The 41566-nt window shown below is 47.1% G+C and carries 27 protein-coding genes; 10 read left to right on the forward strand and 17 right to left on the reverse strand.

All coding sequences use genetic code 11. The features are described 5' to 3' along the window. Window positions 1-212: 212 nt before the first annotated feature. Window positions 213-3737: a chromosome segregation protein SMC gene (gene smc / locus C7460_RS15175; protein WP_115868975.1), complete on the reverse strand. Its 3525-nt coding sequence runs from the start codon at window positions 3735-3737 to the stop codon at window positions 213-215. 71 nt (window positions 3738-3808) lie between these two features. On the opposite strand from smc, the gene C7460_RS15180 reads away from it, so the two are divergent. After that, window positions 3809-4339 carry a hypothetical protein gene (locus C7460_RS15180; RefSeq protein ID WP_115868976.1) on the forward strand — a complete coding sequence of 177 codons (531 nt, stop codon included), beginning with the start codon at window positions 3809-3811 and terminating at the stop codon, window positions 4337-4339. Between the two features lie 87 nt (window positions 4340-4426). On the opposite strand, the gene C7460_RS15185 is transcribed toward C7460_RS15180, so the two are convergent. From C7460_RS15185 to C7460_RS15210, 6 genes are all read right to left on the reverse strand, one after another. Next, window positions 4427-5035 (reverse strand): 3-keto-disaccharide hydrolase, encoded by a 609-nt coding sequence (locus tag C7460_RS15185; protein WP_115868977.1) that lies wholly within the window; start codon window positions 5033-5035, stop codon window positions 4427-4429. After that, window positions 5032-5766: a 3-keto-disaccharide hydrolase gene (locus C7460_RS15190; RefSeq protein ID WP_115868978.1), complete on the reverse strand. Its 735-nt coding sequence runs from the start codon at window positions 5764-5766 to the stop codon at window positions 5032-5034. Before C7460_RS15190 ends, C7460_RS15185 begins: the two co-directional genes overlap by 4 nt. A 13-nt stretch (window positions 5767-5779) precedes the next feature. Next, window positions 5780-7132, reverse strand: a complete 1353-nt coding sequence (locus tag C7460_RS15195; protein WP_115868979.1) for a Gfo/Idh/MocA family protein — start codon at window positions 7130-7132, stop codon at window positions 5780-5782. Between the two features lie 104 nt (window positions 7133-7236). After that, window positions 7237-9417: a LamG-like jellyroll fold domain-containing protein gene (locus tag C7460_RS15200; RefSeq protein WP_221409542.1), complete on the reverse strand. Its 2181-nt coding sequence runs from the start codon at window positions 9415-9417 to the stop codon at window positions 7237-7239. Between the two features lie 172 nt (window positions 9418-9589). Continuing rightward, window positions 9590-10876, reverse strand: coding sequence for a citrate synthase (locus tag C7460_RS15205; protein WP_115868981.1), 1287 nt, complete (start codon window positions 10874-10876; stop codon window positions 9590-9592). Between the two features lie 87 nt (window positions 10877-10963). After that, window positions 10964-11788, reverse strand: coding sequence for a prohibitin family protein (locus C7460_RS15210; protein WP_115868982.1), 825 nt, complete (start codon window positions 11786-11788; stop codon window positions 10964-10966). Between the two features lie 159 nt (window positions 11789-11947). On the opposite strand from C7460_RS15210, the gene C7460_RS15215 reads away from it, so the two are divergent. Then, entirely contained in the window at window positions 11948-14713 is a 2766-nt protein-coding gene (locus tag C7460_RS15215) for a phosphoenolpyruvate carboxylase (protein ID WP_115868983.1), read from the forward strand. Window positions 14714-14774: 61 nt separating this feature from the next. Here C7460_RS15215 and C7460_RS15220 read toward each other — a convergent pair whose 3' ends face one another. From C7460_RS15220 to C7460_RS15235, 4 genes are all read right to left on the reverse strand, one after another. Beyond that, complete coding sequence (locus C7460_RS15220) at window positions 14775-15152, reverse strand: PIN domain-containing protein (RefSeq protein ID WP_115868984.1); 378 nt, start codon at window positions 15150-15152, stop codon at window positions 14775-14777. Continuing rightward, window positions 15149-15361 carry a type II toxin-antitoxin system VapB family antitoxin gene (locus C7460_RS15225; RefSeq protein ID WP_115868985.1) on the reverse strand — a complete coding sequence of 71 codons (213 nt, stop codon included), beginning with the start codon at window positions 15359-15361 and terminating at the stop codon, window positions 15149-15151. Before C7460_RS15225 ends, C7460_RS15220 begins: the two co-directional genes overlap by 4 nt. A gap of 72 nt (window positions 15362-15433) precedes the next feature. Next, window positions 15434-18583 carry a VPS10 domain-containing protein gene (locus C7460_RS15230; protein WP_245986387.1) on the reverse strand — a complete coding sequence of 1050 codons (3150 nt, stop codon included), beginning with the start codon at window positions 18581-18583 and terminating at the stop codon, window positions 15434-15436. A 180-nt stretch (window positions 18584-18763) separates the two neighbouring features. Next, window positions 18764-19405, reverse strand: a complete 642-nt coding sequence (locus C7460_RS15235) for an SDR family oxidoreductase (protein WP_170148033.1) — start codon at window positions 19403-19405, stop codon at window positions 18764-18766. A gap of 213 nt (window positions 19406-19618) precedes the next feature. Between C7460_RS15235 and C7460_RS15240 the strand changes: the two genes are divergently transcribed. Both C7460_RS15240 and C7460_RS15245 read left to right on the forward strand, forming a co-directional pair. After that, window positions 19619-20545 (forward strand): Ig-like domain-containing protein, encoded by a 927-nt coding sequence (locus tag C7460_RS15240; RefSeq protein WP_115868987.1) that lies wholly within the window; start codon window positions 19619-19621, stop codon window positions 20543-20545. A gap of 1 nt (window position 20546) precedes the next feature. Next, on the forward strand, window positions 20547-21398 hold the full coding sequence (locus C7460_RS15245) for a transporter (protein WP_115868988.1): 852 nt from the start codon (window positions 20547-20549) through the stop codon (window positions 21396-21398). Here the strand turns inward: C7460_RS15245 and C7460_RS15250 are convergent. Then, a complete protein-coding gene (locus tag C7460_RS15250; protein WP_147302974.1) occupies window positions 21395-23194 on the reverse strand; it encodes a hypothetical protein in 1800 nt (599 codons plus the stop codon). The two genes, C7460_RS15245 and C7460_RS15250, sit on opposite strands and share 4 nt — an antisense overlap. A gap of 169 nt (window positions 23195-23363) precedes the next feature. On the opposite strand from C7460_RS15250, the gene C7460_RS15255 reads away from it, so the two are divergent. Next, entirely contained in the window at window positions 23364-24950 is a 1587-nt protein-coding gene (locus tag C7460_RS15255) for a glycosyl hydrolase (protein ID WP_115868990.1), read from the forward strand. A gap of 57 nt (window positions 24951-25007) precedes the next feature. Here C7460_RS15255 and tyrS read toward each other — a convergent pair whose 3' ends face one another. Then, the gene (tyrS, locus tag C7460_RS15260) at window positions 25008-26306 is read right to left on the reverse strand and encodes a tyrosine--tRNA ligase (protein WP_115868991.1); all 1299 of its coding nucleotides are present in this window, start codon (window positions 26304-26306) and stop codon (window positions 25008-25010) included. Between the two features lie 221 nt (window positions 26307-26527). On the opposite strand from tyrS, the gene C7460_RS15265 reads away from it, so the two are divergent. From C7460_RS15265 to C7460_RS15280, 4 genes are all read left to right on the forward strand, one after another. After that, the gene (locus C7460_RS15265; RefSeq protein WP_115868992.1) at window positions 26528-27448 is read left to right on the forward strand and encodes an aldose 1-epimerase; all 921 of its coding nucleotides are present in this window, start codon (window positions 26528-26530) and stop codon (window positions 27446-27448) included. Between the two features lie 150 nt (window positions 27449-27598). Next, window positions 27599-28948, forward strand: a complete 1350-nt coding sequence (locus C7460_RS15270) for an efflux RND transporter periplasmic adaptor subunit (protein WP_115868993.1) — start codon at window positions 27599-27601, stop codon at window positions 28946-28948. Further along, window positions 28945-30291 (forward strand): ABC transporter permease, encoded by a 1347-nt coding sequence (locus C7460_RS15275; protein ID WP_115868994.1) that lies wholly within the window; start codon window positions 28945-28947, stop codon window positions 30289-30291. The genes C7460_RS15270 and C7460_RS15275 overlap by 4 nt, the downstream gene beginning before the upstream one ends. Beyond that, a complete protein-coding gene (locus C7460_RS15280) occupies window positions 30284-31735 on the forward strand; it encodes a TolC family protein (protein WP_245986391.1) in 1452 nt (483 codons plus the stop codon). The genes C7460_RS15275 and C7460_RS15280 overlap by 8 nt, the downstream gene beginning before the upstream one ends. A 767-nt stretch (window positions 31736-32502) precedes the next feature. Here the strand turns inward: C7460_RS15280 and C7460_RS15285 are convergent. The 3 genes from C7460_RS15285 to C7460_RS15295 all read right to left on the reverse strand — a co-directional run bounded on the left by C7460_RS15285 (window position 32503) and on the right by C7460_RS15295 (window position 36820). Further along, window positions 32503-33762 (reverse strand): OmpA family protein, encoded by a 1260-nt coding sequence (locus C7460_RS15285; RefSeq protein WP_115868995.1) that lies wholly within the window; start codon window positions 33760-33762, stop codon window positions 32503-32505. Window positions 33763-34181: 419 nt separating this feature from the next. Further along, entirely contained in the window at window positions 34182-34889 is a 708-nt protein-coding gene (locus tag C7460_RS15290) for a YjbH domain-containing protein (protein ID WP_115868996.1), read from the reverse strand. Between the two features lie 5 nt (window positions 34890-34894). Next, window positions 34895-36820, reverse strand: coding sequence for a polysaccharide biosynthesis protein (locus tag C7460_RS15295; protein WP_115868997.1), 1926 nt, complete (start codon window positions 36818-36820; stop codon window positions 34895-34897). Window positions 36821-38086: 1266 nt separating this feature from the next. On the opposite strand from C7460_RS15295, the gene C7460_RS15305 reads away from it, so the two are divergent. Beyond that, on the forward strand, window positions 38087-38470 hold the full coding sequence (locus C7460_RS15305) for an endonuclease domain-containing protein (protein ID WP_115868999.1): 384 nt from the start codon (window positions 38087-38089) through the stop codon (window positions 38468-38470). A gap of 541 nt (window positions 38471-39011) precedes the next feature. Here the strand turns inward: C7460_RS15305 and C7460_RS15310 are convergent. Beyond that, window positions 39012-40064, reverse strand: a complete 1053-nt coding sequence (locus C7460_RS15310) for an MraY family glycosyltransferase (protein ID WP_115869000.1) — start codon at window positions 40062-40064, stop codon at window positions 39012-39014. Window positions 40065-41566 lie beyond the last annotated feature (1502 nt).

Below are 41566 nucleotides of genomic sequence, written 5' to 3' on the forward strand. Positions count from 1 at the left end.
TTTGACGTATAAACACGCCTACAAATTACGCTGGGTCAGTCACTTTTCAAGTAAAAACCTTACTCAAAAGCCAGAAACACACTTTTTAGTATGAAGCCGTTATTGTGTGCGGAAGACAGGAAAATGGGTGTAGAGCTGGAATTCTATACCTTTTTTCAATTGATCAGATAAGGTGTAAAGGCAGCGCGACAGTCCGAAATACACAGCTCCGTCTATGCCAACTCTCGCAAGTCTACAGGCACTACGCGGGACACGCCCTGCTCGATCATGGTAATGCCATAGATCACGTCGGTGCTCGCCATCGTACGCTTGTTGTGCGTCACGATGATAAACTGTGACTCCTTGCTGAACTGACGGATGATTTGGTTGAACTTATCAATGTTGGCATCATCCAGCGGGGCATCTACCTCATCAAAAATACAGAACGGTGCCGGCTTGAGTAGGTAGATCGCAAACAGGAGGGAAGTAGCCGTCAGGGTCTTTTCACCACCTGAGAGCTGGTTGATCGTCAGCGGTCGTTTGCCTTTTGGCTTGGCCATGATCTCGATAGAGGAGTCTAGCGGGCTGTCTGGGTCGGTCAGTTTGAGCTCACAGTCGTCTTCCTCGGTAAAGAGCGTGCGGAAGACCTTCATGAAGTTCTCCCTGATTTTCTCAAAAGCTTCGAGGAAGGTAACACGCGCCACTTCATCAATCTCGCTGATGGTAGCCATGAGCGATTCTTTGGCTTTAAGGAGGTCTTCTTTCTGTGCTGCAATAAAGTCGTGGCGCTCTTTGATTTCCTCATAGGCTTCCATGGCCATCGGGTTGATGGGGCCCATGTTGTCGATGCGGTTTTTGAGCTTGTCTACGCGCTCGCGCAGCTCCTCTTGCGGCTTGTCCAGCATCTCCTCATCTTCGAAGGCCTCTATCTGGTTGAGGTCCAGGTTAAACTCCACCGAAAGCCGGTCTTTGATGGAGTTGAGCTGCATTTTGGTTTCATTGAGTTTGTTTTGCCACTCCATGAGTACCTGGCTGGCAGAGTCCTGCATGCGCTGGAGTTCACGGAGGGCCTTTTCGTCCTCGTCGATATTGCCACGCACTTCGTAGTAAGCTTTTTCTGCTTCGTTTACGCCAGCTTCGATAGACTCTTTTTCCTCGTACATTTCCACCAGGTCGTCATCGCTTTCTTCAGACTTTTTCACCAGGTCGTTGAGGTCCTGCGTGGCTTTTTGGAGCTCTTCGGTATTTTGCTCTATGCGGGCAGCGCTGCTTACATACGCCTCGTCTTTGTAGCTGATCTCTTGCTTGATGCTGTTGATCTTGTTTTGCTGGCGGTGGTAGAGCACGTTTTGCTCATTGTATGCCGATGACTTTTGGGTCAGTAGCTCGTTGAGCTCATTGAGTTCTTCGCGCTGATTGGTCACCTGTAGCTCCAGCTCGCTCAGTAGCGCGGTAGAGTTTTCGTATTCCGGCCGGAGTGCTTCCAGTTCGTCGGTGAGTTCCTGGATGCGGTCTTCTATGTCTTCACGCTTGGTTTCTGCATTGCTGAGCAGCTCGGTGTACTGCTGCTGCTTGGTTTGCAGCGACACATACTTTTCGTTTACCTGGCTGATTTCCTGCTGCAGCTCCTCTAGCAGTGACGACTGTGTAGACTGCTTTAGCTGCTCGATTTCTGCCTGCTGCTGGTTGAGGTTCGTTTTGGCCTTTTCCTGTTTTTTGGTAAGGTCCTTGATGGTTTCAGCCAATTTTTCCAGGTTTTTGGCACGGCCGATTCTTTTACCTTCAAAGAGTCCTACAGATCCACCCGATACGGCATACTGACGCTGCGTTACCTGCCCGCTTTTGGAGACAAATACTATGTCCTCAGAAGGTGCTGCAGGTAGCTCGTTTTCGTAGATATACACATTGTCTAGCAGGTGGGCGATGAGCTTTTTGTAGCGCTCGTCATACTCTACCACTTCGGTGGCAGGCTGGGCGTTGGCAAACATGTGTGGAGCACGCGCCGAGTAGCCTTCTAGTTTGTCCAGGATGAAAAAGTGTGCCCTACCACGGCTGGCATCGCTGAGCAGGTTTACGGCTTTGAGGGCGTCTGTATGGCTGTCTACCACGTAGTAGTTCATAAAGGGCTCTAGGAAATTTTCGATAGCGATGCGGTACTCCTCCGGACAGGCAATCACATCGGATAGGAGGGGAGCATCCTGCCATTGCTTACTCTTCTTCAAAAACTTGATGGCCTCCGGGAATCCTTCCAGACTGTCTACCAGCGACTTGGTGAGGTTGTATTCGTTTTGTTTGCTGTCTAGCTTTCGGTTGACCTGGGTAAGTTCTTCGCGGATCAGGTCAATGCGCTGTTGCGAAGCTTCTATTTTATCTTTGAGGGCGGTTTCCTGTGCTTTTAGTTTTTGATATTCTTCAGTTTTCAGTTCCTTTTCACGGGTGATTTCCTCCAGCTTTTGGTCAAAGTCTTTGAGGCTTTCGCTCTGCACACTGGTGTCCTCACGCGACTTGGTAAGCTCGCTCTGGAGGGTGCGAACCTGCACTTCTTTGATCTCTAGATCTTTGCCTATTTGGTAGACCTGCTCGCGCTTGGTGTTGTACTGCTGGTTGGTTTCGTTGAGGATCTCCTGCGCTTCGTGTGTCTTGTTCTTCTGTAGCTGATAGTCTTCCTGGAGCTCTTCTAGTTTTTGACTGATGTCAGAAAGCAGCTGCTGGGCATTGTCGCGCTCCTTATCGAGGCTTTGTAGGGAGAACTGTGCGCGCTCGTTGCTTTGCTTGTCCTGCGAGATTTGCTCTTGCAGTTTGTCTATTTTGTCCTGAAGGTAGCGCTGGCGCTCGTTTTTGATTTTCTTTTCGCTTTCGTAATTGCGAATTTTTGTCACGTGCTCATTGAGCGTTTTTTGGCGTGATGCCAAAAGCTTTTCACTGCTAATGAGCTCTGCTTTGGTTTTTTCTACTACGGCTTCCTTCTCTGCTAGCTGTGCTTTTAGGGCATTTTTACGATCGCTTTCCTGCTCTATTTGCTTTTCGATCTCCTTGAAAGCCTTGTTTTGATCATCGATGGATTTTTTGGCCAGTGCCACACTGTACTTCTTGTACTCCTCTTTGATCTCATAGTATTTCTTAGCCTGGCGCGCTTGCTTTTCCAGTGACTTTAGGTTTTTCTCTATCTCAAACAGCAGGTCTTCTACCCGGTCCAGGTCGGCATCCGTATCACTCAGCTTGCGCAGCGTTTCCTTCTTACGGATTTTAAACTTGCTGATTCCTGCGGCTTCTTCAAACAATGCCCGTCGGGAGTTGTCCTTGTCGTTGAGCAGGTCGTCCACCATTTTCAACTCTATGATGGCATAGGTATTGGAGGCGATCCCTGTGTCCAGAAAAAGGTCCTTGATGTCTTTGAGTCGGCAGGGGACACCATTGAGCAGGTATTCACTTTCGCCCGAGCGAAAATACCTACGCGTAATGGTTACCTGGCTATACTCTGTTGGGATGAGGTTTTTGGTGTTGTTAAAAGTCAGCGAAACTTCTGCCAGCTGTGTGGCCTTTCGAGCTTTGGTGCCATTGAAAATGACGTTTTCCATCTTGTCGGACCGGAGCACTCGCGTTTTTTGTTCGCCCAGTACCCAGCGGATAGAGTCTACCACGTTAGATTTGCCGCATCCGTTGGGGCCCACGATGCCCGTGATACCCTCATCGAAATTTATGGTAACTTTATCAGCAAAACTTTTAAAGCCTTTGATTTCTAAACGTGTTAACTGCATGTAAGCCCGAGTAATTTGGTCTCGAAAGAAGCTAACAAATTTAGAATTAAATTTATATTTTACTACTGGACATGGACGATATTCAATTTTGGTTATACCTCGTTTTTGGGGCGATCTACTTTATCACGCGTAGCCTCAAGAAAAAGAATCCTCCGCAGCCTAAATCCAGGCCGCAGCAGCAGACGGATGAATCTACGCAACGCCGCAACCGACCGGTGACTTTTGAAGAATTACTTCAGGAGTTTACCGAAGGGAAGAGCACGCCTAAAGAAGAAGAAAAGCCCGAACCTGTAGAAGCTACACAGGTGGTAAAAGAGCGCAAGTGGCAGGAGGAAAACCGGCCAAAAGAGTACGAAGAGGGTAAAACGCGTCGTTTTTCTGATGAGGAAAGCCGCAAGGTATATGAAGAGTCGATCAAACGTGCCGAAGGAACGGAGCTGGAGTTTAAACGCGACGAGCATTTCCAGTCTAAGCTAAAAAGCCGTGCCAAGCGGGAGTCGGAAAGTAACGAAGTGGCGGCTGATGTGCTGGCCATGCTGCAGGATCAGGACCAGGCCAAGCGAGCTGTGGTGCTGAGTGAAATTCTTAATCGGAAATATTAAAAAAATAAAGACGCCCGTTTTTGGTCTACCATAAACCGATAACGAGCGCCTTTGAGTATTTAGTCGATGTGCGAAGTGTAAACCCTGTCAGGGCAATTCTGTGATTCGCAGGTTTTTCCAGTATACTTTGATACCTCCACCGTCATGAATCTGCAATGCGATGCTGCCAGTGGCATTGCCTATTTTTTCATCTTGTAGGGTGATCATCTCTTTGCCATTGAGCCAGGTAGTGAGCTTGTCGTCCACCACACGGATTTTCATCGTGTTCCACTTCCCAAATTTCAAGGCCTTGTCTTTAGCCGGGTCGGGCTTGATGAGCCATCCGCGTCCGTAGGATTCGTAGATGCCACCTGTACTTTTGCCAGGAGGTGCTACTTCCGCTTGCCACCCGGTGATTTTAGTTCCCTCTATGCTAGACCTAAAGAATACACCACTGTTGCCGTTGGCTTCCTGCTTGAAGTCTACCGTCAGCTCAAAGTTTTTGTAGCTTTTGTCGGTGGCGAGGTAGCCGTACTGCTCATCAGGACCACTTTCTGCTACCAGCAGTCCATCCTCTACGTACCATTTTTCGGTGCCATAGATGGTCCAGCCAGTGAGATCTTTGCCATTGAAAAGGTCCTTTTGGCCAAAGGTCAGGGTGCTTGCCAGTAGCGCAGCGACAGCAAAAAGTGATTTTAGGTATTTCAAAGAAGTCATAGTTTTTTGATTTTGATGTTTTTAAACCAGATTTCACTGCCGTGATCCTGTAGGCCTATAAGGCCGCTTTTGGCTTTGCCATAGTCAGGATACTGATCCCATTTGCCAGAGTTGCGTCTTGCGAGCCAGTCGTCAGACCAGGGGTCAAACTCCACTACTTTTTTGCCATTGAGCCAGTACTGCGCCAGGTCTTCGGTAAAGAGGATGCGGCTGGTGTTCCAGGTGCCTGCAGGTTTTACCACCTTCTGGGTAGTGTCGGCAGGATACATGGCATAGTCTGCGCCGAGCTTCTGCCAGTCCTCCAGCGGAGCAGGGAAGCCTATATCATCCAGCACCTGATATTCAGGTGCATTTTCGTAGGGAGCTTTGTATTGCTCGCCTTCCAGCACGTGGTAAAAAATGCCACTGTTGCCACCTTCACTGATTTTCCATTCCAGTGTGAGGTCGAAGTTGTCAAATGTTTCGACACCGTATACGATATCCCCTCCGATATCCCCACCTTGTCCTAGCGATTTGAGGGTGCCGTCTTCGATTACCCAGTTGGCAGGGAGTACGTCCATGTTGTAGCCTCGCCAGCCATCCGTGCTGCTGCCATCAAAAAGTATGATCCACTCCTCGGCTTTGCTGGTGGTAGCTGGCGGCTCTTCCGTAGCAGCTTTCTTTTCGCTGCCTCCGCACGCAGCCAATACAGCGGCGGTGAGTATGAGTATTGATTTAAAAATAGTTTTCATAGATGTGGTATGGTTAAGAATTGATGATTTTCATGGCTACCGGATCCCAGTCAATGAAGCGATTTTCGCGGTAGCTGTCGTTGCATAGGAGGGCAGGGGCGCATGCGCGAAAGCCAAAAACAGGGTCTTCCGCCACCTGACCACCTGTTCGGATGGCATGGAGAAAGTTGGCATGGTGATCGTAGTGAGCCCCTTTATATCCATCCTCTGCTTTGTAGACCGTTTCCCTGGGAGGAAGCATTTTCTTGCGTCCTTCATAGGCTACACCTTCTGCAGCTTTTGCTTTCGCAAAAGGATCATCGGAGGAGTTGTTGTTACGCTTGAGCACTACTTCGCGCCATTTTACATCCATGCTGCCTTCGCTACCTACCAGTTTGAGGTAAGTAGACCCGCTGGTGCCATCTACGAAATTGCAGCGCAGCGACAGGTTAAAGGCGGGGTGCGCCTCAGCTTCGGGGTACTGAAACATGCCAAGCAGGACATCAGGTACTTCGCGCCCGTCTTTCCAGTAGCGCAGGCCTCCCATGGCACTGACACGGTTGGGGCCGTAGCTCTGCGTGATGAAGTGTAGGCTGCTAAAAAGGTGGACAAAAAGGTCTCCTGACATGCCCGTACCATAATCGGTATAGTTTCTCCAGCGGAAGAAACGCGTGGCATCAAAGGGTCTTTTGGTAGTGTTGCTCACAAAGCGGTTCCAGCTTACGGTCTTTTTTGAGGCGTCTTCCGGAATGTGGTATTGCCAGGCGCCTATAGGAGAATGCCTTGCCCAGAATCCTTCGGCGTAGTTGAGCGCGCCGATGGCGCCACTGGCGAGCAGTTCTTGTGCTTTTTCATTGCCCAGTGAGCTCATGCCCTGGCTGCCTACCATAAATACTACACCGGTTTTCTTCCAGGTATTGATCAGCTCGTGTCCTTCGGCCACACTATGCACCATGGGCTTTTCGCAGTATACATGCTTGCCGGCATTCATGGCGTCTATGGCTATTTGCTTGTGCCAGTGATCGGGGGTAGCTATGATCACAGCATCCACTTCTTTGCTGGCCAGCACTTTTTTATAATCGTCTGTGGTCATGATGTCATCACCCCAGCGCTCTTGAGCATCAGCTAGTCTGCCTGTATACAGGTCACAAACGGCTGTGAGTTTTACACCTTCGTGCTTGAGGGCCGTTTTGGCATTTTCCACGCCCATGCCTCCGGCACCTATCAGCGCAAGACGTATGGTGTCACCAGTGCTGCGAAACAAGTTTCGGCTTAGCTGAACCGATTGTATTTTCTCAGAAGAGAATGCAGGTATGGCTGCTAGTGAGGCGGTGGCGAGACCGGCTTTTTTGATAAACCCTCTCCGGGTTTTTTGGGTGTCTTTCATAGTAAGTGCGTTTATAAAAAAATCAATGAAATATGCTCCCAAGGTAGCTGTAGGGGCATAACGCGAGGGGTAACACCAGGGGTAACACCGAAAAAAAAGTAAAATTAATGGCCCACTTTGCCTACAAAATCTGCGTAGTGGTGGGAGAATGGTTCGGAGTAGTACGCCTGGTAGGTGCGGCAAAACTGATCGAAGGTGCTTTTGGCCAGGCCGTGGTTGCCCTCTTCGATATGGAGCGCCAGTTTGCGCTTAAGGGTAGGTTCGTTAAGTGGGTCTATTTTGAAAACCACATCGCAGCATTGGTGCAGCACAGCAGCATCTTCATAGAGGCTCATTGCATTGGTGAGGTAGCGGATGATATCATGGTGGATGCTGCTTTTGAAGGCATCGAGCCATTCAAACTGAAGGTTGGGGAGGAGTGGCCCTGAGTTTACTAGTGGAAGGAGTGTAGACAGGTCTTGCCTGGGGTTGTTTTTTGCCAGCAAGGCTGTGACCATAAAGAGGTCACAGCGGGTGTGAGCCCCTAGTGCGAGTCGCCAGCGCTTGTTGGTGTAGGTGATGTTGATGCCGGTATTTTGGCTGAGCAGCTCCCGGAGCTTGCTTACCTGAGTGCTGCGGCTGTTTTTGGCGCGCTCGCTGCTGTAGCCTTCCCACAGGAGGTCATTGAGCCGAGCAGTAGAGATCCCCTTTTTGTCTAGTGTATGAAAAAGGAGTACCAAAAAGAGCTCAAGACGTTGGGGGGACAGTGCGTGAGTCAGTTCTTTTCCGTCAAGGTTCGAAAGCCGAAACTGCCCAAAAACCTGTAGCTGCAGCTCATCATGCGGAGGTGGTGTATAGGTGACAGAGGGGCGCTTGTTTTTGCGCAGCAACCAAAACACTGGTACAACTACTAAAAGGACCAGGTACCACCAATTGAACGTGCGCTCTGGAAGTGGTGCGTGGTATAGTTCGTGTACCTCACGTGTGCTCAGTGCCCGGTTCCATATGCGGAGGTTGTCCATTTTACCCGAAAAGGATTCCTCCCAGAGATTGCTGCCAATCAAAAGGGACTGTGCAGTACTTTCCAGCTCACTTGCGCTTTGGCTGTCTACCAGCTTTCCGTTAAGGTAGAAATGCAACTCTTGCTTCTGGGTGTAGACGTATGCCAGGTGATGCCATTGTTTGAGTGGAATGCTGTCATGTATGGCAATGTGATCGAGGATGTCGGGTGTGGTGAAGCACATCCGGCCCTCTTGTATTTTTATCGAAAAATCTTCTCCTACGCCCACTATGCTGTGATTGCCCGACAAGCTGTCTGGTCGTATCCATACAGAGAGGCTGAGCTCGGTGAGGTTTTGAGGGATCACCTGACCAAAATCGATGTAGTGATTGGTAGAGGCAAATTGTACACAAGTGCCCCGCTGCGGATCATCTATGAAGGTGACATTGGCGTATACAGCCGGGTGGAGTTCGGCTTCATTATCAAATGTCAGGTGCAGGATTTGATTGTCTTCAAGACTCAATCTGGTAGCTATGAATCGTTTGGTAGTTTCCGAATTAATGGCATTGAAGCTCAGTACATCTGGTGAAAAGCGATAGCCACGCTTGTAGGGGCGCACGCGCTGCTGCCAGTGATGAACCTTCCCGGAAGTGGTAAGCCCTTCTATTTTGGCCCAGGAAACTTCTGGTAGGTTTTGGCCATTTTCAGTCACCCGTGCAGTGTATAACTCCAACTGCCCGAGGCTGTCCGTGAGTGGAAGCAGTTCCTCAGGGCTATCGCTCACGATGATGTTTGGTAGCTTTCCCGTACGTCGTAGCAGCGTGCTAATGTACTTTAGGCTGGTGCTATCATTGTTGTCATGTATAAGTGCCAGGTCATTGGCGGGGTTGGAATCACCCTGATGGTCAACGGCCCAAATGTGGTGGGTAATGGATAGGAAATCAGGTCCATAGCTGAAAACAAACAGCGAAGGTTGAGTAGAAAGGGTTGTGCCTTCAGTAGATGTCAGCAGAGTGTCGAGTCCATGTTTTCGAAGCAGCGAAAGAGTTTGAAGCGCACTGTCTTGCAGTACCAACACAAAGTGGTTTTGCGTAAGCCTCTGACGGATAGCGTCCATCACTTCTTCTTCAAGTTGGTCGGAAGTGCAAACCAATGCATTGTAAACTGCCGCCGTGTCGCGGAGGAGTGCCTGCGGGTGCGGAGCTGCAAGTATGATCAGCTCATCCAGGCTGCGCTGCTGGTTGGCTGAGTGAGCAGTGTGGCCTGCCAGTAGTAGACACAAGATGGTTAAAAAAATACCTTTCAACAGTGGGGCTGATTGATTAGGTTTCAATCTAATACGCTTTGTGATAAAGACGTAATGAAAAGTGAAAAATTGGGGCGTGTTGGCGTTAACAAGGTAAGGGTTTTCATCAGCTCGGAAATAAAAAAAGGTGTCAATTGCTTGACACCTTTTCTGTAAAATCCATGTGTGAGACCTATCGTTTGGCCAGGTCTACATAATCACGTTCGTTTTCGCCTACGTATACCTGTCTTGGTCTTCCGATAGGCTCTTTGTTTTCTCTCATTTCTTTCCACTGAGCAATCCAGCCCGGTAGACGTCCGAGGGCAAACATTACAGTAAACATCTCCGCAGGAATGCCAAGCGCTCTGTAAATGATGCCCGAGTAGAAGTCTACGTTAGGGTAGAGCTTTCTGTCTACGAAGTACTGATCTTCAAGAGCTTCTTGCTCCAGACCTTTGGCAATATCCAGTACCGGATCGTTTACGCCGAGTTTCTCCAGTACATCGTCTGCGGCTTTTTTGATGATTCGCGCTCTAGGGTCAAAGTTTTTGTAAACTCTGTGTCCGAAGCCCATCAGACGGAAAGGATCGTTTTTGTCTTTGGCTTTAGCCATCCACTTCTTGGTGTCGCCACCGTCTGCCTTGATGCCTTCTAGCATTTCGATCACAGCAGTGTTTGCTCCACCGTGTAGCGGTCCCCAAAGGGCATTGATACCAGCAGAGATAGAAGCGTAAAGGCTAGCTTGTGAGCTACCTACGATACGTACCGTAGATGCAGAGCAGTTTTGCTCATGATCAGCGTGTAGGATAAGTAATTTGTCCAGAGCTCTGGATACTACCGGGTCTACCTCGTATTCTTCTGTAGGTAGTCCAAACATCATTTTTAGGAAGTTGCCGCAGTAGTCCAGTTTGTTGTCAGGATATACTACAGGGTGTCCCATTTGGTTTTTGTACGACCAGGCTGCGAACGTTGGCATTTTGGCCAGTATACGAATGATGCTGAGGTTGACCTCTTCCCAGGAGCGATTTGGGTCAAGACTTTGTGGGTAGAAAGCTGTAAGCGACGTTACCAGTGAAGACAACACGCCCATTGGGTGAGCAGTAGACGGGAACCCATCCAATAGTTTCTTGATGTCTTCGTGAACTAGCGTATGGTTGGTTACCTGAGATTTGAAAGTTTCAAATTCAGATTTTTGTGGCAACTCACCATAGATAAGCAAATACGCTACTTCGAGAAATGTAGACTTGTCTGCAAGCTGCTCGATGGGATATCCACGGTAGCGGAGAATTCCTTTCTCACCGTCGAGGAACGTGATGGCACTTTTTGTAGACCCAGTGTTTTTGAATCCCGGGTCGATGGTGATCACACCAGACTGGCCACGCAGTGAGCTTATATCAATTGCTTTTTCCTGTTCGCTGCCTTCTACTACTGGCAACTCATAACTTTTACCGTCTACCTTAATCTCGGCTGTATTTGACATCTGTTAATCGTTTTTTAATGTGTGTTTACAAAAATGAATTTATTCCCGTCACAATAACTCTCCGCTCCTAAAAAGTGTTGGACGAAATCAGTTTCCTCCCAAAATTAAGGGAAGTCCGTCTTTTCCACTACCTATTACGATAACTTTCGTATTTGAGGATTCGGATAATCGGGTTGTAGCCTCAATTCCGCGCATTTTGAGCAGTTCATCCGTCAAACTGTTGTTGATAATTTTGTTGGCACGCGCTTCACCTTCCGCTGCGATACGTTTTCTTTCTGCTTCACTTTCCTCTTTATCTAGTCTAAACTGATAGGCGAGGGCTTCTTGTTCTTGCTTGAGTTTGTTTTCAATGGCAAGTCGTATTTGCTCTGGCAGCTTAATGGACCTGATCAATAAGGCGCGCATTTCGATGTTGTTGCCGGGAGCACCCAGGATGGCATCCGTTTCAGTTTTTATAGCGCCTTCCACCTCTGGCCTTTTAGTAGAGTAGATTTCTTCAGCCGTATAGCGACCCATTACCTGACGTACTGTGGAGCGTACTTCCGGAATCACCAGACGCCTAACATAGTCCATTCTGAAAGTTTCGTAAATCTCACCGATGCTGTCGTACATAGGGTGAAATCTCACGGTTATATCTACGTTGATGTTTAGACCGTTTTTATCCAAAACATCCATCGTTTCTTCGATCTGGTTTTCGGTCACATCATATATATACGCGTCACTCCATGGCACTTTTACGTGGTAGCCGGGGCCAATGATGTTGTTTTTATCCAGCGTACCCGTTAGCGTGTTGAAAATCACGGCGCGTTCACCTGATTTTACCTTATAAATGATATTGCTTGAGAGTGATATGAGCAGTATGAGTACCACTGCTAGAGTGATCACAAGGGGGAGGTATTTGCGGTTGTCCATTATTGAATTTTTTTTATGAAATGTGGGGCAAAGTTAAGAACCTTCGAATTATTCAATGCATTCCTAAAATTGCGTTGCTAATTTATTGATTTTTCAACAATTTTTAGCTTTTATTGTAAATAGCCCCATCTTTCTAGACAATCTATAACATTTATTGCAATGCAAGCGACTTTAGAATTATTGAAAAGTACCTTAGGAAAGCCTTACGAAGATTTGGAGTATTTGCTGGAAGCACTCAAGGAAATACTTCTTGAAAATGGAGAGACTGAAATGGCGGCTCAGATCCCATGGATCAATGAGATTGAGGACATGGCATCTAAAGAGCTTACTCAAAAGCACGTGCAGCTTTATTCTTTGGTGTTTCAGCTGGTAAACATGGTAGAAGTTAATGGAGCTGTCCAAAACCGACGTGCTAAAGAAAACGAAGACCTGGCAGCGGTAAACGGGCTTTGGGCCAATAACTTTAAAAAGCTCAAAGACCAGAATATTGATGAAAAGGACATAGCCGTACGTCTAAAGGATGTGCGTGTGGAGCCAGTACTCACTGCTCACCCTACAGAGGCTAAGCGTGCAACTGTACTGGAGCACCACCGTGAGCTCTACCTGCTTTTGGTACAACGTGAAAACTCCATGTACACCGAAAAGGAAAAGCAGGCCATTCGCCACGATATTAAGCAAAGCCTGTATCGTCTGTACATGACAGGTGAGATCTTTTTGGAGAAGCCAGACGTGCCTTCTGAGCTTCGAAATATCATGCACTACCTTATCAATGTATTCCCTGAAGTGGTGCCGGTGATGGATCGTCGGATGCTGCAGGCATGGGAAGATCAGGGATTCGATGTGGATACAATTCATGAGCTCGGAGCCTGGCCTAAGCTGAGTTTTGGTGACTGGGTAGGAGGTGACCGTGACGGACACCCGCTAGTGACAGAAAACGTGACAGAAGAGACGTTGAAGTCGTTGCGATTAAATGCAATCGTGGTTATTCGAAGAAAACTTACCGACCTGGTAAGACATTTGAGCTTTACGGCTGATATAGAGGAAGTAAATGGTGACCTGAAAAACCGAATCCTCGAGATGCAATCACAGCTGGGCGAGCGAGGCGAAGAAGCATTCTCAAGAAACAGAGGAGAAGCATTCAGACAGTTTGTCAACCTGATCATCACCAAGCTGCCCGTAGACACTAAGCGTGGGCACGCTACGGAAATAATGGAGTACCCAGGATGCTATGTAGAATCCAAAGAGCTGCTCAATGATCTGAAGTTGCTACAAAAATCGATGCTGGAGTATGGCGCAAAGACCATCGCTCGAGATGACGTGCATACGGCTATTCGAAGTGTGGAGACGTTTGGTTTTCACCTGGCCAGAGTAGATGTGCGTCAGAATAGCGATTTCCACGACAAGGCCGTTCAGCAGCTGCTGGAAGCTGCAGGGTTTGAAAAGACCAACTTTGCAGAATGGAGCGAAGAAGAAAGAGTCGAGTTTATCAACAAAGAGTTGAAGTCCAATCGACCATTTACGCATCAAAAGATCAAGCTCGGACCAAATGCTGAAGCGGTGGTCAATTGCCTGCGTGTGTTGGAAGCACACATTGCCAACTACGGTACTGGCGGACTCGGTTCACTGATCGTGAGTATGACCCGAAGTGTATCTGATCTTCTGGTAGTCTATCTATTGGCACGTGAGGCTGGACTTACTGTGCAAACCGATAGTGGAATTGTATGTGAGTTGCCGGTAGTTCCATTACTGGAAACGATCGAAGACCTGGAAAATGGTCCTGAGATTATGAAAGGCTTCCTTTCACATCCATTTACTCAGCGCAGCCTGAAATATCAGCAGGAGAAAGAAGAAACTGAAAAGCCGGTACAGCAAGTGATGGTCGGCTATAGTGATAGTAACAAAGACGGTGGAATCATGGCGAGCCAGTGGCACTTGTTCAAGGCTCAGTCGAAACTTTTTGAAACAGGAAAGCAGTTTGATGTGAAAATCAGATTCTTCCACGGAAAAGGTGGGTCGATTAGCCGTGGTGCCGGACCTACTCACTACTTCATCAACTCTCTTCCGCACTCCAGTATCGCTGGTGATCTGAGACTTACCGAACAGGGAGAAACAATTGCGCAGAAATATGCCAACAAAGTAAATGCCGAGTACAACATTGAGCTGCTCATGGCAAGTACAGCATCTGCATCAATCTTGAGCCAATTTACCGAGCGTAAGCCACATCCTTTGGCCCATGTGCTGGAAAAACTGGCGACAGACAGTAAGAAGTATTATGAAAACCTCATGCATGAGGATGGGTTTATTCCTTACTTTCGTGAGGCTACACCGATCGACGCTATAGAGACCAGTAAAATTGGTTCCAGACCTGCCAAACGTACAGGTGCTAACTCACTGGAGGATTTGAGAGCTATTCCATGGGTATTCTCGTGGAGCCAGTCGCGTTACAATATGACGAGCTGGTACGGTCTTGGGTCTGCACTCAACGACTTGCGTGAAAACGATAGAGCGTCTTATGATGAGTTCAAGAAAATGCTCAAATACGATCCGTTTATCAGATACGTGCTCACCAACGTGGATACCAGTTTGGCAGCTACGGATGAAGATATCATGAAGTCATATGCATCGCTGGTGACAGATGAGCAAATCAAAGAAAAATTCCTCGGTATGTTTTTGAGCGAGTTGAAGCTCACACGTGAAATGCTGATGGACTTGCTAGAAGAGGGCATCGAGTCGCGTCGTAAGAATCATTACTACTCTAATCAGCTGCGTGCATCACTCATGAATCACCTGCATACCCGCCAGGTGGCGTTGCTGAAGCAATGGAGAGAGCAAAAAGCGAATAACGATCCGGAAGCGGAGAAAACACAAACACAGCTGATGCTTACAATCAATGGTATTGCATCTGCTATGAGAAACACTGGTTGATTTAGAGTCAATCAATCTTCGGTTTACAAACAGGCTGTCTCAAAAGGACAGCCTGTTTTGTTTAGTTCTCTGTTAATACTTTTTCTGTAGCCGCCATGAGCTTTTTGTCCAGGGTCCACAGCGCCAGGTCATTGTCTAACGCGCCAGCCAGAATATAACAGTCGATGATGCCCACGTCCATGGCATAGAGCCGATGTTTGTTGGAGAGGTGACCGGCCTTGATAAATAGTGCCTCTTCATTTATTTTGGGCAGGTTGAGCCAGATTTCTTGGATGATTTTTTGCTCACGTTTGTTTTTGGCTCCTTGCAAGAGTTCTCCAAATACGGCACTGATGGCAAAAACGTCGTTACGCTTCAGGTAAGACTTCATGATGTCCACCAGATCCTGATCACTCTGCCGGAGAAAATCAATCCAAACAGAAGTATCTACCAGAATCATCGGTTCCGATTTTGATCACGTCCATATTTGGCTGCAGCATCGTTGAGGATTAAAGGATGTTGCTCGATTTCCTCCAACAGCGCATCCATTTTTTGTGCTCTTAAGTATTCTTTAAGAGCAATGGTGATGCTTTCGGTGATGTTTTTGCCTTTGGTGTAAGCTTTGACTTCTTCAATGAGCTTGTCGTCAATGATCGCTGTGACTTTCATAATCGTATGCTTTATCGTATCAAACATGAAAATACGATAAAGCATACGATAGTTCCAAATTTTAGGAAGAATTTATTTTGCTGCGAACGGACTTAGGTCAATTTTTTCCATTTCAGCCTGATACACCGGCCAGGCATTGGCCAGGTACTCATCAGCCAGCTCGTTGGCCTCTGCCATTACTTCACGGTATTTGGCTACCAGTTCCATTTCTGTAGCAGTTGGTTTGTGGGTGGCATTGCTCACATAAAACTGCGCATTGCCATAGTGATAGGTGAAGTGCGTGGTTTGATCTGCAGTAATGCCCTGCCGTTCGTCTTTCTTACCCAGGTAGCCGTCCAGGAGTGTATTTACGGTGTCCTTTTGAGCTTTGTTTTGCTCTATCAACTCCTTATACCCGTCTTCGTCTATGGCTTTCAGACGTTCGGTTACCTGATCTATTATCTTCAATTTTTCTTTGAGCTGTTCTACTCTTCCCAGCGCCAGTTCATAGTCCTCTTCCATTTCTTTGAGCAGTGCATACTTTGCTTCAAGAATGTCACGGGTCACAGGTAGTCGCGGATCTTGTTTTACTTCCAAAGTCGCTTCGGAAACTGCCTCACCGTAACTGAGTTTTAGGCGGTAAGTGCCCGTTAAAACTGTAGCCCCGGCTCGTTCTTTGTCTTTGTCGATCGCTTCTCTGGAAATACGCTGTGGTCCTTTACCTTTCAAGTCCCAGGCGATACGAGTGATGCCGTTTTTCTCCGGTAGGGATGGCTCCAGTGTACGGATCAACTCACCATTAGCATTAAAAATTTCCACTTTGAGGGTGTCGGCCTTTTGCTCTTTTTCAGGGTTCTCGTCATTTTCATCTTCAGGTTTAGTAATGCTAAAGCTGATCAATGCTCCACGTTGGCGGTTTTCACCATTAAAGATGGCATCTGCCCCAAAACGTGTGCCGCTTGGTTGCTGGTAGGCCGCCAAATAAGCCGCGGGCGGGCTAAACAAATGTGCTTTTTTCTCCAGAACGTCTGTCCCGTTTTTGGCTAATGCCCGCAGTGGCCGGATATCATCTAGTACATACGCCGCTCTTCCAAAGGTGCCAATGATCAGGTCATGCTCACGTGGGTGAATTACCATGTCCATGGTGTTGACGGTAGGGTAGCTATTGGTCCATTTGGTCCAGGTGCTGGCTTCATCTACAGACACATAGAGGCCATCGTCAGTACCGAGAAACATGAGTCGTGGTTCCTCCTGATCTTGTAAAATCGATAGGGTGTAGCTCTCGGCATCAGTTTCATCTACAATTCGCTCCCACGATTTTCCGTAATTGCGTGTGCGGTAGGCATACGGGGTGTAGTCAAAATTTCGGTAATTATTGGCTACCACGAGTGCTTCTCCCGCATTGCCGGTCAGCTGTATTTGCGGAATCCAGATGTTTTTGGGTAGCCCTTTGATGTTGTCAGAAATACGGCTCCAGGTTTTGCCTCCATCGCGAGTGAGCTGTATGAGTCCATCGTCAGTAGTTACCCAGATTTCGTTTTCATCTCTGGGGCTTGGGGCTATGGCCAAAATGGTACAGTAGTTTTCTGCACCCGTAGCATCCATGGTAAGGCCACCACTTTCGTCTTGTTTCTGTTTCTCCTTATCATCGGTGGTGAGATCAGGTGAGATGATTTCCCACGTCTGGCCTTTGTCGGTGCTTTTATGCACAAACTGGCTGCCAAAATATACCGTGCTGTTGTCGTGTGGCGATTGAGCGATTGCTGCGTTCCAGTTGTAGCGAAGCTTAGTGTCCAGGTCCGGTCCCAGAGGTTTTACGTACTCAAAGTAGCCAGTTTTGCGGTCGTATCTGCCTACCCATCCTTCTTGTGACATGCTAAAGCCATAGCGGCTGTCATCCAGGTCAGGCACCACATCAAAGCCATCACCGAAGGAGATCTCCTGCCAGTAACTGTTGCGAATACCTTGCGCTTTCCATACATAGGCCGGTCCTGCCCATGAGCCATTGTCTTGCATGCCACCGTAGACGTTGTAGGGATATTCATGGTCTACACTGATGTGATAAAATTGTGCTACCGGTAGGTTTTGTACAAAACGCCAGGTTTTGCCCCGGTCACGAGAAATATTGAGACCGCCATCGTTGCCTTCAATGATGTAGTTGGCATCATTGGGATGGATCCACCAAGCATGGTGGTCTGGATGTACTCCTCGAGTCGTGTTGTATGCGGGCATTAGCTCTTCAAATGATTTGCCGCCATCGTTGCTGACATTCACATAGGTAAACACCGTATACAGTCGGTTTTCATTGACGGGATCCACGAAAAGGTCACTATAGTAAAAAGGGCGGTTGCCGATTTCACTTTTGTCATTGATCATCTTCCATTTGAACCCTCCATCTTCGGATTTGTACAAGGCATTCTTTTTTGACTCAATCAGCGCATAGACAATATTAGGATCGCTTGGCGCAATGGCCAGGCCAATACGTCCGAGCTCGCCTTTGGGAAGTCCGTCTTCATCGGTACGTTTTACCCAGTTTTTGCCTCCATCATGAGTGACGTAGAGACCTGAGCCTTCGCCACCGGAAGTAAAGAACCACGGCTGGCGATAGTGCTCCCACATGGCCACCATGAGTTTGTTGGGATTGGAAGGGTCCATCACCAGGTCTGCAGCTCCGGTTTTGTCATTTACATAAAGTACTTTTTCCCAGGTCTGGCCTCCATCAGTGGTTTTGAAGACTCCACGTTCCGGGTGTATACCCCATGGAGAACCTATAGCCGCTACATATACGGTATTGGGATTGTGCGGATCAATGATGATTTTGTGGATGTGGCGGGTTTTGGATAACCCCATTTTTGTCCAGCTGCGCCCACCATCGAGGCTTTTGTAGATGCCATCACCACCGTTGAGTGAGTTTCGGGGATTACCTTCGCCTGTGCCTACCCAGATTACGGATGGGTTTGACTGCTGGATGGCTACCGCACCAATAGAAGCAGTGGTTTGCTCATCGAAGATGGGCTCCCAGGAGGTGCCTCCACTGGTGGATTTCCACAACCCTCCGGAGGCAGTGCCCACGTAGATAATTTCCGGTTGGTTGGTGACCACATCTATGGAAGTGACTCGTCCGGCCATGCCTGCCGGCCCAATGCTGCGGGGCTCCATGCCCGAAAGTAGGTCCATCTCCAATTTTTGGCTGAAAGCCAGAAACGGAAGGATCGTAAGGGTAAGTAGTAGATTTTTGATCATGGGTAGTATGTAGATTTTGAGCACTAAACCTAACCAAAATTGTATAGCTGCATGGTGGTGATTTTTATGACTGGAAAAATAGCGGTATGAAATCGGGGGATTGGCTGGAGAACGCACAAAAAAGCCAGCCGAATGAACGTTCAGCTGGCTCATTTAAGGATTTATATTCTAACTGCTTCGTTATAGGCTTGCCAGGGCTTTGTCAATAGGGTCGTCACCGCTAAGTAGCTCCAGCGATCTTCTGATGGTCTGTGGAGCACTGAGGCATTTTTCAATTACCGTGGCTACGTCGGCCCGAGGGATTGTTCCTTTTTCACGGTTTAGGTCATCACCAATCGCAATGTTGTTGGTGCCGGGATCGTCAGTAAGCCTGCCTGGTTTCAGAATGGTGAAATCCAGCTGAGTTTGTAGCAGGTGTTTGTCGGCATCTGCCTTGGCTTCATAGTAATGCTTCATACTATCGGGCCACTGGTCTGGGGAGGCATCAGCTCCATAGGCACTGACCATAATGAAGCGCATCACATGCTTTTTTACAGCAGTGTCGATGGCTTTTTTAGCACCTATGCGGTCTACAAGATGAGTCTTATCCTGTCCGGTGTGTGCTCCTGACCCTGCTGTGAAAACTACCGCTTCCACTCCATCAAAAGCATGTTCGAAATCCTTTTCCAGATCGCCATATACGGCATCTATCCCGGCAGCTTTCGCTTCAGCTACCTGCACCTCGTCTCGGTACATAGCGCGGGGAGGGTGACTGGTGTTTTTGAGCTTCTTGGTGAGCCTTTGGCCGATTTTGCCATTCGCTCCGATGATCAAAATTTTCATAGTGTTGATATTGTCATTTATGCTGCGTTTTAGGGTTTCGCAGCAGTGATACATCGTTTTAGTATATAAGTGTTTTGGGAGGGTAATCGTTTGAATAAATTCAGATTAGCGGCCTGTATTGGACACGGTGCCGACATTTTGCTTTCTACGTGCGGATGAAAGGGCAAGTGAAAAGGCTTTGCGCTGTATCTTCATTGGAAAGATGAAGTGGACATGAGAAAATACCTGTGGATTCTAATTTTTGGTGTGATGCTCACTCAGTGCATTGGCACAGACTATTTGGATGACCCGAAAGACCCGGCTATCCTGACCAATGTAGACAGTTTGAGTTTACTGGTAGGGGAAACTTTTCAGCTGGAAGCTACCTACTATTACAACATGTGGAAAGCGGAGGAGGCAGATCTGTTTTGGCAATCCAACGCTCCCCAGGTAGCAGAGGTGACCGACGATGGGTTGGTGAGCGCCCGGGCAAAAGGGCAGACGAATATTCAAATTTGGAATCCGGGAGAAGATACGGTTTTCGTAAACGTGAGTGTGGTGGAAAACGATGCCTCCGTGGCTCAGGTGCGCGTGGTGGGAAGCAAAAGTACCTTGGCCGTAGGAGAGGAGCTTCAGCTTACGGCGCAGGCGTTTGATGTGAATGACCGAGAGGTGGCGTACAGTGAGGTGCTGTGGGCCAGTACAAACCCCGGCAGTGTGACGGTAAGTAGCAGTGGGTTGGTGAGAGGTGAGGCGGATGGTACGGCTGAGATTACGGCTACTATAGATGAAGTGGTCAGTGCACCCTATAAGGTAATGGTAGGCGTAGAAGGCCGGGTAGGTACTTTTCAGGATGCCAACGGATACAAAGCTAAAGGTACCGCTACATTAATTCGGGATGCTTCCGATGACCTCATTATAGAGCTGAGCGATGATTTCGAGACGAGCTTTGCTTTGGGCACCTTTTTATACCTGGCCAACAACACCTCAGGCACGGCTGTAGCAGCACAGGGGCTTGAAATTGCGGAGATTACGACAAACGGAGCTCAATCCTATAATGTCACCGCAAAAGATGCAGCAGTGGGACTGGACACTTATAAGTATGTAGTGCTGCTCTGCAAGCCCGCAAGTATTACGTTTGGATTTGCTGAATTGAAATAAAATGAAAACAAGACTCATCATTTTTTCACTGGCACTAAGTATTGGATTTCTGGCACAGGCCGGAGGTGGCTGGGTATATGGTAAAAACAAAGGCTTCTTTAAGCTTGCCCAAAATGTGATCCGGTCTCCGCATTTCTATGATGGCGATGGTAATGTTATTGATATTCCCACCGTGAGCTTGTATACTTCCAGCCTCTACGCAGAGTACGGGATTACTGATCGACTCAACGGAGTGTTATATATGCCCTTTTTCGTGAGGTCTACCCTAAATCGGGTGGAGTTTCGCCAAAGTGGGAGCACGATTAAGGGAGATGCTATCAGCTCATTTGGTGACACCAACATAGGATTGAAATACGGTATTGTGAGAAACAAACCCGTAGTGTTGGCCGCAAGCTTGATTTTGGGAATCCCACTCGGTTCGTCGGAAGTTTCAAGTGAGCGAATTTTACAAACTGGTGATGGTGAGTTTAATCAAATGCTCATGCTGGAGGCGAGTCATTCCATTTCCGGAACACCACTCTATGCCTCTGTTGGGTTGGGATATAACAATCGAACGAATGGTTTTTCAGATGAAGTTCGAATTGGTTTAGAGCTAGGAGGTGGCTATGATCGAATTGCGGCGAATGTAAAGCTAGGCATCGTGGAATCGCTATACAATGGACAGCCCAATGATGGCTCAAACAGTGCCAATGGGGTTTTTAGCAACAATACCGAATACGTGTCGATCACTCCAGAATTGATTTATGGTTTCACCGACCAGTTTGGAGTAGCGGCATCTGCAGGATTTGCGGCTAGTGGGAGACGCATTCTCGCATCTCCCAACTTTAGCCTGGGTGTTTTTCTGGAACTTTAGAAGTCGATGCTCAGCCCAAAATACGGCGACACATACTTTGTGGGCTTGTAGCTGCCATCAGCAGTAGGGGTAAAGGCCCAGTAGTAGTCGAGCCCTGCTGCCAAAAACTTGTTGAGATGATAAATCACTCGGAGTTTGGCCAGCGATCGCTCATCAAAGGTGAACGCTTCATCCAATGTGCTTAGGTTGCCTTTGATGTAGCTGCCATGAAATGAAAACTTATCTGCCAGACGGTCCAGGTCGGCATTTACCCTGACAGTAGCAGGGTTTTCGTCAGAGATTTCATCGGGTAACATCAGGGCACCACCCAGGCGTACTTTGTGCAAAATATGCCCGGTAAGGCTTCCGTAAAATCCGCTCATTTTTTGGGCTTCACCCAGCGAATAGATGCGTGCGTCTTTGTTGATCTCGTAGGTAGCATCGAAAAACTGACCTACGTAGTGCTCAGAGTTGTTGAGTCGCTCTAGTCTAATGTCTGTACTTAGGATGTCAGCAATGAAATGGAAGCGGAAATTAACCCCCACACTGGTGCCATGACCATTCTGAAAACTATCAGCCATGGCCTCAGGTTCGCCATTTTGGGTGTAGTCTGCTGCCAGTGAGTCCGTGAGAGCTGTGGAGCTTACGTTGAGCCTGGAATAGTTGGCAAAGAAATCTATCTGGATGAACGGCACACGTAGCAGGGTCATGCCCAGGTCCAGTCCAAATGCACCTATGCCATCGCGGGTAAAGAGGTAGCTGGAGGACGTGCTGTCACTCGATATTAACTGAGTTTGATCCTTGTCTCTGACGATGGTAGTCCCCATTTCGAGCGTTCGAATGATGGGTAGAGGCGTCCAAGCCAGCGGCCTTACGTAAGGGCGAATGGCAAACAGGTTGAAAGACTCAGGATTAAAGTCACTATACAATCCGTCAACTCCTGCCAGTCCTTTGATGTTAAAGTCATAGTGCAAACCAAGTTTACGTTTTTCAAAACTCGTGGTATTGGTGTAATTGTTGATCAGGCCGCCAAACCCAATCATGGTGTTGTTGAGCTGTCCAACTTTTACATACACAGGATCAGCCTTCTGTACTCCATAGCGTATGTAGGTAATCAAGCGAGCTGCGCCTACACCGTCTTTGAAGATTTCGGTTCGTATCGACTGGTCATCTAACCCATACAGTACCGGGACATTCAGTCCAACGCCTACCTTACCGATTGAAAACTCAGGGCTGAGCACCATGCCCACAAAATACTGATCATCAATCTGCGTGAAGGTAAATCCTCCATTGAATGACCCACCTCCTGATGATGAAGCCATCCCAGACCTGAAGTCCTGCACAGGAGGGCCGGAGAGGTCACGCTTTTCTTTCTTCGGTTTTTTTGCTTTTTCCTCGGGCTCAGGCATTTCCTCTATTTCTGGCTGTTGCGGCTCAGGCTTATCCAAAGTATCTGGAGCTGTTGGTGTCGGTTGCGGCTGTTGTGGCTCGGGATCTGGTATGGTATCAGCTGGAGCCTGCATGCTGTCCAGAGGAATGGTTTGTTCTGGAATAGAGTCCAATCGTGCTGGCTCCGCGGATGCCGCCTGACGTGTGGTGTCTGGCAGCAAACCTTGCTTACGCATTTTTTCCAGCTCTTTTTGCCGCTTTTTCTCTTCTTTAGCTTTGCGTTTGGCTTCTTTAGCCTTGGCTTTTGGGTCTTCCCAAAGGTAGGAGTAGTCGGCATAAGGGTCTTCTGCTGTATCCTGGGCGGCTACATCTAGCATGCCTACACTCATCAACAAAAACACTCCTGTTAGTCTTAAAAATCTGGTCATCGCAGGTAAATTCAATTTTATGCAATAATAGTACAATTTGCGCTATTGACATTGGGATTAATGGTCACCTCTATCTTTGGCGAAATGAACAAATTCATCCCATTTCCCACACAATCGCGGGGGGTCAGCATGGAGTTTAGGCTGTTAATTTGTCGGTAAATTCCTATTCATGCGCATAGTATTCTTTGTCTTATTTGTTGGTGTTGTCGACGTGGCACTGGGCCAAAAACGCTCCATTTCTGAAGTAGAAATATTAGGAAATATGCCTGATCGAGTACACTTTGGCAAGCAGAACGTCTCGTTGCGTTTTGTCAATGGAAGAGTGCTCAGCACGCCCAACCCGTCGGTGGAGGCTGTGGCGTTGTATCGCTATTTGCAGGATATGTCTGGCAAACTGATGCTTTCGGGGCAGATGTGGGTACCCTGGGGAATACACGAAATCGAATACATCCAAACAAAAACAGGGTATAAGCCCGCAATAGCGGGCTTTGATTACATCAACGAACCCTCCAATGCGCTGGAAACGCAGCGAGCTATTGACTACTGGCGAGGAGGAGGTATTGTCACCTTCATGTGGCATGCGGGTGCGCCTGGAATAGGCGAAGGGTATGAAAACAGTAAGGCTACCATCGATATCGATCGTTGTTTTATAGAGGGGACGGAAGAATATGAGGATTTTTGGGGCGATCTGAAGCGAATAGGTGACTGGCTGCAAAAGCTGGAAGATGCTAATGTGCCGGTGATTTGGCGGCCTTTTCATGAGCTAGACGGTCATTGGTTTTGGTGGAGTAAGCAAGGGCCAGAGCGGTTTAAACTCCTATGGACGACCATGTATGACTACCTTGTGAATGAACGTGGGCTTTCTAACCTGATTTGGACACTATGCTACACTGCCACCCCGGACTCCAGCTGGTACCCGGGAGATGACTATGTGGATATCGCAGGGGCAGACACGTATGACAACCTGGATGACTCGCATGCGGGTATGTACCATGCAGTGGTAGAGGCTGTTGGTCAGGCTGATTTTCCAATTGCGTTTCATGAGACGGGAAATTTGCCACAGCCAGAGGAGTGTATCGTGGATGGAGCGATGTGGTCGTGGTGGATGGTCTGGCATACCGACTGGCTTACTCAGGTAGATGAGGACTACCTGAAGTATAACTACCAACATCACCTGGTAGTCACACACGATGAGCTGCCAGATATTGTAAGCGAATATGGCTGGGATGCAGCCTGTGAGGTGCCGGAGATTCAGGCTTATGTGAAAATAGGGGATGGTGACTGGGAAGAAAGCAATCGGATTGCGCTCAATGTAGGAGAACAAGTGAGTTTTCGCGTTGCTACTGATGACGCAGGCAGCTGGGATTGGAATGGCTATGGGACCAGCACGGCAGACCAGTCTCAGCTAGAACAAACCGTAACCATGGACAAGCTTGGCGTAGCCAAGGCTACATTCACATCGACTTGCGGGGTTACTTACACCCAGACCTTTCATGTCACCAATGCATTACCCAACCAACCGGTCTTATCCATTAATTCCATGCCTATGGTATACCCTACTGAAATGTACGACCATGTCACTGTTGCAGGAGAAAAGCCTGTGGACTTTATACTGCTAGATGCAAGAGGAGTGGAGGTGCTGTCAATCCAGGTGAAAGAGCAGCGTCAGGTAGACGTCTCGCATTTGATATCTGGAAGCTACTTTGCTGTATTGAGAGGCGCTTCCAACCGGGTAGTACGCTTAATTAAAAAATAAAAGCCACAAACAATCCATCGGTTGTTTGTGGCTTTAAAGATCGAGCCTAATGCTCTGCTAGACTACTTTGATCAGGTAATAATTCTTTTTGCCCTTTTGAGCAAGGAGGTATTTGTCCTGCAAGAGTTCGTGAGTTACTTTGTCCTCTGCAGACCCTAGCTTTTGTTTGTTGATGCTCACACCACCACCTTTTATCATGCGTCTGGCTTCTCCTTTGCTGGAGAATACCATTCCACCGGTGAGTTCGCTGAGTAAGTCCGTCACATTTTCGGCGCCTGCCAACTGATCTTTGGAGATCTCCGCCTGAGGTACTCCATCAAATACCTGAAGCAATGTTTTTTCATCTAGTGATGCCAAATCTTCTGTGGTACTTTTTCCAAAGAGAATCGAAGATGCTTTCTGAGCCATTTCCAGATCTTCCTTTGAGTGCACCATTACGGTGATTTCCTCTGCCAGCCGTTTTTGCAAAGCACGAGCGTGTGGTGCTTCACGGTGGGTGGCGATCAGGCTTTCTATTTCTTCTTTTTCCAGGAAAGTGAAGATTTTAATGTATTTCTCCGCGTCTTCATCAGATGTGTTGAGCCAGTACTGGTAAAACTGGTATGGGCTGGTACGCTCTGCATCGAGCCAGATGTTTCCTCCTTCCGTTTTGCCAAACTTGGTGCCATCGGCCTTGGTAATGAGTGGGCAGGTGAGTGCATATGCTTTACCACCGCCTATACGTCGAATAAGTTCTGTGCCCGTGGTGATGTTGCCCCACTGATCACTTCCACCCATCTGCAGGGTACAATCCGCCTCTTTATATAAGTGTAAAAAGTCATACCCTTGTACCAACTGATAGGTAAACTCCGTAAAGCTCATTCCTTCTGATGCTTCCGAAGACAGGCGTTTCTTCACCGAGTCTTTTGCCATCATGTAGTTGACCGTGATGTGCTTGCCTACGTCCCTGATAAAGCCGAGGAATGAAAACTCTTTCATCCAGTCGTAGTTATTCACCAGTTTGGCGGCATTCGGGGCGTCCGAGTCAAAATCTAAAAACCTGGACAACTGTTCTTTGATCGATTCTTGATTGTGCCGTAAAGTCTTTTCATCGAGTAGGTTCCGCTCAGCAGATTTTCCAGAAGGATCGCCAATCATACCCGTGGCGCCACCTATGAGCGCATAGGGCTTGTGACCACACTCCTGAAAATGCTTGAGCATCATGACGCCCACCAGGTGACCAATGTGCAGGGAGTCGGCCGTAGGGTCTATGCCCACATAGGCTGCACGCATGCTTTCCATTAGGTGCTCTGCTGTGTCTGGCATGATGTCCTGAATCATACCCCTCCATTGTAGTTCTGCTACGAAATCTTTCATTGGTCTATATGGTTACACTTATTTGGTGGCGCAAAAATAGACGGACAGGAACAAACCGCATGATCCAACCTGATTTTTTTACCGTATAGGTTCCCCTAAAAGAAATTTTATGTAACCGTACAGTATACGTTTAAAGTTTTTCCTAATTTTCCGTTCGATCTAATTACGGTTTACCCAATTTTGTTGGTGCCCCGTTTATCATTTCCTAAACACTCAAAGACATGGAATTTAAGTTTGCCAAAAGTGGCGATATCGAGCGCGTAGTACTCATTGATGGGGAAGAAGTATTGATGGCTGTTGCGCCTCAGTTTGGAGCAAAGGTGACCCAACTACACCTGCAGGTAGCTGATGCTTACCATAGTGTGCTATGGCCTGCGTCTGATGCCGATCTGCTAGCCAATGATTGGTACAAACAGAGCATTTTATTTCCATACCCAAACCGTCTACGTGATGGGAAATACACATTTGAGGGGGAGGAGTTCCAGTTTCCGATCAATGAACCTGCAACGAACAACCAACTCCATGGTATGGTCTACAATTCATCCTTTGAGGTAGTAGATACCACCGCTTCGCCATCAGAGGCGTCTCTAAAACTGGTACATGAATATGATGGTGGTTTAGACTACTACCCATTCCCTTTTCGCCTAAGCGTTACTTATACGCATACCAAGTCAGATTTTAAGGTCTTGTTTGAGCTGGAAAATACCGGTAATAGAACCCTTCCTTATGGACTGGGTTGGCACCCATATTTTCAGTTTAATGGAGAAAGCATCAATAACTGCACGTTCATCTGTGATGGATTGGAACAAGTGGTGCTGGCCGACAGGTCGCTGCCCAATGGTGAGCGCAAGCTTCGGGATGCCAATGATTTTGTGCTGGCCGAGCACGAGCTCGATCATGCCTATCAGATCAAAGGAGCCAACCGGTCCTACACATTAGCAAATGGTACTATTAAGCTGGACTTTGAAGTAAGTGAAGCTATGGATTATTTGCAGTTGTTTACCCCTCCGGGTCGAGCAGCGGTGGCTGTTGAGCCCATGACTTGCAATGTTAATGCCTTTGAGAATGGCGAGGGCCTGAAAATACTAGCTGCTGGTGATTCGGTGAAGGAGAAGGTTTGCCTGAAATTAGTTGGTAAATAGTTGCACTTAACTAAGAATATTTGGGTGAAGTTGGGGTAAATGTTAATTTATTCTAATAAACACGTAATTCTTACGCATATTGGATCGTTGTTTGTGGTGAAAAGGACATTGTCACATTTAGCGGGCATTTTGCCGCTATAACCTAACACTATGTTGAAAAACAAACGATTCCTAACGATTGCAAGCATCGTCGTGCTTTGCATTGTTCTCTATTTTTCATTTGGATCTGCCGGCGGAGTTGCTACTTCAGAACTGTTGGCCACTGTAAAGCAAGGCGAATTTGTAGTGGATGTTACCACTACAGGGGAGCTGGAAGCCAAAAACTCAACCCGGATAATGGGCCCAACTGGGCTGCGCAATTACCACATTTGGAACGTTACCATTCAAGATATTATTGAAGAGGGCGTTTTTGTAAAGAAAGGCGACTATGTAGCCAAACTAGATCCCTCTGAGCTCTCCACCAAAATAGGCGAAGCGGAGTTGCGTCTGGACGAACGCGAATCTCGCTACATTCAAACGCAGCTGGACACTACATTGGAAATGCGTCAGGAGCGAGACAAGCTCATCAATCTCAAATATGCGGTAGAGGAGAAAGAACTGATATTGGAGCAGTCGCAGTATGAACCGCCTGCTTCTATCAAACAGGCAGAAATAGAGCTGCAAAAAGCGAAGCGCGCCCTGTCTCAAGCCATCGAAAACCTGGACATCAAACGTCGGCAAAACGTAGCCAAGATGCAGCAGGCCTATGCCAGCAGACAAAAGCAACGCAATGAACTACAAGGACTCCTGGACCTGCGTAAGCAGTTTGTGGTGAAAGCACCCGAGGACGGTATGCTCATTTACCTTAAAGGCTATAGAGGAAGTCAGATTCAAAAAGGCAGTCAGATAAGCGCGTGGGATCCTGCTGTGGCTACCTTGCCAGACCTGTCTGAAATGAACTCTATCACTTATGTAAATGAAGTGGACATTCGCCGTATTGCCATTGGTCAACAGGTGGAGATTGGGTTGGATGCTTTTCCAGAAAAACGACTGACGGGAAAGGTTACCAAAGTGGCCAATGTAGGCGAACAGCGACCCAACTCAGACGCCAAGGTGTTTCAGGTAATCGTGGAGATCGATAAAATAGACGAAACACTACGCCCCGGAATGACTACCAGCAATACGATCCTTACCAATGTGGAAGAAGAGACGCTCTTTGTGCCGCTGGAGTGTTTGCACAATCACCTCGACTCCATCACCTATGTGTACCGCAAAAGCGGAATAGGCTATAGCAAACAAGAAGTACAGGTCGGACTCACCAATGCCAATGAAGCTCAAATACTGGCAGGCCTAAAGGCTGGTGAGTCGGTGTACCTTAGCGTGCCCAATGGTGGCTATGAAGCGGTAAACTTGCTGCCAGAGCTCAATGGAAAACGCAATCAGAAAACACAGCATGAGGCTAAGCCAAAGCCTAAACCGATGCGGGCAAAAGGTGCTGGTAAGAAAAAGCAGGCATTATGAATCAGAAGTTGCTGATGAATTTTGTCATTGCCGTGGAAGCGGTGATGGCCAACAGGATGCGCTCCATACTTACGGGATTGGGAATCATTTTTGGCGTAGCTGCCGTGATCGCCATGCTAGCCATAGGAAACGGAGCACAACAGGAAATACTCGAGCAAATCAAGCTCGTAGGAGTCAACAATATTGTTATAAAACCTGTGGTCAAACAATCCGAAGAAAAGCTGGAGGAAGAGGAGGAGGAAGAAGCTTCCAAAGCTGAGCGTTTCTCTCCAGGACTTTCTACAGCTGACCGGGAAGCCATAGCAGACATAGTGCCTGGAGTGCAGGTGCTCAGCCCAGAAATCACGCTGGATACCTATATCATCAACAATGGCATACGGCGCTCAGCCAAACTCGTAGGAGTGGAGCCTGGGTATTTTGAAGTGTTCAACTTTGAGTTGGAGCGTGGAGACATGTTTTCGGCCTACCACCTTCAGCATGGGGAGCCCGTTTGTGTGATTGGGAAGTCTATCAAAACCAAGTTTTTCCCCACGGAAGACCCTATCGGAAAATACATCAAGTGTGGTAATAACTGGCTCAAGGTAATTGGCATCCTGAAAGAACGACTCATTAGCACCAACAGTATTTCGAATCTGGGTATTCGCGATTATAATATGGACGTGTACATCCCTATTCAGTCTATGCTGATCCGCTACAAAAACAGAGGGTTGATCACCAAAGAGCTTTTGCGCAAAGCCAATTCACGCGGGGGCAGCAACAACAATAATAACTCGAACGATCGGGTGGTGAACTACCACCAGCTGGACCGCCTGGTGGTACAGGTAGCAGAGACTGAAAAGATAAATGCAACTGCCGATGTGATCAGCAGAATGCTGCAGCGCAGACATTACGATGTGGTAGACTTTGAAATCGAAATCCCCGAACTGCTACTGAAGCAGCAGCAGCGCACCAATGATATTTTTAATTATGTGCTGGGCGCTATTGCGGGTATTTCATTGCTCGTAGGTGGTATAGGAATCATGAACATTATGCTGGCCTCCGTGCTCGAGCGCATCAAGGAAATAGGGCTCCGCCTGTCGCTTGGCGCAAAAAAGCTGGACATCATTAGTCAGTTTCTCTTTGAGGCCATGATGATCAGCGTAACGGGAGGGCTAATCGGTGTGGTGCTTGGAGTAGCCATTGCCCTGCTGGTAAGTGCTGTGGCTGATATACCTACGGTGGTGACGTTTACCTCCATCATTCTTTCCTTCGGTGTGGCTGCCGGAGTGGGGCTCATATTCGGTATAGCTCCAGCTAAAAAAGCTGCTTCACAAGACCCAATCCAATCTTTACGTTATGAATAGATATTTGCTTTTGCTGGCTGCAATGATCCTGGCTACAGGTTCGCTTTTTGCCCAGCTTACACTCATCGATGTAATCGAACAAGCCAAAGCCCAATCACCCATGGCTAAGGCTGCAGAGACACGGAAAAAGAATAGCTATTGGGAGTACCGCAGATTTCGGGCGGATTATAATCCCACCCTACAACTCTATGGTAATTTACCCGGGTACAATCGAGATTTTTTCGAAAACCGACTCGATGATGGTCAAATCGATTTTCAAAGCCGGCAGCAGATTTCCTCAGCGCTGAGCCTCGGACTTTTTCAGCCTATTGCTCTCACAGGAGGGAATATTAGTGTCAATAGCCGGGTCAATCAGTTTAATGATCTTTCGCAAGACCTCACGCGCTACAATACCACTCTTTTCAATATTGAATTGGAGCAGCCCGTTTTTGGCTTCAACAACCTTAAATGGGATAAACGGACTGAACCTTTAAGATATGAAGAGTCCAAAAGGTCTTTTGTAGAAGAAATGGAGTCCATTTCCAAAGAGGCTACGCGGCGGTATTTTGATTACCTGGATGCTCAGATCAACCTGCAAATAGCGGAGTTTAACCTGGCTAACAATGACACGATCTACCGCATCGAGGAAGGACGGTACAATATCGGTAAAACCACCCGTGACAAACTGCTCCAGGTAGAATTGCAACTGTTGCAATCACGCCAGGATGTCACGCAGGCTCAGCTGGACATGCAGACGTCCCGCTTGTCCTTGCGTAGATACATCGGTTTGCAGGATTCTAGCAATGTGAAACTGGAGCTGGTCATGCCGGCTGAGCTTCCGAAATTCGCCATTCCACTAAGTGATGCACTGACCTATGCCAAGCAAAACCGATCAGACTACCTGGCCTACGAGCGACGAAAAATTGAAGCCAATCGAGATGTGGCTCGGGCCAAATCACAGCGTTTCCGAACTGAAATACAAGCATCCTTCGGACTCAATGACGCAGAGCCAGTGCTTTCAGAGACTTATAGTCAGCCCAATCAGCAACAGCGCCTCAATGTGACTTTGAGTATGCCGGTACTGGACTGGGGACGAAGTAAAGCACGCGTACAAACAGCCCTCGCCAATCAGGAGCTGGCGAGCTATTCATTGGCTCAGGACATACAAAACTTTGAGCAGGAGATTATGACATTGGTGAGCAGGTTTGAGGTGTTGAGGCTGCAGGTGGAGATCACCAAAAAGTCTGATGAAGTGGCTCAGGAGCGCTATTTGGTAACCCAAAATCGGTACCTGATTGGGAAGATAGATATTACGAATCTCAACATAGCACTGAAAGAAAAGGACAGTGCCAAACGCAACTACATCCGTGCGCTTCGTGAGTTTTGGATAGCCTATTTCGACTTACGCAGGCTTACGCTGTATGATTTTCTTAATGATGAGTTGCTGTACCAGCAGGAGGGGTAATAGCCAGACGTGAGACATAAGACAATAGGCAGACGCAAAATTTAATAGGCAGTTGGCAAAAAGGCAAGAGTTTAGATGGAAGGCATTAGATCCAATAGGCAATAGGGAGACGCTAGACTTCAGACATAAGACAATAACATTGAGCAATAGGCAAAATTCAACAGGCAGTATGCAAAAAGCAGTAGGCAAACAGGCTTAAGTGATAGTTGTAAGAGATTAGATAAAAGACAAAAGACTGATGTTCTTCGCCCAAGTTGGTCTTGTGACCAACATGTCAGGTTAGCATCCGTCAAAATGCTATTGGTGACAACACCAATAGCGGCGGGTGGATTCAATAGACAATGGACAAAAAAGCAGTAGGCAAGACATTAGATAAAAGACACGAGAAAAGGCAATATGCAAAATGCAGTAGGCAGTAGCTGGACGAAAGACAATAGATCCAATAGGCAATAGGGAGACGCTAGACATAAGACGAAAGACAACAGACAGTAGTCATTGAGCAATAGGCAAAATTCAACAGGCAGTATGCAAAAAGCAATAGGCGACCGGGGAAGAAGTCATCTTTCACCCATTTTGGTCTTGTGACCAACAGGCTTGATTTCCCGGTAGCTGTCAAAAAGTTGTTGGTGACAACACCAACAACGGCGGTTAGCACAATTTACCACCAGTTAGCCCGTATCTCATTAGGAAATTGAAAAGTGGGATGTAAATAAAAAGGACCATCGCCGGGCGATGGTCCTTTTTTTAGATCTTTACCTTAAAATCGTCTATTGAAGACGCAGGACTTCAATGCGGCGGTTAAGCTCACGGCCATTTTCTTCATCGTCGTTAGAAGCTAATGGCACCTCTTCACCATAGCCTTTCGCTACCAATCGATCTTTCGAAATTCCTTTCTTTGCCAACCAATTGACAACTGCTTCAGCTCTGCGTACAGACATCCATTCATTTGCTTGTTTTGGGCCAATATTGTCGGTATGTCCGGCGATTTCAATGCGAATAGACTCATTGGATTTCATCATTTCATAGATGCGATTGAGCACCTCTTCTGAGTCTTTCTTCAGTGTACTTGTACCGAAATCAAAGTAAATGTTTGAAGCAATCACCTTGTTTCTACGGCGGTATTTGCTGGCCAGCATGGAGATGTCGTCTATACCATTTGTGGGTGTTTTGTAGTTGTTGGTTTTAGACTGCTCATCATCGGTTGATGGTTGCGCTTTTGTGTCAGACTTGAGGGTTTCTGTGCTTGCGAGGTTTTTGGTTGCTGTTTCATCTACTGGGGCAGTATCTTCTGCAGTAGCGAGTTGAGGTTCTTCTTTCAGAAATACTTCCCAGTCCGCAGTAATGGCTGCAGATGCATCTTCTGCAATGATGAGTTCGTCTAGCAATACCTGCTCTCCCATATAGTTAATCAAAATTGTATATGTCGAGCCCGCTACGAGTTTGAGGGAGTAGCTGCCCTCCTCGATACTTTCACGGTAAGACTTTTGGGTGTAGTCTACAGGACGAAAGGAAATAGTACCAGTCTGTAATGGTGCCCCAGACCCAGCGGAAGTGATTTGCCCACTCACTGCGATGTTGGCACCAGCTTCAAAACGTTTTAGGGTGTTTTCCGATTGAAGCATTAGATATTGCGTTTCCGCTACAATCTGCGGGCTTTTGTATTCATCAGTAGCCAGGAATGTCTTCCATGCTTCCATTCCTTCGGTGGGGTTGCCCCTGAGGTAGTGGATGCGTCCCAGCCAGTAATGGAAAAAATAGTCAGCTTCTTCCTCATATTTGAGATAATCATTTAATTCTATCTCAGCAGGGGTGCCCGACATGAGATGACTTAGTATAAGACGATAATTTACATCCTGATATTCAGGGTTAGCCGCGTATGCCTGTTCAAAGAAATCAACAGCCTTTTGAAATTCTTCATTGTATAGCGCCTTCATCCCCTGTTTGTATGCCTTTTCAGCCTCCTGGCCAGTACTAAGCAAAAACATAAAAAGGCATAAGACGGTGGCGAGCGGTTTCAATCCGATCATTCGTTAGGTTATGTTTGGTTGACTTACAATAATATGAATTTATCTAATAAGCATCACTGTTTTATGGGCTAAAAACACACCTTGATTTGTATTTTAATGATGTGAGTGAAATGTAAGATAATTGACGATAGGTGCTAGACATTAGATCCAACAGGCAATAGGCAAAAGCAGTAGGCAAGCAAGACTTCCGCCCATGTTGGTCTTGTGACCAACATGTAAGTAACCTCTGTCAAAATGCTATTGGAGGCAACAAGTCCTTAAATAGGCAAAAAGCAATATGCAAAGAGAAGTAGGCTAGACATAATACAGTAGACAAAAGACATTAGATCCAATAGGCAATAGGCAAAAAGCAGTAGGCAAGCAAGACTTCCGCCCATGTTGGTCTTGTGACCAGCGTGCCTAGCCATTACCTTCAGAATTTATTTTACAGTGATGCGGTAGGAGATGGAAGCTTCCGGGTTTTTGGCTTCACGCAAAGTACCTATCAGTTGGAGGCGCTCCCACAGAAGTAGTTTCGTGCCAATATTAATATTACGAGAGTCGTATTCGGCAATGAGGCTCAACCACGGAGCCTGGCTAAGCGCAAGGTCCACTGCGCCAAACACACCAAGCAATTCATAGTGTTTGGCATTGAAAAAATCAGCTCCATAGCCAGCGTGTATACCTGCTTTGATTGGTCCTGCTTCGATGGTCTTGCTAGCAACCGCATAGGAAGCTGCAAAGTGTCTGGCCTTCCCTCCTTTTACCGAAGAAAAGTCATGGAGCCCTACAGCAATGGCCGGTAGATAGTCATGTTCTTTGATGAGACGCACTCTTGCGCTGGGCATACGGTCAGGGAAGTTGCTATTCTCTGGTAATATCTTGCGCATTTGCCCGGTGTACCGAAAGGTGAGTTCCGCAAATGGTAAAAAGGTCAAGGATACAAAGCCTGCCAGTGCATTGTATTCGTACTTACCATATTCCAGGTACTCATTTTGGAAAAAGCTCCCGCCAACGGCGATGGTTTTGTCATCCAGGAAATAAGCGGAAGGGGTGACAAGTAGTCCTCCCGGACCGGTCGCGGATTGTCCCAATGCACCAGGGCAAAGCGCTATCAGAAAAACGATCAGAACTGCTAATCTTTGCATAGCAATTAGCTGGCTACTGCACGCCGCGCCGTATCCAATGATTCAAATTTCGAGTTGCGACTGATAAACTCTGGCACAATTTCTTTGAGCATGCCCACCATACCAGTAAGGTCATGGTTTTCCAGGCGCTCATTGAGGCGAGCGATTTGGGCCATCAGTTGGTCTACATTCACATCACGTACTTTGGCTTTCATTATTTTCTCATGATGCGTAGGGAGCGTGTTTTCTTCGTTGGCCAACAACTCTTCGTAAAGTTTTTCACCTGGTCTCAGTCCTGTCACGGCGATTTTGATATCCTCATTTTCCACCAAACCTGATAATTTGATCATTTTACGAGCCAGGTCAATGATTTTGACGGGCTGACCCATGTCGAAGACGAATATTTCGCCACCTGTACCCATAGATCCAGCTTCAAGCACAAGGCTACAGGCTTCGGCTATGGTCATAAAATAACGGGTGATTTCCTCATGAGTAACCGTAAGTGGACCTCCTTGAGCGATTTGCTTGCGGAACAAAGGAATTACCGATCCATTGGAGCCCAGTACATTGCCAAATCGAGTAATGATAAACTGAGTTTTGTTGTGTGGCTCAGCATTCAATGCTTGTGTATACATCTCTGCCACACGCTTGGTGGTGCCCATCACGTTGGTCGGGTTGATGGCCTTGTCGGTGGAGACCATCACAAATTTCTCTACATTGTAAAATTGGGCCAGGTCGGCAATGCATTTCGTGCCCATTACGTTGGTGTCTACGGCTTCAAAAGCATTGAGCTCCATTAGCGGCACGTGCTTGTAAGCGGCGGCATGAAATACCACGTCTGGACGGAATGTCGAAAACAATCGTTTCATTCGTCGCAGATTGGTGACATCACCTATTACCGTGGTAAAGCGTGGATCACGTCCTTTAAATTCTTTTTGTAGCGCAATTTCCAATTCATGGCAGGGGCTTTCGGCCTGGTCCAGGATGATTACATGCTCGGGGTTGTAGTGCAATACCTGGCGAACGATTTCACTGCCTATGGACCCTGCACCTCCTGTGACTAGCACTGTTTTGCCAGACAGCTCATTGGATACGTGTTCATTACTTAGAGAAATCTCACCACGCCCTAGTAGGTCTTCGATGCGTACCGGGCGGATCTGACGTGCTCTGAGTTCACCACCAATCCATTGGCTAAACGGTGGCACTTCTTTTATTTCTACATTTTGCTGTAGGCAGTGCTCGATTACCTCTTTCTTGTGGGGATGAGGTACGTCATTGTTGGAGATTATAAGCTGGCTGATATTGTATTTCTTGATGAAGTCAGTCTCCAATACCTTGAGGGCATTGAATACAGGCACGCCTTCCAGCCTTTTACCCACCATACTTGAATTGTCATCGATGAAGCCAAACACTTTCGTTTTACCTCCATTTCCCAGGGTGTTGCGCGTCATGATGCCTGAGTGGCCAGCACCATAGATGAGTACGCGGGTTTTCATCTGAGAGTAGTTGTTGAGAAAGCTGGCGTACGTAGCCTTGACCACCAAGCGGAATGCTGCCATGAAAAAAGTGGCTAGCAAAAACTGGATGATCATTATGGACTTGGATACCAATAGTGTGCCCGAATAGCCCAAAACCTGATGAGCCATATATGAGCAGAATACCATGCAGGCTACAGCTACACTGGAAGCAATAACGATGCGCTGAATGTCTAATAAGGAGGCATGACGCACCACGCCGGTATAGGACTTGAAGGCATAAAATGCCAACGCATAAATGCCCATGGTGATAAATGCATGCCATGCAAAGTGATCTTCAATTCGTGACAATTCAAAGTTGAATCGAAGGGTGGCGGCTAGCAGAAAACTACAAAAGACTACTGTGAGGTCGATAAAAAAGACAACCCAGACAGCCAAATGTTTCATGGAGAGATAGTTAATCAAATTCTTCTTCATGGTTAGGTGGCGGTACTCGCAGTTACATTTTATTTCGGTGATATATGAACTGATCTAATGAGGCTGGACGGTAAATATACAATTGTGATTGATAAGGTCTAAAGAATAATTAGAATTTTCGATGGATTTGTTGGATTTTAGAAATGTGTGTGATAACGTAATTGAATGGAGAATTGAATAGGCAATAGGCAAAGAGCAATAGGCAAGACTTAAGACGCGAGACAATAGATCCAATAGGCAATAGGCAAAGAACAATAAGCAAGATTTTAGACACTAGATCCAATAGGCAGTAAGCAATAGCAGTAGGCAAGATTTTAGATATTAGACTTTACATAATTGGACCAAAGACAATAAGCAAAAGCCAATGGGTAATAAATGGTCAATCCGAAAACCTGGGGAGTATTGGGAATTCGTTCAATTTGCAAATCAATAAAAACTTGATATGCTGAATCTAACAGTATCATTGTAAATTAATTTTTTAAACTGGCCTTGAAGGAAATGCGTAAAGAATTCTGATACTGTAGGACGGTTATAAAAACATACTGTTTGAAGACCGACAGAGGAGGGCAAGTTTATGTTTTTCCGGCCTCAATATCAGAATTTAGTCATTTTTTTCACAGCCTTGATTTTTTTGCTTCGTTTTTGGATCAAGCCAAAAATGAAGAGCCCGCCCGGCTAAAGGGCACAACGAGTAATTCTGACAGAAAAATCGAAGAAAGATGCAATCTCCCTACAGAATTATTGCTTGAGCCACCAAAAAAGGCAACAGTTAGCAAACGAAGAAGCAGTTATCGTGCCTGCTTGCCACGCCGATAGGCGGGCCTGCCGGAGGCATGGTCGAAGGGTAAGACTGCTGGAAGATCCAGTAGGCAGTAGGCAAAGGGCAGTATGCTCGGCGAAGATAAACCTTGGAGGTTTTCAAAACCTCCAAGGTTTGGTGATGGAGGGATTAACACACCTCTTGCCGGGCGCCCCATGCTGGGCGCCTATTGAAGTACGTATAGACACACCCCTTTGTCCCCTCTCAAGAGGGGAGTTGATTGTGCAAGGTTCGACGATATTGATGGGTTTTGGTATGAAGAGTGGTGATGAACAATTGGCTATTTCCTCCAGAGCGGATCAATGTCATCTTAATCTAGATTACCTGTAAGCTAGAAGTAAACAAACTAACTATGCACTCATGTTCCCCTCTTAAGAGGGGCTAGGGGTGTGTTGGCGGTATGAAATAAAACCACTATCTTTCATCAACACTACCCCACTTACCGTGTGAGAAGAAAGATTATTCCTTACAAACCTCACCTTAAAGAATTGGCCAGGTCGATTCGCAATAACAGCACTAAATCGGAGATCATGCTGTGGAGATACCTGAAGGGGAAGCAGATGAAAGGATATGACTTTCATCGACAGAAACCGCTGCTCAATTATATCGCCGATTTTTATTGTGCTGAACTGTCTCTGGTAATAGAACTGGATGGGTACTCACATACTTTTGAGGAGGTACAAGAAAGGGATCGGATTAAGGAGGAGGAGCTTGCATCAGTTGGGGTAAAGGTTCTTAGGTTTGAGGATAAGGAGGTGTTTAAGGATATTCGAAATGTCTTGCGGACCATTGAGGGGTATATTGAGGAATATGAACATACACATCATTAGTCGGGCGCACCTGGTCGGGCACCCCTGGCCGGGCGCCTATTGCAGGACGTATTAACACACCCCTTTTATTCCCCTCTCAAGAGGGGAGTGGGAGCGTAGAAAATAGGTGTTCGCTATAATAGGCAGTAGGCAAAGGGTAATAGGCAAGACTTATAGACACTAGACTTTAGACGTTAGACTACCGTGTAAGGGCAATAGGCAAATTTTACGCCCCTGTTGGTCTTGTGACCAACAGGATGTAATTTCTGGTAGTAACCCAATAGGCAGTAGGCAAAGAGCAATAGGCAAGACTTGAGACAATAGACAAAAGACATAAGATTCAATAAGCAAAGAGGATTAGCAAACGGGGAAGCAGTCACCCTGAGCGTGCCTGCTTGCCACGCCGATAGGCGGGCCTGCCGTAGGCATGGTCGAAGGGTAAGACTGCTGGAAGATCCAATAGGCAGAGGTCAAAGAGCAGTATGCTCGGCGAAGATAAACCCTGGAGGTTTTCAAAATCTCAAAGGTTTGGTGATGTTGGAACCTTCCTGTTGCTATGCCTTTATTTTGATTCGAAAACTTTAAATCGAACTATTTTGATGTAGGCATAAATCAAACTTACTGCTAAAAACAACCCGATCGCGAAAAGCCAGGAGTTTTGCTGTGTGGTGATGCTCCATAGGATGATGGCATTGATAGCGAGCTGTAGGAAGGCATAGCCCAGACTTACTACCCGGTGGTCGATGCGTTTTTCGTTGGCCAGGAGCTGGTAAAGATGCAGCCGGTGTGGCTCAAAGATCTTTTCACGCTTAATCAGCCGCTCGGTGATGGTGCCCACAGCATCTACGGCATAGATGAGCAAAAACAACAAGTAGCTGATTTCGCCGGTTACGAGCATAAGCTTGATAACCAAATAGCCAAGCAAAAGGGCCAGGCTAATAGCTCCCACATCGCCAGCAAAGCAAATGGCTCGCTTGCGGAAATTGAACCAGGAGAATATGACCAGGGCCAGGAGCATAAACCCTAAAAACTCCATAGGGGCAAAAGTGACCACCTGGTGGTTGACCCAGCCCAGCGATAGGAGGGTCACGCCTGCATAACACGATGTAATGCCATTGATGCCGTCCATGAAGTTGAAGGCGTTGATCCAGCCGATCAGACAGATGCCGCCAATGGCCCACAGCCACCACGGCAGCTCAGCACCCAGCTGGATGCCAGCCAGCACCACAGCACCTAAGTGGACGATCATGCGCAAGCCGGAAGGTAGGGTATACAGGTCGTCCAGAAAGCTGATGAGGGCCAGGGCCAAAAAGCCTGTAAGCAAATACGGTAGGGTGAGGGAGCCACTTTCGCCAAAAAAGGAGTATCCGGCCCATAGGATGCCAGCCATGACGAAGACGATGCCTCCACCACGCACGGGTTCATAGTCATGAGAGCTCCGGTGGTTGGGCTTGTCTACAATCTGGTAGTGCCGTGCCAAACGGATAAACAGGTACAAGCTGGCAAGCAGTAGAAGGGCGGCGATGAGGTAGGTAATCAAAGTAAGGTTGTCTTTTAGTAATGAGGCTGCAAAATAAGTGGGTATTGGATAAAAGACAATTGATTCAATAGGCAATAGGCAAGACTTAAGACGCGAGACAATAGACAAAAGATATAAGGTGCAATAGGTAAAGAGGAGTAGGCAAATGAGGAAGCAGTCATCGTGAGCCTGTCGAATGATAAGACTGCTGGAAGGTCCAGTATGAAGTAGGCAAGAGGCAGTAGGCAAAAGCAGTAGGCAAAATTCAATAGGCAGTAGGCAAGATTTTAGACACTAGACGTTAGACTACCGTAAGGGCAATAGGCAAATTTTCCGCCCCTGTTGGTCTTGTGACCAACAGGATCGATTTCATGGTAATAGGCAAAGAACAGTAGGCAGGCGAAGATAAACCTTGGAGGTTTTGAAAACCTCCAAGGTTTGGTGCAGGACGTATAGACCGACAAAGGAGGGCAAGTTTATGTTTTTCCGGCCTCAATATCAGAATTTAGTCATTTTCTTCACAGCCTTGATTTTTTTGCTTCGTTTTTGGATCAAGCCAAAAATGAAGAGCCCGCCCGGCTAAAGGGCACAACGAGTAATTCTGACAGAAAAATCGAAGAAAGATGCAATCTCCCTACAGAATTATTGCTTGAGCCACCAAAAAAGGCAATAGTTAGCAAACGAAGAAAGAATCAACGTGTCTACCCGCCGAAGGAGGGCTTGCCTCGCCTTTGGCGGGCCTGCCGTAGGCATGGTCGAATGATAAGACACTTTTGAGAAAATCAACCGGCAAAGAGCAAAAGGCAAAGCGGAGATAGACCCTGGAGGTTTTCAAAACCTCCAAGGTTTGGTGCAGGACGTATAGACACACCCCTAACCCCTCTCAAGAGGGGAATGGGAGCGTAGAAAATAGGCGCTCGATATAATATGCAATAAGAGCAATAGGCAAGACTTAGGACGCGAGACAATAGATCCAATAGGCAATAGGCAAAGGGTAATAGGCAAGACTTATAGACACTAGACTTTAGACGTTAGACTACCGTGTAAGGGCAATAGGCAAATTTTACGCCCCTGTTGGTCTTGTGACCAACAGGATGTAATTTCTGGTAGTTACCCAATAGGTAATAGGCAATAGGCAGATTAGATTTTAGATAAAAGACATTAGACCAAAGAAAATAGGTAAATGGAGAAGCAGTCATCGTGCCCGCCTGCCGGAGTTTACGCAGGCATGGTCGGTAGATTTTATCAAGCTGAGCATGTCGAAGTTTAAGACAAAATCTACTAGAATAGATAGCAAGTAAGCAAAATTCAATAGACAGTAGGCAAGACTTTAGATATTAGACCAAAGACAGTAAGCAAATTTTCCGCCCCTGTTGGTCTTGTGATCAACAGGATCGATTTCATGGTAATAGGCAAAGAACAGTAGGCAGGCGGAGATAAACCCTGGAGGTTTTGTAAACCTCCAAGGTTTGGTGCAGGACGTATAGACACACCCCTTTGTCCCCTCTCAAGAGGGGAGTTGATTGTGCATGGTTTGCCGGTATTGATGAATTTTGGTGTGCTGAGTGTTGATGAATAATTGACAATATCCTCCAGAG

This window comes from Marinoscillum furvescens DSM 4134, assembly GCF_003386095.1.
Lineage (GTDB): Bacteria > Bacteroidota > Bacteroidia > Cytophagales > Cyclobacteriaceae > Marinoscillum > Marinoscillum furvescens.

What these genes read in the sequence shown, in the direction of transcription:
- smc (WP_115868975.1), bottom strand. Translation starts at nt 3,737, where the DNA reads ATGCAGTTAACACGTTTAGAAATCAAAGGCTTTAAAAGTTTTGCTGAT.
- C7460_RS15180 (WP_115868976.1), top strand. Translation starts at nt 3,809, where the DNA reads ATGGACGATATTCAATTTTGGTTATACCTCGTTTTTGGGGCGATCTAC.
- C7460_RS15185 (WP_115868977.1), bottom strand. Translation starts at nt 5,035, where the DNA reads ATGACTTCTTTGAAATACCTAAAATCACTTTTTGCTGTCGCTGCGCTA.
- C7460_RS15190 (WP_115868978.1), bottom strand. Translation starts at nt 5,766, where the DNA reads ATGAAAACTATTTTTAAATCAATACTCATACTCACCGCCGCTGTATTG.
- C7460_RS15195 (WP_115868979.1), bottom strand. Translation starts at nt 7,132, where the DNA reads ATGAAAGACACCCAAAAAACCCGGAGAGGGTTTATCAAAAAAGCCGGT.
- C7460_RS15205 (WP_115868981.1), bottom strand. Translation starts at nt 10,876, where the DNA reads ATGTCAAATACAGCCGAGATTAAGGTAGACGGTAAAAGTTATGAGTTG.
- C7460_RS15210 (WP_115868982.1), bottom strand. Translation starts at nt 11,788, where the DNA reads ATGGACAACCGCAAATACCTCCCCCTTGTGATCACTCTAGCAGTGGTA.
- C7460_RS15215 (WP_115868983.1), top strand. Translation starts at nt 11,948, where the DNA reads ATGCAAGCGACTTTAGAATTATTGAAAAGTACCTTAGGAAAGCCTTAC.
- C7460_RS15220 (WP_115868984.1), bottom strand. Translation starts at nt 15,152, where the DNA reads ATGATTCTGGTAGATACTTCTGTTTGGATTGATTTTCTCCGGCAGAGT.
- C7460_RS15225 (WP_115868985.1), bottom strand. Translation starts at nt 15,361, where the DNA reads ATGAAAGTCACAGCGATCATTGACGACAAGCTCATTGAAGAAGTCAAA.
- C7460_RS15230 (WP_245986387.1), bottom strand. Translation starts at nt 18,583, where the DNA reads ATGATCAAAAATCTACTACTTACCCTTACGATCCTTCCGTTTCTGGCT.
- C7460_RS15235 (WP_170148033.1), bottom strand. Translation starts at nt 19,405, where the DNA reads ATGAAAATTTTGATCATCGGAGCGAATGGCAAAATCGGCCAAAGGCTC.
- C7460_RS15240 (WP_115868987.1), top strand. Translation starts at nt 19,619, where the DNA reads ATGAGAAAATACCTGTGGATTCTAATTTTTGGTGTGATGCTCACTCAG.
- C7460_RS15245 (WP_115868988.1), top strand. Translation starts at nt 20,547, where the DNA reads ATGAAAACAAGACTCATCATTTTTTCACTGGCACTAAGTATTGGATTT.
- C7460_RS15250 (WP_147302974.1), bottom strand. Translation starts at nt 23,194, where the DNA reads ATGACCAGATTTTTAAGACTAACAGGAGTGTTTTTGTTGATGAGTGTA.
- C7460_RS15255 (WP_115868990.1), top strand. Translation starts at nt 23,364, where the DNA reads ATGCGCATAGTATTCTTTGTCTTATTTGTTGGTGTTGTCGACGTGGCA.
- tyrS (WP_115868991.1), bottom strand. Translation starts at nt 26,306, where the DNA reads ATGAAAGATTTCGTAGCAGAACTACAATGGAGGGGTATGATTCAGGAC.
- C7460_RS15265 (WP_115868992.1), top strand. Translation starts at nt 26,528, where the DNA reads ATGGAATTTAAGTTTGCCAAAAGTGGCGATATCGAGCGCGTAGTACTC.
- C7460_RS15270 (WP_115868993.1), top strand. Translation starts at nt 27,599, where the DNA reads ATGTTGAAAAACAAACGATTCCTAACGATTGCAAGCATCGTCGTGCTT.
- C7460_RS15275 (WP_115868994.1), top strand. Translation starts at nt 28,945, where the DNA reads ATGAATCAGAAGTTGCTGATGAATTTTGTCATTGCCGTGGAAGCGGTG.
- C7460_RS15280 (WP_245986391.1), top strand. Translation starts at nt 30,284, where the DNA reads ATGAATAGATATTTGCTTTTGCTGGCTGCAATGATCCTGGCTACAGGT.
- C7460_RS15285 (WP_115868995.1), bottom strand. Translation starts at nt 33,762, where the DNA reads ATGATCGGATTGAAACCGCTCGCCACCGTCTTATGCCTTTTTATGTTT.
- C7460_RS15290 (WP_115868996.1), bottom strand. Translation starts at nt 34,889, where the DNA reads ATGCAAAGATTAGCAGTTCTGATCGTTTTTCTGATAGCGCTTTGCCCT.
- C7460_RS15295 (WP_115868997.1), bottom strand. Translation starts at nt 36,820, where the DNA reads ATGAAGAAGAATTTGATTAACTATCTCTCCATGAAACATTTGGCTGTC.